Source organism: Collinsella sp. CLA-ER-H7 (genome assembly GCF_040092345.1).
Taxonomy (GTDB): Bacteria; Actinomycetota; Coriobacteriia; order Coriobacteriales; family Coriobacteriaceae; genus Collinsella.
On the sequence record NZ_JBBNLT010000008.1, the window covers coordinates 1 to 57,671 of the forward strand.

Here is a 57,671-nt window from a genome sequence, read left to right on the forward strand (position 1 = left end):
CTGGTGTGTCCATCCTCGCAGTATCCGGTTCTCAAGGTGCACGCCCCGCGGCTGATCCGGTTCGACCGGGCCGCGCGGCAAGGAGATATATTGCCAGACCGGAGGGGCGCCGTGGGCGGGAATCTGGGCGTACACATTTCCTACACATCTTGTGATCCGACTAACGTTTGCCAGCCGTCAACTACCGCTCGCCGAGCATCTCTTTATATAAGGCAGTCTCATGGTTAAAGCGGATACGTCCCCCTAGCTAAAGCACAGCCAGCATCGAGCAACTCATCACGTTCTTCCACCGAGAACCCCTCGGCGTAGACGCGCACCACTGGTTCGGTCCCGCTAGGACGGACCAGCAGCCACGTGTCATCCTCGAATGACAGACGCAAGCCGTCCATATGACTAACGTTTTGCGGCACCTTGCCACAAATCGACTTGGGGTTTACGCCCGGCAGCAGGGTTCGTAACGTTTCGGTATCTTCGGCCTCAAGGCGCAAATCGCGTCGACCGTAACTCGTCTTACCAAAACTGTCCTCGAGTTGGTCGACCAGAACGCCCAAAGGCGCGTCCGTCTTTGCCATAAGCTCACACAGAATCAGACAGGCGAGGATTCCATCGCGCTCGGGCATATGCGCGGCGATGCCGATACCACCGGCTTCTTCGCCGCCTATGAGGACGCCGCCCTTCTTCATCTCCGCCGCTATATATTTGAAACCGACTGGTTTGACGGTCACGCGGCAGCCAAGCGCCTCGGCAATGCGACGTACGAGCGTCGAGCATGAAAGATTGACGACGACGCGCCCCTCCAAATTACGAAATTGAACCAAGTCGCCCAAAACGAGCGCCATGATCTGATGCGGATGTATATATCTGCCGCGCTCGTCAACCGCGCCGATACGGTCGGCGTCGCCGTCGGTCACCAGGCCAGCGCAAGCTCCGTCCTCGATAACCGTGCGCTCGCAAGTGTCCACCCAAGGCTCAACGGGGTCGGGGCAGATATCTTCTTGATCAGACGCCTGCCCGGCGTGAATCTCGTGCACCTCAACGCCAAGCTCGCGCAGCAAGTCGGCTAGATAGCCCTGGGCTGCGCCGCCCATGGGATCGACAACCACGCGCAAGTGCGCGGCGCGGATGGCTTCGGCATCGACAAACGATGCCACCGCCTGCATATAGTCAGGAATGATATCCGCGGTGCGATATTGCCCCTCGATCCCCATTGGCTCGGGAGCCATGGTCTCTTCGAGCTCTTCGATGACATCCTGGTTGGCGGTCGAGCCGTCACCCATGCGAATCTTGAGGCACAGATAGCCCTGCGGATGATGGGACCCCGTCACCATGAGCGCGCCGCACGCCTCACCGTCATAAGCCGCCGCCCACGTAAGGGCAGGGGTCGGAACAGGTCGCGAAGCGAGCACGGTGTCCAGCCCGTGCGCTGCTAGCACGCCCGCCGCAAACTCAGCGAACTCGCGCGCCAGGGGCCGGGTATCGAACCCTATATATACCGTTTTGCCCGGATTGGTCTTTTGCCACAACTCGCCGACGGCATCGGCGATACGGGCAACGTTATCGGCAGTGAAGTCCTCATCGACGCGAGCGCGCCAACCGTCAGTTCCAAAATGAATTATCGCGCACACGCGCAGACACCTCGCAGTGTTTGGATCATGGTACGCATGGGGTATACCCGCAACATGCACTCGGCAACCTGCCGGCACCAGCATTCACCATTTGGGCAAATGCTGCCGAGGACATGCAAGCAATAAAAAAACCGCCCCGTATGGAGCGGTTTTGCCCTTTATATATCGAGCGCCTCGGCCATCGCGGCCGTAGTGATTGCCGTGGTTCCACAGCAACTGCCCACCATTGCGGCGCCGGCATGTCTCCATTCGATGCATGCGCGCGCGAAAGCTTCGGGGTTCTCGTGCCATACGGGGCCATCCTGAGTCTGGACCGGATCACCTACGTTGGGACGCACCGTGACGGGAGTAGTCGCCGATGCAACCATCCTGGGCACCGCCGCGTTCGCGGCCGCAAGCGGACAGCAATTAACACCAACCGAGTTTGCGCCGTGTTTTTCGGCGTACAAAACGGCTGCCTCGATGTTGAGGCCATCGCCCAACAGGTCGCCTTTATCGTCAACGACAAAACTCACCAGAACAGGCATGCCATCGGCGGCATCTCGGGCGCCGGCAAGCATGGGCTGCAAATTACGGATAGACGTCACCGTCTCGATCAGCAGACCGTCAACGCCGGCGTTGAGCAAGGTGTGCGCCTGTTCGCGCGCAATGCCTCGGATTTCACGATACTCGGCAGAGTCCTCGGCAAACCACTCAATACCGATCGGGCCCATCGAGCCTAGCAGCAGCTGAGGGTGCGCCTGGCGGGCATCGTCGACGGCCCCGCGATTGACCTCCGCCACGGACGGCGCAATCTGGTCGTGCTTGAGGGCATAGCTCGATGCCTGAAAGGTGTTGGTAATGAGCACCTGCGCGCCGGCGGCGACATACAAGCGATGGATACGAGAAACGGTCTGCGGCTCTGCCAGATTCCAAAACGCCGGTGGAATGTCGGCGGCATCGTACTCACTCAACAGAACACTGCCCATGGGACCCTGCGCCAACAAGGTCTCGCTCGACAAGCGGCGCGTAAGTTCCTCGGCACCAAAGCGGTTGTAATAACTCGTATCCATATATATCCCGCTATTCCTCGACACTGATTCCCTGCTTTTCGAGATAGGCGAGCCAGCGGCTCATCGTGTCCTCGGATAGCGCATGCTCCATCATGCAGGCCTCGGAATCGGCTCGCTCAAATTCGACACCGAGCTCCTGAACCAAAAACGTGCGGATGAGGCGATGACGGTACCAGATAGCCGTGCCAACCTCGCGGCCGCGATCGGTCAGGATTACCTTGCCATAGTGCGATTGCTCGACAAGCTCGGATGCCTTAAGCGCCGAAACCGCTTTATTGACCGATGCCTTGGAGACGCCAAGGCGCTGCGCGATGTCGACCGATCGCACGCCGTTGGTTTCCCCCTCTTCGCTTTCAATGCGAACCATGCACTCCAAGTAGTCTTCGTTCGCCACCGTCAGATGTAGTTCGCGCGAGCTATTTGTCGTATCCATGATCTTCCGTCCCTTCTGCATTCAATGGCTGATTCTACCCCATCCAAGCGTCGTGGTATGCCGTGGCATACCGTGCTAGAGTTCTTGTTGCACACGACGACCAAGATTGGAGCGGTCTTTATGGAAAACACCACCACGAGCCCCGATGTCCTCGAGCGCTTTTTGCGCTACGTCCAGATCAACACGCAGTCCGAGGATGCAAACTGCGACCAGGTACCCTCGAGCGCCGTTCAGTTTGACCTTGCCAACGTGCTGGCTGAAGAGCTGCGCGAGCTTGGTGCGGAAGATGCCCACGTGACCGAGCACGCCTATGTCTGCGCGCATATCCCCGCAAGTGCGGGCGCTGAGGACAAGCCCGCCCTGGGCCTGATCGCCCATCTCGACACCACCGAAGTTGCACTGGGCGCCGGCGTGAAGCCGCACATCGTACACTACGAAGGCGGCGACCTGGTCTGCGGCACGGTTGACGGTAAGCCCGTTGCCATGAGTACCGCCAAGCTTCCCGCCCTGAACGACCTCGCAGGTGAGGACCTGGTCTGCAGCGATGGCACCACGCTGCTGGGCGCGGACGACAAGGCAGGCGTCGCCGAGATCATGTCGCTTGTCGCGCGTATCGCTCAGGACCCTTCTCTGCCCCATCCCGCACTCGGCATTTGCTTCTGCCCTGACGAGGAGATCGGCCACGGAGCCGAGCTGTTGGATATCGATACCTTTGGCTGCAAGTACGCCTACACGGTCGACGGCGGCCCCATCGGCGAGCTGGAGTGGGAGTGCTTTAACGCCGCCGAGGCGACCGTCCGCTTTGAGGGCCAGTCCATCCACCCGGGCGACGCTAAGGGCCGTATGGTCAACGCAGGCAATCTGTTCTGCGACTTCAACGCGTTGCTCCCCTACGTGCAGCGCCCGGAGTATACGGAAGGCTACGAGGGCTTTTATCACCTTGAGGGTGTATCTGCGACCGTCGATCACGCCACAGCGCGCTATATCGTCCGCGACCATGACGCCGCCAAGTTCCAGCAGAAACTCGACCTTATTGATGCCGCCGCCTCGATGCTCAACCAGCGTCTGGGTGAGGAGCGCGTGACAGTCGAGATTAAGCAGCAGTATCGAAATATGGCCGAGATCGTTCGTGACTATCCCGAGCTTATTGATGTTGCCAAGGAAGCCTACCTTGCCTGCGGCGTTGAGCCCCAAGTGCTGCCGATTCGTGGCGGCACCGACGGCGCTCAGCTGTCGTTCCGCGGTCTGCCCTGCCCCAACCTTTCCACCGGCGGCTATTGCTACCACGGCGTCAACGAGTTCGTCCCGGTCAGTTCGCTCGTCAAGATGACCGACGTGCTCCAGGAGCTCGTCGCCCGCTTTGCATAAGCCTGGCTGCACAAGTCCAAAAGACGAATTGCCCCGTCCTCAACCGAGAACGGGGCGATTTTTTTACTGCAACGAGAATAGGTTGACGCACGCCAGCCTCTTAACGCAAGGAGTGTCCCAAACTGCCGGCACAAAAGGAACGTCCCCAAGTGCCAAGTGCATCAAGAGTGTCCCCTTTGACCAGTCGTTTAAGAACGTCCCCAATGACTACCCATGTGCCAAGTGTTACGCCGATGTTTTGGCAACGACAGCGAGTGGGTCGCATTTGAGACAAGGTGACGTGAAACGAAAGGGCGCTGACCTTCTGGTCGCGCCCTTGAAGTTGAACGTCAGATTGTCCAAATGCGGCCCGCGCAGCGTCGAGCCGTTACGCGGGCTGGTAAGCCCGCGTAACTCTAATAGTTGGCCTCGTAGCCGTTACCGTCGCCGGTGGGCTCTTCGTAGTAGTCCGAATCGCTCGAATCGCTTGAGCCATCGGAATCGTCAGAGCTGACCGATGAGGTTGCGGTACCGTTTGCGTAGTCGTCAGACGTGTTGTTGTTCAGGTCGCCGATCGTAGAGCTAGAACCGTCGGAAAGACCCATGGTGTTGGGACCCTTGGGATCCTTGCCGGCATCGACGCGCTCCATCATTTCCTTGAGCTCGTCCTCGTAGACAAAGACGTAGCTCACACCGTCAATCATGGTGCTGTCGTCGGCGTACGAGGGCAGGTTGGCCGAGTAGATACCGTCGACATCCATACCGCGCATGGCGTTGACCGTAGCCACGATATCCTGAACGCTCATATCGGTTACGAGCATATCGGACAGCGAATTAACCAGGCCAAAGATCTTCGTGGCATCGAAGTTATTGAGAATCTGGTTGGCAAGGGCGCCAAGCACCTGACGCTGGTGGCGCATGCGCGTGTAATCGCCGTCGGCATAGGTGTAGCGGCAGCGGGCATAGGTAAGGGCGGTGGCGCCGTCCATATGTTGCTGACCAGCGGTAATCTTAATATCCAGGTGCTCGGGGTCGTCAACATCATCGGTTGCGTTAATGTCGATACCGCCAACCGAATCAATCAGCGCCTGCATACCGTCGAAGCTGACCTCGGCATAGTGGGAAATCTGAACACCGCACAGCTCGTTGACAGCCTCGACCATGGCCTCGGCGCCGCCAACGGTATGGCAGGCGTTGATCTTCATGGTCTCGCCCTTGTACTCGACCTTGGTGTCGCGCGGAACGGAAATGAGCGTCGCCTGCTTTTGCGTGGGATCAATGCGTGCCAGGATAATCGAGTCGGCACGGTACGTATCCTCGCCCGGACGGCCGTCGGTGCCAAGAAGCAGCACGTAGAACGGATCCTTTGCCTCATCGGTGTCAACCAGAACCCGACGCAGATTGTCGGTAATGACATTAGAATCGCCGAGCTTGCCCATAATGGTGGCAAACCACAGGCCGGCAGCGGTAGTGGCACTCAGCAGCACGCCAAGCACGACAATGAGCGCGACGTGACGAATCGTGTGGCTACGACGACGTTGGCGAGCGCGCTCGGAATAGCGAGCCACGTTATCGCGACTGTAGATCTTGGCCTGCGCACCAGTTGAGGGTCTTCGGGCGGTGGTATCCGCGAGGGGCTTTTTATTAAACATAGGCAACCTGTATTAGTAGATGACGGGATCGGGGACGGTAGCATGCTCGACATGCGCGCCGAGCGCCTGCAGCTTTTCGACAACCCGCTCGTAGCCGCGCTTGATGTGATGGATGGCCGAAACCTCGGTCGTCCCGTCGGCGATCAAGCCCGCTACGACGAGGGCCGCTCCGCCACGCAGATCGGGCGAGGTAACCTGTGCACCTGAGAAGCCCTTGACGCCATGAATCATGGCATGATGGCTCTCGATACGAATGTCGGCACCCATGCGCACCAGCTCAGAGGCAAACATAAAGCGATTCTCGAAGATGTTCTCGGTGATAACGGAGCTACCATCGGCAAGGGCGGAGAGCACCATAATCTGCGCCTGCATGTCCGTCGGGAAGCCGGGGAACGGAAGCGTCTGGATGTCGACCGGCTTGATACGCTCGGCACGGTTTACATGGACGCCATCCTCGACGCGCTCGCAGTCGATACCCATGAGCTCCATCTTCTTGAGCACCATGCCCAAGTGAATGGGGCAAAAACCCGTGACGTCGACACCGCGATCGTCGGCCATCAACGCACCGGCGACGATAAAGGTGCCGGCCTCGATGCGGTCGCCCACTACGCGATGGGTAACGGGATGCAGCTCTTCCACGCCCTCGATGGTCACGACAGGCGTACCGGCGCCGACAATCTTAGCGCCCATCTCGTTGAGCATGTTGGCGAGATCGACGATCTCGGGCTCGCGGGCGGCATTGTCGATAACCGTGGTACCCTTCGCGCGCACGGATGCCATAATGAGGTTCTCGGTCGCACCGACACTGGCGAACTCGAGCGTGACGGTGGTACCGCGCAGACCTTGGGGCGCATTAGCGTTGATGTAACCGTGGGCGGTATCGAACTCAACGCCCAGGGCCTCAAGACCAAGAATGTGCATATCGATCTTGCGAGCACCCAGGTTGCAGCCGCCCGGCATGGCGATCTTGGCGCGATGGAAGCGACCCAGCAGGGGTCCCATCACGGCTGTGGAAGCACGCATCTTGGCAACGAGCTCGTAGGGGGCCTCCCAAGAATCGACCTGAGAGGTATCAATCTCGAGCGTGTGCTCGTCGAGAACATCGATCGTAGCGCCCATGCCCTTGAGCACCTTGCCCATCACGTGGACATCGGAAATATCGGGCACGTTCTGCAGCGTCGTCTTGCCCGGCGCCAGAAGCGTTGCCGCCATGAGTTTGAGTGCGGAGTTCTTGGCACCCGAGACGGGCACGGAGCCTCCGATGGCGTGGCCACCCTCAACGCGGATAATATCCAAGGTCTACCCTTTCAAAAAGCATGCCCGGGATGGCTGGGCCATCCCGGGCATGATGTGTTCGCAAATGGTCGAACGCTAAATCGTTTGACTATTGGGCAAGCTTGAGCTTACACCATGCGATTTCATTATAGAGGTAGGCGCGGCGTGCATCATCCTCCGACAAATTACCCAGCTTCTCTTCAAAACCTTGAATATCAGCTTTAAGCTTGTCGGCATCGACGGTCGCCAAATCGCAAGCGCGCTCGGCGAGAACGGTCACGACATCGTCCGCAACCTGGGCATAGCCGCCGGCCACGGCAAACGTGTGGTCGACAGTGCCCATGGCCTTATCGGAAACGCGAACGTAACCGCGGTCGATCGTGCAGATCTCGCTGGAGTGAGCGGGCAGGACGCCAAACTCGCCATCCGTGGACGGAATCGACACAAACGCAGCGTCGCCCTCATAGGCGCAGCTCACGGGGCACACGATGCGGATACGCATAACCTACTTCTCCCCCATCTTGCGGGCGCGCTCGCGCACGTCCTCAATCGTGGAAGCATAGCGGAAAGCCTGCTCGGGCAGGTCATCGGCCTTGCCGTCGACAATCTCGGCGAAAGAGCGGACGGTATCCTCGACGCGGACGTAGACACCGGGGTTGCCGGTGAACTTCTCGGCGACGTGGAAGGACTGCGAGAGGAACTGCTGAATCTTACGGGCACGGTTGACCGTAAGGCGCTGCTCCTCGGACAGCTCGTCCATACCCAGAATGGCGATGATGTCCTGAAGGTCGGAGTACTCCTGCAGGAGCTCCTGGACCTTGACGGCGACACGGTAGTGCTCCTCGCCGACGATCGAGGGATCGAGAGCGTCGGAGGAAGACGCAAGCGGGTCGATAGCCGGGAACAGGCCGAGCGACGAAATGCTACGCGAAAGAACCGTGGTGGCATCGAGGTGCGTAAACGTCGTGGCAGGCGCCGGGTCGGTCAGGTCGTCTGCGGGGACGTAGACAGCCTGGACGGAGGTAATGGAGCCCGTCTTGGTCGAGGTAATGCGCTCCTGGAGGTCGCCCATCTCGGTTGCCAGCGTGGGCTGGTAACCAACGGCGGACGGCATACGGCCCAGCAGTGCGGAAACCTCGGAACCTGCCTGGGAGAAGCGGAAGATGTTGTCGATGAACAGCAGAACGTCCTGGCCGCGATCGCGGAAGTACTCAGCGGTGGTAAGGCCGGCCAGACCGATGCGCAGACGCGCTCCGGGCGGCTCGTTCATCTGACCATAGACCAAGCAGGTCTTGTCGATAACGCCAGACTCGCTCATCTCGAGGAACAGGTCGGTGCCCTCGCGGGTACGCTCGCCGACGCCGGTGAACACCGAGGTACCACCGTGCTCCTGGGCGAGGTTGTTGATGAGCTCCTGAATCAGAACGGTCTTGCCGACGCCGGCGCCGCCGAACAGACCTGTCTTGCCGCCACGGATGTAGGGCTCGAGCAGGTCGACGGCCTTGATGCCGGTCTCGAAAATCTCGGTCTTGGTGGTGAGCTCGTCGAAACGGGGCGCTGCATGGTGGATGGGGTAGAACTCCTCCACCTCGGGCATGGGCTTGCCGTCGACGGGCTTGCCCATGACGTTCCAAATGCGGCCGAGCGTCTTGGGGCCAACGGGCATCTTCATGGGCTCACCGGTATCGGTGGCGATGAGGCCGCGCTGCAGGCCGTCGGTCGAGGACATGGCGACCGTGCGGACGACGCCGCCCGGAAGCTGGCTCTCGACCTCGAGGATCGTGCTCAGATGACCGATCGGGGTCTCGGCCTCGACCGTGAGCGCGTTGTAGATCGGGGGCACCGCGCCGTCAAACTTGACGTCGACGACAGGGCCGATGATTCGCACGATGCGACCATCACCGGCAGTCGTCTTCTTGGTGGCTTCCTCGACCGCAAGCTTTACGGTGTTATTAGCCATTACTGTTCCTCCAATGCTGAGGCTCCGCCGACGATCTCGTTAATCTCGGTCGTGATCGAAGCCTGGCGCACGCGACTATACGTGCGGGTAAGGGTCGAGATGATCGCGGTGGCGTTTTCCGTCGCGGAGTGCATGGCCTTGCGGCGTGCACCCTGCTCAGCAGCCGCCGAATCGATCAGGGCCTGGTAGATGACCGTCAGGATATAAGACGGCACAAGCTTGCCGAGAACATGCTCGGGAGAGGGCACGAACTCGAACGTGGACGAGATGCGCTTAGGGGCGTCGGTCTCGTTCTTACGCGGACCGTGGGCCATAGCGATCATCTCGGGGTCGAGCGGCAACAGATGCTCGACGCGAAGCTCCTGATCCACGCGGTTCTTGGCGTGGTGGTAGACAAGCTCGACACGGTCAAGCTCACCGGCACGATACGCATCGCAGATATGAGAGGAGATCATGCGGGCCTGATTGAAATCGGGCTCAGAGGAGTTGCCCTCAAAGTGCATGACAACGTTTGCGCGGTCACGGAAATACGTGGCCGGCTTACGCCCGCACGCGATGATCTCGCACTCGATGCCGTCGTTCGCCCAAGAAGCGGCGAGCTTTTCGGCCGTGCGCTCCACCGTCGTATTGAAACCGCCGGCAAGGCCGCGGTCCGAGGCAATAACGACAATCAGGCCATGCTTGACACTCTCATGCTTCTGCAGCATGGGATCGGTGCCCGAACAGGAGGCGTCGCCGGCGACCGTCAACATGACGTCGGTCAGCGCCTCCTTATAGGGCTCGGCCTGCTTGGAGCGATCGAGGGCACGACGGATCTTGGCCGTAGAGACCATCTCCATCGTGCGCGTGATCTGCTTGGTCGTGGTAACCGAGGAGATTCGCTTCTTAATGTCGCGAAGGTTGGCCATAGGGCTTAGTTCTCCTCTGATCCAGTCGTATCGGCATGGTGCTTAGCCATGAACTGCTGCTTAAAGTCGCCGATGACGCGCAGGAGCTCAGCCTTGGTGTCATCGTCAATCTTCTTGGCGCGAACCTTGTCGAGCAGCGAGCCAAAGCCATTGTCCATGTACTCGATGAGCTCGGCACGGAAGGGCAGCACGTCGGAGATTTCCAGGTCATCCAGGAAGCCCTCGTTGCCAGCGAACAGCGTAACGATCTGCTCGCCAACCTCGAACGGCTTGTAGCGCGGCTGCTTCAGGAGCTCGGTCATGCGGGCACCATGGGTCAGCTGCTTCTGAGTAGCCTCGTCGAGGTCGGAGCCGAACTGGGTAAAGCCAGCGAGCTCCTGATAGGAAGCGAGGTCCAGACGGAGGTTGCCGGCGACCTGCTTCATGGCCTTGGTCTGCGCATCGCCACCGACGCGGGACACGGAGATGCCCACGTCGACTGCCGGGCGCTGACCCTGGAAGAAGAGCTCGGACTGCAGGTAAATCTGACCATCGGTAATGGAAATGACGTTGGTCGGAATGTAGGCCGAGACGTCGCCGTCCTGGGTCTCGATGATCGGCAGTGCCGTCATGGAGCCGTAACCGTTCTTCTTGGACATCTTGACGGCACGCTCGAGCAGACGAGAGTGCAGGTAGAAGATGTCGCCAGGATAGGCCTCGCGTCCGGGCGGACGATGCAGCGTCAGCGACATCTGACGGTAGGCCACAGCCTGCTTGGACAGGTCGTCGTAGATGACGAGCACGTGGCCGCCGGGGTTGGTCTCGCTGGCGGGCTTACCGTCCTCGCCGTTGTACATGAAGAACTCGCCGATAGCGGCACCGGCCATAGGCGCGATGTACTGCATAGGGGCGGAATCGGCAGCGGTGGCCGAAACGATGATGGTGTAGTCGAGCGCACCGTGCTGAGCGAGGGTCTCGCGGATGTTGGCAACCGTGGAGGCCTTCTGGCCGATGGCGACATAGATGCAGACCATGCCCTTGCCGCGCTGGTTGAGGATAGCGTCGATGGCGATGGCGGTCTTACCGGTCTTACGGTCGCCGATGATGAGCTCACGCTGACCGCGGCCAATAGGCACCATGGAGTCGATAGCGAGCAGACCGGTCTGAACCGGCTCGCACACCGGGGTACGATCGATGACGCCGGGAGCCTTGAACTCGATGGGGCGACGGTGCGTGGCAACGATGTCGCCCAGGCCGTCGATGGGCTGGCCGAGCGGATTGACGACGCGGCCGAGCATGGCACGGCTCACGGGGATATCCATAATGCGGCCAGTGGTGCGGCACTCGTCGCCTTCCTTGATGGAGTCGACGGCACCAAACAGAACGGCGCCGACCTCGTCACGGTCAAGGTTCTGGGCAAGGCCGAAGACGGTCTCACCGGTATCGGAGCTCTTGAACTCCAGAAGCTCGCCTGCCATGGCGCTCTTGAGGCCGGAGACGCGCGCGATGCCGTCGCCTACCTCGTCGACCGTTGAAACCTCATGCGTATCGACCGTCGCGGAGAGGCTCGTGAGCTGCTCCTGCAGTTTCTTGGCGATATCCTGGGCATTGAGGGTTTCGGACATTAGGCTTCACCTCCGTACGAATTAGCAGAGTTTGCGAGGGTCTCCTGCGCGATGCGCAGCTGCGTCTTGACGGAAATGTCACGACGCTCGCCGCGGGCCTCGAGCACCAGGCCGCCCACGATAGACGGGTCGACCTGCTCGATAAGGAATACCTTGCGGCCGAAGTCCTGCTCGCATTTCTTAGTGATGGTTTGACGCAGCTCGTCGTCGAGCGGGATCGCCGTGGTGACGGTCACGCCCACTACATCCTCGTCTTCCTCGGCAACATACTTAAAGGCAGCTGCCACCTTGGGAAGAAGGTCGAGCTGGTCGCGCTTGGACATGGTGTCGAGCACGGCGATGATCTCGGGGCTGGCAGAGGCCAGGCGCTCGACCATCTCGAGGTCCTCGAACACATGGTTCTCGGCCTTGGCGGCTTCCAAAAGGGAACGCGCGTAGGTCTCGAGCACCTTGTCCTGATAGCGGCTAGTCGGCATTCAGGCTACCTGCTTCCTGGATGTAGCGCTCGATGAGCTTCTTCTGCTCGGCATCGTCCTCGAGTGCCTCGCCCACGATCTTGGTGGCGACGGCAACGGACAGGTCGGCGATGGAGCTCGCGGCACCGGCGTAGATGGACTTGCGCTCGTCCTCGACGGTCGTATGGGCCTTGGCGATGATCTCCTCGGCCTCCTTGTGAGCAGCCTCGATGATACGGGCACGCTCGGACTCGGCGTCCTTACGGGCCTCGAGAACGATGTCGGCAGCCTGACGACGGGCGTCGGTGACGATCGAGTCGGACTCAGCGCGCTTGGCGATAGCCTCCTGCTTGGTCTTCTCGGCCTCGTCGAGGCTCTCCTCGATCTTCTTGCCGCGCTCCTCCATGGTTTTCATGATGCCCGGCAGGGCGACCTTGGCCAGCACGATCCAGATAATCAGGAAGGCGATAAGCGCCGGGATGAACTCCGCCATCTTAGGGATGAGGATGTCCGCACCGGCGGCGCCGTCCTCGGCGAACGCGGAAACCGGCATGAGCAGCGCGGCCGCGGACGCGGAGAGTGCGATCGCGCTCTTCTGGGATGAAAGATTCATACTTGACGCTCCGTGCTATTTAACGATCAGCGCGACAACGAAGCCGATCAGAGCCAGAGCCTCGCCGAAGGCGGAGCCCATGATGAAGACGGTGAACACGCGGCCCTGGACCTCAGGCTGACGGGCCATAGCACCCGTAGCACCCAGAGCAGACAGGCCGATAGCAAGACCAGCGCCGATAACACCAAGACCGTAACCGATAACTCCCACGATTCCTCCTTTGTCGTGCGTGTCTTATTTCACGCAGGATAACCTTTTTATAACTGCCGGGCTCCATGGGTACGGGCACCGGCGGTTTAACGAATTGCCTTACCATTAAGGCGCGAGCGGAAGACTACTCCTCCTCCGCGACCTCCTCTGCCTCGGAGACATACACGGCGGTAAGGACCGTGAAGACGTAAGCCTGGATGGCGCCGACCACAAGCTCGATCGCATAGATCAGGATGAGGATGGCAAGCCAGGCCAGCGAAGGCAGGGCGCCGACGGCGTGGGCCGCGGAAACCTGCTGAAGCAGCGGCTGCATGAACATGCTCGCCATGATGGCGAACGAGCCCATGACCACGTGTCCTGCGAACATGTTGCAGAACAGACGGACGGCAAGCGTGATGAGGCGCAGGAAGGTCGAGAAAAGCTCGACGACCCACACGAGCACGTTCATCGGGAAGCTCACGCCCTGCGGGGCGAGGCTCTTGATGTAGCCGATCACGCCGTGAGCCTTGCATCCGTAGTAGATGAAGTACACGAAGGCGAAGATGGCGAGCGCGGCGGTGGAGCCGATTGCACCGGTGCCGGGCTTCATTCCCGGGATCAGGCCGATCATGTTATTGATCAGGATGAACAGGAAAAGCGAGCACAGGAACGGGAAGTGCTTCTTCCAGTTCTCACCCACGACGCCCTTGCCGATATCGTTCTCGACGTACTCGATGATGTACTCGAAACCGTTGACGAAGAAGCCCTTGGGGACCAGGGTCTGCTTCTTCTTGAACACGGCCAGGACGATCAGGAGCACGATCGTGGAGACGATCAGCCAAAACGAGTACTGCGTGATGCCGCAGCTCAGATCGCCCACGACAGGGGTGGAGCTGAACTCGCTGACCAGATGATTAATCTCATCAGGCAGCTTTTCAAAAATTTCCACGACTTACCTTTCGACCTCATGAGGATCTCGTAGCGCCTTGGCGACGCGAACCGCGCAGGCGGCCATAAAGGCCACGAAGCCGATCGCCTCGCCCAGGAGGAACATGCGAAATGCCTCTCCGAACAACACAAACACAACCAAGGTAAAGACGAGCAGAGCGATTGCCGAGACCGCCAGACTCACCATACCCTTGAGCATGTCCGCATTCTGCTTATCGTCAAGAACCGGCTTGAGCGTAAAGACAAAGGGAAGGAAGGCAATCGCGCCCGCGATGGCACCTGCAACGATAGCGAGCAGATCGGCTATCTGAAACACTGGCGTCCTCACTTTCCTTTTTTATCGCCTCACAGGACAGTTCCCGCCAAACATTGGTGACTATTGTACGAGCCAATCGCTAAAGTACAACCGAAAAAGCATCGGTTAATACGCACCTGTTCGTTTTCTTAAGACCTTCTTTATGCCGCAGGTACGGTAATACGTTTTTCTCGAACCCTGCGGGGCAAAACGTCCATTAACTAAAGGTGCGCACAGGCGTCTTCTACTTGCCCGCGCGCACCATTTCTTCCTATTTGCAGCCGCGGCCGTCTTAGCCCAGCGACTAGAGCGTGCCGTAGATGCGATCGCCGGCGTCGCCCAGGCCGGGAACGATGTAGGCAGCCTCGTTGAGATGGTCGTCGATAGCACAGGTATAGATATGCACATCTGGGTCCTTCTCGGTCAGCGACTTGAGGCCCTCGGGGGCAGCGACGATGCACAGCATGCGGATGTCCTTGACACCGCGCTCGCGCAGGTAGCTGATGGCCATCTCGGCCGAACCGCCCGTGGCGAGCATGGGGTCGACGACCAGGCAGATGCGCTGGTCGATATCCTTGGGCATCTTGCAGTAATACTCGTGCGGCTCGTGGGTAACCTCGTCGCGCTCCATACCGATGTGGCCCACGCGAGCGGAGGGTACCAAGTCGAGGATGCCATCGACCATGCCAAGGCCTGCACGCAGAATGGGAACGATGGCGAGCTTTTTGCCGGCGAGCTGCTTAAACGTTGCGGTGGTGATGGGGGTCTCGACTTCGACGTCTTCCATGGGCAGGTCGCGCATGGCCTCGTAGCCGTCAAAAAGTGCGAGTTCGCGCACGAGCTGGCGGAACTGGTTGGTGCCGGTGTTTTTGTCGCGCAGAATCGACAGCTTATGCTGGACGAGCGGGTGATCGACAAGGGTCACACGGGACGTATCGTAGGTGACGGTCATGGGTTGATTGCCCCTTTCGTTGCGGCCGGAAGATGGCCTTGCTGACAAGGCGCATGGCGATGTTGTTGCCGCGCGCCGTGCATAAGTTTAGCGGTTTGTTGTATCGAGCAGCCCATCGCAGCCCTACTGTGCGGTACTGAGCGAGCGCTTGACTGCATCACGCCAGCCCGCAAGGTTTTGCTCGCGACGCTCGGCGGACATATGGGGAAGGAAGGTCCTAACGATCTGGGCATTTTGCTCCAGCTCTTCAAGGTCTTCCCAATAGCCGACAGCAAGACCCGCCAAGTACGCGGCACCGATTGCCGTGGTCTCCACCGTCTCGCATTGCAGCACGGGGATATCCAGCAGGTCGGCCTGGAATTGCATGATGAACTCGTTGCGTGAGGCGCCGCCATCGACGGACAGGCGCTCAATCGAAAGTCCCACGTCCTGCTCCATGGCGCGCAGCACGTCATAACTCTGGTAGGCCATGGACTCGCAGGCCGCACGCACAATGGTCGCGCGACTCGAGGCACCGGTCAGGCCGCACACGATACCGCGGGCACGCGGGTCCCACCAGGGAGCGCCCAGGCCAGCGAAGGCGGGGACGAAGTAGCAGCCCTCGTTGTCGTTGATCGAAGCGGCGAGTTGCGCGGACTCGCTCACACTCGAGATGATGCCCATGTTGTTGCGCAGCCAGTTCATGGTTGAGCCGGCGGCAAAGATAGAACCCTCGAGCGCATAGCTGATCTTGCCGTCCGCGGCGATACCGATCGTGGAGACCAGACCGTTCTTGGATTCGACGACCTCGTCGCCGGTGTTCATGAGCATAAAGCAACCCGTGCCATAGGTGTTTTTGGTCTGGCCGGGATGGAAGCAGCAGTGGCCGAACAGCGACGCCTGCTGATCGCCCGCCACGCCCATGATGGGCGGCATGTTGGTCATGATGTCGCTCGCGACGCGGCCGTAGTCGCCCGAGCTCCAACGAACCTCGGGCATCATGGAACGTGGAACGTCAAAGAGCGCCAGCAGGTCGTCGTCCCAATCGAGCGTATGGATATTAAAGAGCGCCGTGCGGCTGGCATTGGTGTAGTCGGTGGCAAAGACCTGACTGCCGGTGAGGTTGTAGATGAGCCAGGTATCGATGGTGCCGAACATGAGGTCGCCCGCCGCCGCGCTCTCACGCGCACCGTCGACGTTGTCGAGGATCCACTGCACCTTGGAAGCCGAGAAATACGGATCGAGCGTGAGTCCCGTGCGGGAGCGCACCAGCTCTTCTGCGCCCCGCTCGACCAGCTCGTCGATCAGAGGTGCGGTGCGACGGCATTGCCACACGATGGCGTTATAGATGGGTTGGCCGCTTATGCGGTCCCACACCACCGTGGTCTCGCGCTGGTTGGAGATACCGATGGCGGCGATGCGGTCAGAATGGATGCCGCTCTTAAACTGGACCTCCATCATCACGCCGATCTGGCTGGCAAGCACCTCCATGGGGTCTTGCTCTATCCAACCGGGACGCGGGAAGCTGGTTTTGACGCTACGACGTGCCTGCGCGACGATGCAGCCGTACTCGTCGACGATGGTCGCAAGTACCGAGGTGGTGCCGCAGTCGAGCGCCATGATGTAGGAACCGCCAAAGTTAAACGAGGCATCTTCCATGCCCAGGCTGCCCAGATTCAACGACATCGCTTACACCTTTCTATTGCATCGGGTCGGACAGGACCCGTTCGATCTCTGATGCGGGAAGTGCGCCTTGGCGCAGGATCTGGAGCCCGCCGTGCTGGAACGACACGATGGTCGAGGCGTCGCGACACGGGGTCTCGCCGGCGTCGACGGCAACATCGACCCCCTCCAGGATGCGCTCCTCCACCGTGACAAAACTTGCCGGCGCGGGCGCGCCATGCGTGTTGGCGCTGGTGCAGGCAAGAGGGCTGCCGCAGGCGCGGATGAGCGCTTGCACCACGGGCGAGGCCGAAGCGCGAAGTGCCACCGTGTCGTCGGCGGCGCGCATAAAGGTCGGCACGCAGGGGGCCGCCTTGACCACGATAGTCAGGGCTCCCGGCCAGCATCGTCGCGCGAGTACGCGAGCCTCTTCGGGGATATCCACGCCATAGCGGTCGAGTGCTTCGGCATTATCAACCAGCCAGGCGACCGTTTGGGTGAGCTTGCGCTGCTTGAGGGTAAAGATGCGGCGGTAGCCGGTACCGAGCGCAGGGACCGCGGCGCCATTGACGACAGCCTGCGGATCGCGCGGCCACGATGGGAATTCGCTTGTATCTTGGGGTACGGCGTCCGAGAAGGCGTTGACTGCCACGGCGACACCGTAGACGGTCTCGGTCGGGATCAAGGCCAGGCCGCCGCAGCCGAGCACCTCGGCCGTGCGCTCGACGGCGAGCCGATGCGGCTCGCGCGTTCCCTCGTATACCCGATAGACCGTCTGCATGTGTATGCCAGCCCCTTACGCTCTGGTGAAAGTTTGTTTACTGAGGGGCATTCTCGCACGAAACATTCAGCCTATTTGCCCAGAGCGCATGTTGGTTTGGCGAGCGGCTCTAGTAGTCGGTGAAAGTGAGGGGGTTATTGGACTGCGACGAACTTCTTTGGCCTGCCGGCGTGGCATCTTTGGGCGGCGTAGCGCTCGATGCTGTCTATCGTTATCATCCGACGGCCGTCGACGAGTTCAACATCGAGTTTTCCGGCTTTGACCAGCGCGGTAATCCGCGGAGCGGAGACTTTGAGGTCCAGCGCTGCATCTTTAAATGTTCGGCACGCCGCTTCCCGAGCGTCCTCGTGGTCGATTTCGACTGAAAGGGCCACGACCTCGGCCGAGCGTTCGTACCCTGCCGGAGTCAAACCGTTGTTGAGGTCGTCGGCCAAAAACGCCATCAGCGCCTCGGTGGCATGGGTAATCGCTTCTTCGCGCGTATCGCCATCGGCAAAGGCGCCGGGAAGCTGCGGGAAGCTGGCGCAGTAACCGTCGTCTTCTTTTATGAGAACGCAGTCATAGGTAAATCGCTGCCTCATTTTGCCTCCAACTACCATCCAGCTTGGCGACGAATACTTGCCCACGTGCCCTTCTTTGGTCGATCACCACCAGAGCCGTTCACGGTGACAACACGATCGCCAGAAACATACTTAGCATGACTACCGACTTGCGCGACCTTCACGAATCCATCGTGCTTGAGTAGGGCAATGATTTCCCGAAAGGTAGGAGGTTGCATGGGCCGACCTCTTTCAGCCGTCCTAATTATAAACTACTTTATAATTTTTGCTAACCAGTTAATAAATATTACTGGCGCTGTTTGGGCTCGGTGACGATGGCTCGGACGATGCGGGGGCGATCGGTGAGGTCGCGGACGATGCACACGTCCGACAGACCCGCTTGACGACAGAGCTCGGCCGCGGCATCGAGGGCGCCCTCGTAGAGCTCGCAGGCAAACAGGCCGCCGGCGCGCAACATGTAGGGCGCCGCATTGAGCAGGCGGCGGAAGATATCGAGGCCGTCGGCGCCGCCCTCAAGCGCCAGGTCGGGCTCGAAGTCCTTGACCTCATGCGGCAGTGAGCGCATGACGTCGGTCGGAATGTAGGGCGGATTGGAGACAAGCACATCAAAGGTACCCCACTCTTCGCGGGGAATGGAACTCACCAGGTTGGTGAGGCTAAAGACGACCTCATCGGATGTGAGACCGAGCGCGTCGCGGTTTTTGGTGGCCAGATCGATAGCGCGCGGCTCGATATCGGTGGCGGTGCAGGTAACGTGGCCGCGGCGCTCCCAGGCAAGGGAGAGCGAGATGCAGCCCGTGCCGCAGCCGACCTCGAGAACGCGGGCGATGCGGGGCTCGGCTGGGGCAGGCGAAGCGGCATCCTGAGCTGAAGCCGTCTCCTGGTCGGCACCCTCGATGGCGATGCCGTATTCGTCGAGCTCGGACTCGGCGGCTTCCGCGACTTCGGCTTCTGCTGCCTGCGCGGCGGCTTCCTCGGCCTCGCGGTCGGCCAGCTCCTCGGCATAGGCACGGCTGCCGAGCACGTCGCTGCCTAGCGCCGCCTCATCGGCGGCCGTCAGGTTAGCGGCACGGCGCTCGACAGTCGCGCGCTCGTCGGCCAGCGCCGCCTCGGCTTTGCGGGCCTCTTCGACCTCATCGTTCCAAGGCAGCTCAACACGCTGACGGGCAGCAGCCTCGGGGCTCAGCACCTCGGCATCCAGATAATTGAGGACTTCCTCGACGAGCATCTCGGTTTCGGGGCGCGGAATGAGCACACCGGGGGCGCACGCGACGTCGATCATGCGAAACTGCGTGCTGCCGGTGATGTACTGTAGCGGCTCGCCTTTGGCGCGACGAACGACGGCCGCATGCATGGTCTCGAGCTGGGCCGCGTTAAGCGTCTCGTCCATACGCATATATAGGTCAATGCGCGCCAGGCCCGTGGCGGCGCACAGCAGCCACTCGGCAGAAAGACGGGGGTGCTCCTCGCCGCGCTCGGCCAGGTACTCCTTGGTCCACTCGAGACAACGCTTGATGGTCCAGATCTCGTTTGCCATGGGGCCCTCCCCTCTTAAGCGCCGGACGGCGCGCGAATGTCGGAGCAGATTGTACGCGAGGCCAGCGCATGGCAAGGGGCGATTGAAGGCGATTATCGAGAATCAGCCCAGAATTTTGCTTGGAACCTGCCTAAAATGTTCATTCGTCGACGTCTAAATCTGCATTCGTCAAGCTTTTGGCAAGGTTGCCCAAAACTGACCAATACCTAACCAAGAACTTGCCACATCGCTTGACGCACGACCCATCAAAAATCGCCCCGCGACTTCTTGAACGATTTTTCGAGCAATATTATCAATAGCAGATGAAGGCTGTTAATTACTTTGAGCAGGTAGGCAGCTTAATTTCTAACAAAGCAGATTAAATAAACTCGAAAAGTAATTTACCCAACCTAGTCATTTAAGAACGTCCCCAATGACTAAAATGCCATCACAGCCGACTGAATAAAATATCAAGGCAATGTCCCCAATGACTCCCTACGGATCATTTGACAACCAAGAAAACGCCGATGTTTTGGCAATGCCAGCGAGCGACGTCCAGAGCGAACAAGTTGGCATGAAAAAGGCAAGGCATAGACCTTCTGGTCATGCCTTGCCTTTTGAATGACAAATTGTCGCTCTGGGCGGCGCGCAGCGTCGAGCCGTTACGCGGTTTGGCAAAACCGCGTAACCCACTACACAGCCTGTGCCAGCTTCTCGGCACGCTCGGCGGCGGCGAGTGCCTCGATGACGGTGCCGAGCTGATCGCCCAGGAGGACGCCGTTGTAGGTGGAGTTGAAGCCGATACGGTGATCGGTCACGCGGTCCTGGGGCTGATTGTAGGTACGAATCTTCTCGGAACGATTGCCGTGGCCGATCTGGCTTTGACGCTCGGCACCGAGCTCTGCCTGCTGCTTCTCGAGCTCCATCTCGTACAGGCGGGCGCGCAGCATCTGCATGCAGACCTCGCGGTTCTGGATCTGGGAGCGCTGTTCCTGCGACTGCACCACGGTGTTGGTGGGCAGGTGGGTGATGCGCACGGCGGAGTAGGTGGTGTTAACGCACTGACCGCCAGGGCCGGAGGCGCAGTAGGTATCGATGCGCAGGTCGGACTGGTTGATCTGGACGTCGATTTCCTCGGCCTCGGGAAGTACGGCGACGGTAGCCGTGGAGGTCTGGATGCGGCCCTGGGACTCGGTCTTGGGGACGCGCTGGACGCGGTGCACGCCGGACTCGAACTTCATGACGGAGTAGACGCGGTCGCCCTCGACCTTGAACTCGATGGACTTAAAGCCGCCGGCCTCGCTGGGGCTGGAATCGAGCACGGTGGTCTTCCAGCCGCGCGACTCGCAGAAGCGCTGGTACATCTTGTACAGGTCGCCGGCAAAGATGGCCGCCTCGTCGCCACCGGCGGCGGAGCGAATCTCGACGATGGTGTTCTTGTCGTCGTTGGGGTCGCTCGGGATGAGCATGTACTTGATGTCTTCCTCGAGCTGGGGGAGCTTGGCCTCGTTTTCGGAGATGTCCATCTGGAGCATCTCCTTCTCATCGGCATCGGTGGTATCGTGCAGCATTTCCTTGGCCGCCTCGATGTCATCGAGCGCGCCGATGTACTCGCGCGAGGCGGCAATGAGGTCAGACTGGTGCGCGTACTCCTTGTTGAGACGCGTGAACTCCTTAATATCGGAGGCGACGGCCGGGTCGGAGAGCTTCTTCTCGAGCTCCTCGTAGGCCTTGATGATCTTTTCGAGCTTGTCGCGCATGGCGGGACTCCTTTATATGCGTGAAGGTGAAAATCGGCAGAGTTGATGGGGCGCACGGCGCCACTGCGGGGGTAAGCCCGGCTAGAACATGTCGATCTTCAGATACATGCGCATCCCTTCGCGTATGGGGTACATAGTTGCGGTCTAACCCATACATGATAGCGTGCGCAGGCAAACCTGCATATAACCCGCACGGAATGATTGGTGCAAACAAACCTGACCCCATTGCACCAAGGGCTTGCTTTTTGGCTAGAGCGTTTGGAGTAGAGCGACGAGGAAGCGAATGCCCTGGAGGTAGGCGCGGCGGGTGATGCGCTCGTTGGTGCCATGGACGCCGCGATCACACTCGTCGTCATCAACCACAAAGGCCGAGAAGCGAATGCACTCAGGGCAAATGTGTTGGTAGTTGGCGGCGTCGGTCGCACCGATCACGGTCGAGGGCACAATTGCCACTGGCTCGAATGATCCGTTTTCCTCCGTCCCCTTTGGATCACGGAAATAGCGGGCGGCGATGGAGCGAACCGCCTCGAGACCGGGACCACCGATGCGCGGGGACGGCGAGGGTTCGGAGCTGCCGGGGCCCAGCTCCACTTCGACACGACCGGCAAGGTCCGCCCCGGCAACCGCATCACGGCATCGCGCCACAACGTCGGCCACGCTCGTGCCCTCGAGCATGCGGAAGTTGATATTAGCCCACATATCCTGCGGCATTACGTTGGCGCCGGTGCTGCCGCCCTCGATCTGCGTGGGCGCGCAGGTGGTCGTCACGAGCGGGTAGAGCTTCTTGCTGGCGAGGCACTCGCGCACGATGGTGTCCTTGTTGGAGGCAATCTCGTCGGCCGTGTAGAGCCCCAACTCGACGAGCTGGGCGGCAAGCAAGTCGGTCACGCGCGTCGGCCACTCGATATCGCAGATTGCGGTGATGGCGCGGCTGAGCACCTCGAGCGACGTGCCGCCGTAGGGGTTAGAAGAATGTCCACCCTCACTCTTCGTCTTGAGCACGATATCGGCATAGCCCTTCTCCGCGAGGTCGGCGTGCATGAGCCAACCCTCGCACGCGCTGTACTCGGCAGCCGGAACGATGCGGTAGTCGCCCTCGTCGATCAGGTACTCAAGCTCAATGCCGCGCTCCTCGAGCGCGCGGCCAATGGTGCCTGCACCGTACTGCGCGGTTTCCTCGTCCTGGCCAAAGGCCAGGAGCAGCGTGCGCTCGTGCTGCCAACCGTGCGCCAGCGCATACTCGACAGCCTCGAGAATGCCTGCGACCTGGTCCTTCATGTCGATCGCGCCGCGGCCCCAGATGTAGGTGTCGTCCACGCGCCCGCTAAAGGGGGCATGCGTCCAGTCAGCCTCGGTGCCGGGTACCACGGGAACCACGTCCATGTGGCCCATGAGCATAATGGGCTTGAGGGCAGGGTCGGAACCGCCAAGCGTCACCAATAGCGAATGGTCGATAAGCTCGACCTTACCCGCCGTAAATACGTGCGGCCAAGCCTGCTGCATATACGCGCGCAGGTCGTCGAACGGCTGCCAGTCCACCGCCTCGGCATCCATACTCGAGATGGTCGGAAACGACAGCACGCGACCCAAGCGCTCGCACGCGCCAGCCTCGTCTATATCGGCAAAATCATCCTCATGCGCAAAGAAGCGCCAAACCTCGGCCATGACATCCTTTCGATTGTGATGACGAGGGCCGCCCCACCGGAGCGGCCCTGCCACATAAGCGTTTGCGGTCGGTTATTTGTCCTCGAGATAACGCGAGAGGAACTCGCGAGTGCGCTGGTGCTTGGGGTTGCCGAAGAGCTCGGCCGGCGCGGCGTCCTCGAGCACCACGCCCTTGTCCATAAAGACCACGCGGTCGGACACCGTGCGGGCAAAAGCCATCTCGTGCGTGACGACGACCATGGTCATGCCTGCGGCAGCGAGCTTGCGCATGACCTCGAGCACTTCTCCCACGATCTCGGGGTCGAGCGCGGAGGTCGGCTCGTCGAACAGCATGATCTGCGGATTCATGCACAGGGCACGAGCGATGGCCACGCGCTGTTTTTGACCACCGGACAGGCGGCCCACGGCGGCGTGCGCGAACTTCTCGAGTCCCACGCTGGTCAGGTGCTCCATCGCGGCCTTCTCGGCCTCGGCCTTGCTCATCTTTTTGAGCGTGACGGGCGCGAGCGTGCAGTTGTCGAGCACATCCATGTTGTTGAACAAGTTAAAGCCCTGGAACACCATGCCGATGTCCTCGCGGAGTTTATTGATATTGCAGCGCTCGGCCGTAAGGTCCTGGCCGTGGAACCAGATGTGGCCCGCGTCCGGGGTCTCGAGCAGATTGAGGCAGCGCAGGAAGGTCGACTTGCCCGAGCCCGAGGCGCCGATAATGGTGACGACCTCGCCGGGGTTAACGGACAGGTCGATGCCCTTGAGTACCTCGAGCGAGCCGAAGCTCTTGCGCAGGCCCTCGACGCGGATGAGCGGCTCATTGGTCTGTGCGGCGGCCGCAACGCCGGTAGTGGCGGTATCTGCCATGATGATTCTCCTCGTCTTAAGCCTAGTTAGAGCTGGGCAGCGTGGCCGGAGCCTCGGCACCGAGCTTTTTGCCAAAGGCTTCGAGCAGGCGGCTCGCCACGAGCGTCAGGATCAGGTAGACCACGAGCGCCACGCAGTAGACCTCCATCTGGCGGTAGTACACGCCGGCGACCGTGGTAGTAGCGTACATAAGGTCGAACACGCCGATGACCGAGAGCACCGACGAATCCTTGATGTTGATGATGAGCTCGTTGGTGAGCGCCGGAATCGCATTTTTAATGCCCTGGGGGAACACGACTTTGCGCATGGCCTGCCACTGCGACAGGCCCAGCGATCGCGCCGCCTCGGCTTGGCCGGGATCGATGGACTCGATGCCGCCGCGCAGGACCTCCATCATGTAGGCGGTGGAGTTGAGCGAGATGGTGACGAGGCCGGCGGTGAAGGTACTCCAGATCTGGTTGGCCTGGGCGGTCTCGAAGCCCATGCCGCGCAAAACGGTGAAGCCCGCGTAATAGATGAGCAGACCCTGGACCATCATGGGCGTGCCGCGCACGATGGTGGAGTAGACGGTCGCAAAGCCGCGGCCGATACTCTTAAAGAAGCGCACCAGGTCGTTATCCACGCGGTCGAACGTCTGAATACGCAGGAACACAAAGAGCAGTGCCAGGAAGAATGCGATGACAGTGCCGAAGGTCGCAAGCGCGATGGTGATCTCGATACCGCGAATGAAGAAGTCCCCGCTCTTGTAGGTCATGTAGACCAGGCTCGACAAAAAGTCGCTGGGGTTGGAATCCGAGACAATGCTCACCTGCACCAGATCGATAAACGACATGACGCAGCGGTCGATAAAGAAAACTGCCGCGATGGCGACCACGACGTAGCTGCCCAGGCGTGCTCCACGACGGAAACGCTCGGATGCGAACGGCGACGTTTCGCGATAGTCGCTCCAGTGCATAAGCTTGGTGACCAGCGCCGCCGCCGACACGACGAGCCAGGCCCAAAGAATCGCCCAAAGGCAATCCTGGAAGATACCGGTGGGGGCTAAGAAGCTCAGCGGTGTGGGGTTGCGCTGGCTAAACGCCAGGCCGAGCGCCGCGATAACGCTCGTGCCCAGGTACACATAACGGTGGTCGGCCTTGATAAAGGAGGCCAGGCGATTAATGGTTTTCATGCTGCCTCCCTATGCCGGCTGACGGTCGAGGCACGCGTCCCACATTTGGTCGCGCTCCTCTTGGCTAATGCCCTTGAGTGTCTTGTCGATGAGCTTAAGCAGTTTGTCCGAGCCCTTGCGGCAACCGACATTTGCCGCGACCTCCTGCTTAAAGCCCTCGCCCTCGGCAAAATGGATGGGGACGATACCGGGATTTTGGGCCATATAGCCCTTCTCATTCTCGGTGTTGTAGGTCACGGCGTCGCACGTGCCCTGCAGCAGGTTCGAAAACACCGTGGGGACGGAGTCGACCGGGTTCTTGTGCACAACGCCCGGGATTTCGTCGATGACGGTATCGAGCATGGTGTCCTTTTGGCCGAGCACCGTAGCGCCGCTAAAGTCGCTGAGCTTGGTCGCGTTTTGGTAGGGCGAGCCCTCTTTTACGAACAGGCCAAAGTAGCCAATGAAGTACGGATCGGAAAAGCCGACGGACTCCTCGCGCTCGGGCGTGGCGCTCATACCGGCGATGATGAGGTCGATTTGGCCGTTGTTGAGCGAATCGATAAGACCCGAGAAGCTCTGCTTGACGGCAACGGGCTCGCCGCCGAGGGCCTTGCAGACGATCTTGGCGATCTGCACGTCGTAGCCATCGGCATAGGCGCCCTGCACGTTGTCGATGGGGATGGTGTACTCGCTGGCTTCGGAGACCTGCCAGTTGTACGGGGCGTAGGCCGCCTCCATGCCAATGCGGATCTTATCCTTGCCGATAACGGAATCGGACAGGTCGTCGCGACCGCCACCCGTCGTGGGCTGAACTACTTCCAGCGTGGAGGGGCGCTGGCAACCGGCAAGTGCGCCGACGACGGCAGTAGCGCTCGCAGCGAGAGCGCTACCCAAAAAGATGCGACGGCTGCATACCGGCTGTGGATGCGCGTCGCGTTGATGGGGAGAATGCATAATCTGCCTTCCCTGTTGAATCGTATGCTGACGACTTAACAGGATACCGCTCAGCGCTACCTCCAGCAAATGCATATATAAATGCATATATACAAGTTTACGAACTGAAAACGATTGATAGTCGTTGGGGACGTTCTTAAACGACTAGTCAAACAAGAACGTCCCCAACGACTAGGCATGAAAAAGGCAAGGCATAAACCTTCTGGTCATGCCTTGCCTTTTGAATGACAAATTGTCGCCCTGGGCGGCGCGCAGCGTCGACCGGCCCGCCGTTCATTAGAACGGCGGAACCTCTAGAGCAGGGTGACGCTAAAGCTACGTTTATCGGTAGCGCCGGGAGCCAAGGTGATGGTGTTGACCTTGTGCTCAAAGACGTCGTCCTCGGTGTCCATGGTGGTGTGACCGGTCCAGGGCTCGAGCGCCACAAACGGGGCGTCGTTGGCGGCAGACCACACGCCAATGTACTTAAAGCCCTCAAAGTCGATCTTGACGCCGTGGCCCGACTTGCGGCCGCGCAGCGTGAGCGTGGAGCCCGGGGTATCAGTGAACATGATGGCGTCGTTATCGAAGCTGCGGTGCGTGATGGGCAGCACGTCCGAGTTATCGGGAGCCTTGTAACTGCCCTCGAACGTCATAAGACCGTCGGGCGTGATGATGGGAGCCTCATTAGTCCAAGCCTCGGTAAACGCCAGCTCGTAATCCTCGAATGCCTCGTCCTCGGCACCGGGAGCCGGTACGTTAAACGCGGGGTGGCCGCCCACCGAGAACGGCAGGTCCACGTCGCCGGTATTGGTGACGGCAAAGGTCTGGGTAAGTGTGGCGTCACCAGTCAGGGCATAGGTCATGTTGAGCTTAAAGTGGAACGGGAACGCCTTGAGCGACTCGGGCGTGTCGGTGATCTCGTACGTTACCGAGGAGCCGTCCTCCGAAACCTCGACCAGCTTGTGTTCGACGATGCGCGCGAGTCCGTGGCGCGGCATCTCGCAGGTGCCGGCCGCAGACGTCGCCGTGTTGTTGCGCAGCGAGCCCACAATAGGGAACAGGATGGGCGCGTGCTTGCCCCAAAAGACCGGGTCGCCCTGCCACAGATACTCGTTGCCGTTGAGGGCAAGGCTCGTGAGCTGGGCGCCCATGGAATCGATGGCCGCGGTGAGGCCGCCGCGCTTGATGGTAGTGACGGTAGACATGCTACTTCCTCCAAAAAAAAACAATAGTGTCGAGGGCTATTTTCCCACTCTTGGCGGCGGGACGGGACAGCAGGCGATTATTGAGTAGTCATAGCGGAATGAGCGGCGAGCACCTACTGGGTATCCACGTAAAGGTCGAACCCGCCCTGCGGTGTGGTGTCGACCGTGTCGGGCGCCTGTGAGTTAAAACTCACGGGGACCATGCGCTTTGAGGCACGGAAGCGCGTGCCGTCGGTGGCGACGGGCGGCTCGTCGACCGTGAGCTCGTAGTCGCCGGGCTTAAGCTCGATGCCGTCGCCAGCGGAGTTGACATATTGATACTCGTCAATCGCCTGCCCCCTGAGTGTGCGGCCCACGATATGGATGAGCATCTGGCTGTCGCCGCGGGCGGTGTCCCACGTCGCGCCGTCCTTGACCTCGACCGACACATGCACCGAACGCGTGCGGCTGAGCGATTGCTCGACAGACATCTCGACCTTGGCAGCATCTTTGCGCTGTTGCTCCACATGGCTCCAGACATTTCCGATCGCCGAGCAAGCGATGACGCCGGCCATGAAGGCGATGAGGATGGGACCGAGTGGTGAGCGGCGGCCCGCGTCTTCCTCGCGAGCCAGGTCTGGGCGATGCGTGGGCGCAGGCGCCTGGGCGCCTTGCGCGGGCACGTCGAGAATGCTGAAGGATGCCGTGCTGCCGGGGTCGATGTTATGGCGCGGTTGTGGGGTCTTGGCCGGCGAGATGGACATGTCGGCCGGCTCACCGAGTGTGGCCGTGGCATCGGCCTTAGCCTCATCGGCCTCGGCTTGGGCCCAAGCCTGCTCAAAGGTCAGGGGCTCGGCGGCATCGGAGGCGGCATCAGGCTCGACAGCGGCATCGTTGCCGGTCTCGTCCTCGTCGCTCGACACGTCACGCGACGCGGGCTCGTCCCACTCCTCGTCCGGAGCCTCGCCCTCGCTATACCACCATTCAAAGTTATCGATATCCATACGGGGCGCCCCTTAGGCCTCGCAAATAAACACTCGCTAGTCTTATACCCCCAGACGGCACCGAAGCTCACCCGCGCCGGACACGAAAACCGTCACAACATTCGACGTTTTTCCTCGTTTGCGAGATTTTCATCGAATGTTGTGACGGTTTAGGCGGCAGCCACGCCGCGAATGTGACAAAGAGACTGTCCCTTTGTCACATTCTGTTAGAGTTGCAGGGATTGAATCCCGCTTATTCACGCGACATTGGAGTGACAACCTTGACCGCCGCAACCACGCCAAAAAGTAAGTCAACCGCCGCCGCGCTCTCCCCCGCGCGCACCAATCTTTGCCTGGCGCTGCTCGTGCTGTTGGGATTCTCGCTCGGCTGCTCCGAGTTCGTGGTCATCGGCATCGAAAGCGACCTAGCGACGGAACTCGGCGTATCGCTTGCCACCGCAGGCCAACTTATTAGCGTGTTCGCACTGATCTACGCTATCTCGACGCCGGTGCTCGCGCTCAGTACGGGGCGTTTTCGCCGCTACCAGCTGCTCGTGTGCTACAGCATCGTCTTTGTGCTCGGCAACCTGATCATGGCGTTGGCGCCCAACTTCCAGGTGCTGTTCATCTCGCGCATCATCCTGGGCTCCGTCTCGGGCGCGCTGCTCGCCGTGGGCGTGACGTACATCCCCGAGCTGCTGTCCCCGCAGCAAACTTCGCTTGCCATCTCGGTGGTATATGGTGCGTTTTCCGTGGCAATGGTCTTTGTAACCTCGATTGGCAAGTTTGTGGCCGACACGCTCGACTGGCACGTGGCCATGTACGGCACGCTGACCTTTGCCGTTTTGATCTGCAGCGCGCTCGTGGCGTTTATGCCTCGCGCCGGGCAGACCGATGAGCCCGCCACCTTCCGCGAGCAGGCGGGGCTACTACGCGAGCCGAGTATCATTACCGGCATGTTCATCTTCTTGTTTGGCGTGGGCTCGGTCTATGTGTTCTACGGCTACGTGACGCCTTATCTTGAGCAGGTGCTGGGCATGGGCACGGTCGAAGCCAGCACCACGCTCATGGCCTATGGCGTGTTCTGCCTGATCTCGAACATCCTGGGCGGGTGGATCGATGCGCGCTTTGGCATGAAGGCGCTGCTTGTGACGTTTGTGCTGCAGGCTGCGGCGTTACTCGGGCTGTTTGCTTTGGGCGGCACCATGCCGCTCGCGCTGGTCTTTGTCTTTAGCTTGGCGCTGCTCATGTACCTGTTCTCGGTGTCGTGCATCACACACTTTATGGATGTGGCACGCAGCCGCCACCCCAAGTCGATGGTACTCGCAAGTTCGGTTGAGCCCATGGCGTTTAACGTCGGCATCTCGTTTGGCACCGCAGTGGGCGGCGCCGTGGTAAGCGGAGTTGGCATTGCATATGTAGGCGCGGTCGGTGCCGTGTTCTCGCTTGTGGCCTGGGCGCTCACGCTGGTGACGATTAAGTTGGCTCGCTGGGAGCGCCGTCGTCAATCAGCACAGCCCCGGATGCAGGCATAGGGGCGAACATAGCCCAAGGTGGCGAGCAACCGGTGAAAACCGTCCCATACGAGTAGTGTTTATCCGCCTGCAAGCTCCAGCAGTGCAATTTCGTGTACTTCAGATACACACTTTTCTACTATTTCGTGTATTCCAAGTACATGAAATCGTACTAAACTATGTATCTGAAGTACACGAAATTGGAAAGGCGGCCCCATGCGCAGATCAATCGAATCCGTTATCGAATCATGGGCGACAAAGGACGCGTCGCGCCCCCTCCTCATCCGTGGTGCGCGACGCGTAGGCAAAACGTACGTTGCCGAGGAAATCGGCAGACGAATCGCCGGCGATGCGTTTGTCAAACTCGACTTTCAGACCGATCTTGAGCTGATCGCTCCGCTGTTCGACTGTCCCACCGACGACGTTGACGCCATCGTGGCGCGAATCTCAGACTATAAACGCACCCCCATTCGCAAAGAAACCGCCTTCATCCTGTTTGACGAGGTGCAGCTCTGCGAACGGGCGCTCAACTCGCTTCGCTTTTTTTCGGGTTCGGGCTGGCGCATATGCGCGACCGGCAGTCAGCTCGGCGTCGCCACGCGCAAGCGCAAGTTGCCTTTTCCCAGCGGCGTTCGTCAAGAGACCATGCATCCTATGTCGTTCGAGGAGTTTCTCTGGGCGCTCGACGAGGAGCAGATGGCCAATGCCATTCGTACCCACGCCGGCACGCTCGAGACCTACGCCGCGCACCAAGCCGCGCTCAGCCTGTTTCATCGATACCAGATCGTGGGCGGCATGCCCGCCGCCGTCAACGCATATCGCAAGACGTTATCCATCGAGGATGCGCGCGTCGAGCAGCGCGAAATCGACGAGACCTATACCGCCGATATGACCGACCCCGAAAACGGGATCAGCGGCGTGGCGGCGCGCAAGGTCTGGCGCTCCATTCCGTCCCAGCTGCTGAGATCGTCCACAAAAAAATTCAAGTACTCCGAGGTCGAACGCGGAGGCCGTCGCGCCAAGCTTATCGAGCCGCTCGACTGGCTCGAAGGCGCCGGCATCATATCGGTCAACAACCTGACCGAAGGCATCGAGCCTCCCCTCGTTCCCTTCGACGACGAAGATGGAAGTTTCTTTAAGGTCTATCTTCTCGATACCGGCCTCATGTTCTACAAACTCGGCATCAACCCGCGGCTCTGGCTCGACCTCAAAGAGGATTCCGCCATAGCGCTATCTTCCGACTTCCGAGGCGCCCTGGCGGAAAACTCGGTCATGCAAGCATTTTCGGGCAATAGCTTGCAGACGTATTACTGGGTGCCGCCGTCGTCTTGGAAGACGACCGGCGAGCTCGATTTTTTACTTCAGACCGACCGTATGGAAATTGTGCCCGTCGAAGTAAAGTCCGCACGTAACGTGCGCGCGAGAACCCTCGGGTCGTTTATGGACAAAGCCCGATCGCCATATGCCTACATTTTGTCCGAGAACAATTTTTCCCGCAGCGAAACCGATGACGGGCGCGAGCTGCGCCACCTCCCCTTGTACGCAGCGGGCTTAATTGGAGCAAACTGCCTCAAGAGCAGTCTGTAAGCCCTGCGCGACCGCCTAGAAAGGAAGCCGCTCATGCAACGCATTCTTTTTATCTGCTATGGAAATATCTGTCGCTCGACGATGGCTGAGTCCGTGTTTACCGAGCTGGTGCGGCGCGTTGGGCGCGCGGGCGAGTTTGTCATTGACTCCGCTGCGACCTCAACTGAGGAGATCGGCAACCCGCCGCATCATGGCACGGTCGCCAAGCTGCGTGAAGTCGGGATTCCCGTCGTTGCGCACCGTGCCCGCCAGGTGCGTCGCGCGGAGTATGGCGACTGGGACCACATTGTCTATATGGACGACGAGAACGCCCGCGCCCTGTACCGAATTTTTGGGAAGGACCCCGATGGCAAGATCTCGCGCCTGCTCGATTGGACCGATCGCCCCGGCGACGTGGCCGACCCCTGGTACACCGGCAATTTCGACGCCACCTACCGCGATGTACTCGCCGGTTGCACCGCCATGCTCGAGCAGCTGTAGGCGCTCGGGCGGCGCGGGCACACGGGCCACGCCATCGGCATAAAACGAGCGTGGATTTTCTCCCACTTTGAGCGTTCGAGTGCGCTCTAAACGGGAGAAAATCCACGCTCGTTATCTCGGTGGGAGAAAATCCACACTCATGAATGTGACAAAGGGACTGTCCCTTTGCCACATCCGGGACCGGCCCTAGACCGGCTTGACCTCCAGCTTTATCCCCTCGGCGCAGGAGTCGCCCAAAACATCCGAAAGGGCCCAGGTCGCATATAGCGGCAAATAGAGAACCGCTCCGTTGCGCTCAACGTTGCCTCTCGAGAAAACAATCCCGAGCCTTACGCCATATTCAGCCGTATCAAGCACATGACCGAGCGCAGCGTGCGCGTGGTAATAGGAGCCCGATTTAACCTCGATCGGAACAGCCGTCCCATCCGGTCCGTCGACCACAAAGTCCACTTCACCGCGCTTTTTTGTCTGATAGTAGTAAAGCTGGCGATTTTGGGCAGCCAGCTGCTGGGCCACCACGTTTTCGTAAATGCCGCCCAGATTGGGCTCCTTGCTATCAAGATACGCCGCTTGGGCGACTCCAACGGGGTAGCGCGCCATCAACATGCCCGTATCCGATTGGTATAGCTTGAACTGCGATGGCCGTGCCGTCTTGAGCAGGGGCGACTTTGGCTCGGTTACGATATCGGCTTTGAGAGCAACGCCGGCATCGACAAGCCAGACAAAATCTCGCTGGTACTTCTCATAATGCGCCTTGGGGTCAATGGAATTGAGCACGAAACGCTTGTGTTCGCCCTCAAGCATAATGGGGAGCTGATCGTAGATGCTCTGCACCTGAAGGGCACGCCCGCTTGCATACTTGGAAATATCCCGTCGGTACTGTTCGTTGAGCTCTGACTGTAGCTGACGAACAGAGGCAAGGTCGCCCTGCGTGTCAAGGAAACGCTGCACGACCTCCGGCATTCCGCCGACAACGGTATAGGTCCTGAAGTTTGCCATCATCGCGTCATGAATGTAATCAGGAATGGGCCTCTCGCTGATACACGCGTTACGTATCGTTTGGCGAGCCCCCTCGCTCACCCCGGTTGCCCAGCAAAACTCCTCAAAATCGAGCGGGAACATCCTAAGCTCGTGGACATACCCCACGGGATAGGACCTGACGCCCTTGAACTGAGTCCCGAGCATTGACCCCGAAAACGCCCAGCGGCACCTCCCGTCCTCAACAAGGAACTTTGCCATCGTCATGATGTCGGGGGCCTCTTGGACCTCATCGATAAACACGAGCGTTTTGCCTGGTGCAATCGACTTTCCCGAAAGAAGCGTCACCCTGCTGATGAAATCATCGGCATCCCGCGCCTCGAGAAGAGCATCTTTTGCCTGGCGATTTTCCATGAGGTTAAGCTCGATGTAGGTTGCATGGTTGGCTTTGCCAAATGCGCGAATCGAATAGCTTTTGCCAATCTGGCGAGAACCCGTAATGAATAAGGCCTTTTGCTCGGCAGACTTCAGCCAACGCTCCAGCTCTACCGCTATTTTCCTGCGCAGCATAGGCTCTCCCCTCAGTGTCATCAAATTAAATGCAAAGTTTTATACGCTTGATTATCGATGAAACGCAAAATTTTTAGAACCTAAAATCGGATGAAATGCAGAGATTTGAGATTACAAGCATAATAGAAGAGGCACCACCGGCGAATGTGACAAAAGAACTGTCCCTTTGTCACATTGCGCTCGACTACTCGTCGACGATCTCGGCAAGCCAGACGTTCAGCGTATCGACCTCGGGACAGCAGAACTTTGCCGTACCAGGCTCGTTGCCGGGCACGGTTCCGCCATAGCGCAGGATATCGATATAGGGAAAGCCCACATGGCAGGCCATGGCACACATCTTGCCGCGGTCGCGGTCAAAGTCGAAGACGTCGCCCGGCTTGTGACCATGGTGGCAGCGGCACGCACCCAGCTGGTCCACGCAGCTCACGCGGATACGCGGACGCTTGCCACGCGGCGCGCCGAGCGGCTTGCCCCCGCCCGCAGGCTTGGCGCCGCCCTCGCCAGCATTACTCATGGTCAATCACGTCCAGGCAGGCCTCGATGGGAAGGCCAGCCGACTTATCCTCTTGGTCGGCATTGCGCTCGATAAGCTCAGCCACCACGCGCATGGCATCGGACGTCGCGCGCTGCAGACTCCAACCTGCCATAACGCGGCCGACGAGCACCGCCGAGAACGTGTCGCCCGTGCCCGGGAAATAGACCGGGATCAGGTCGAAGGGAATCGTGAAGTACTCCCCCGCCACATGGTCGTAACCGATGACGACATTCGCACCGTCGACCACAGCGCTCGTAATGACCACCGACTTGGCGCCCAGGGCACGCACGGCATCCACAAGAGTGCGGCCCTCATCGGGCGTGATTTGCTCGGCAATGGGCGTATCGGTGAGCAGGCACGCCTCGGTGTAGTTTGGCACCGCATAGTCGGCGCACTCGAGCAGGCTGCGCATGAGACCGATCGTGGACTCGGGCACGCCGGCGTAGAGCTTGCCGTTGTCGCCCATGATGGGGTCGACGAACACCTTGGTACCCTTTTGCGCGCGACGGTGGCAGAAGTCCGAAATGATGCGCGTCTCTTCCTCGGTCACGATAAAGCCGGTAGAGATGGCGTCGAACTCAAAGCCGAGCTCCTCCCAGATGGCGAGGCTCTGGCGCACGTACTCGGTGGTGTCGTGGATGTAGAACTTGGGATAGTTGAGCGTATCGGACACAAGTGCCGTCGGCAGGTTGTGGATGCGGTAGCCCATGTGCGACAGCACCGGCAGCATGGCGGAAAGCGCGACCTTGCCGTAGCCGCACATATCGTTGATCAGCAGCAGCTGAGTGTTCTTCATGAGGGTCTCCCTTGGTTCGGGCACGGCGCAGCAGCGCCACAGTGCGACTAAGTGTAGCGCAGGGGACGTTGTGAGCGGGCGCTACGGTCGCGAAGAGCGCATTGTTGCGAAAAGGTTACGAAAACGAGGTAGTCGTTGGGGACGTTCTTAAATGACTAGTCAAACAAGAACGTCCCCAACGACTATCCCGGCAATTAGCCCAAGGAGTGTCCCCAAGTGCCGGCACATAAGGAACGTCCCTAAGTGCCAAAACGACTGGTCGGGCAACGCCGATGTTTTGGCGAAGTCAGCGAAAACCCGCCAGAGTGAGCAAGGTGCCTTGAAACGAGGCGGTATTGACCTTCTGGTCATGCCGCCGAAGTTGAAAGGCAGATTGCCGCTCTGGCGGGTTTGCAGCGTCGAGCCGTTACGCGGTTTGGTAAAACCGCGTAACCACTAGTTTGGTACCTTGACATTCATTTCTCATGCTCCTAGATTAGTTAGGCACAAAACAATTCCACTACCTAACTAAAGAAAGGAGCAACACTAATTCATGTGCGATGAACCTCTTAACCTTTGTTCGCACGAGCCCGGCGACGACCCGTCACAGCCGGCGGATGCACCCGAAGCGGTTAGCTCAGAAGACAAGCTTGCCAAGCGCATCCTCAATGGCCTGGGCTTTTGCGGCCATTACATGCATTTTCATGGTGGCGGCGTATCCGGCAAGGCACCCATTATCTGCCTGCTGGCCAAGCAGCCCGGCGGCGAGATGTCGCAGCAGGAACTCGGCATGCACTTTGACCTCAAGCCGGGGTCGCTTTCCGAGATCCTGTCCAAGCTCGAGGTCAACGGCCTCATTGAACGCAGCCGTAACCCCAAGGATCGACGGCAACTCACCATTCGCCTGACCGAAACCGGCCGGGAAAACGCCCGCATCGACCAGGCGGCCCGCATCCGCTTTAGAGAACGGGCCTTTAGCGCGCTCACCCATGACGAGCGCGAGGACCTCGCCGAAATGCTCGAGAAAATCCGTGTAACCTGGGAGGAACTGGATGATTAAAACCCTCATGGGCAGCATCCGCGACTATATAAAAGTCACCGTTGCCACGCCGTTGCTCGTGCTTGGCGAGGTGCTCTGCGAGATGCTGATTCCATTTATCACCGCCAACCTGATCGACGCCATCAAAGATGGCACCACCGTAGCCGAGATGCTTCCCACCGCGGGCTTTTTGGTGCTCATCGCGCTGACGTCGCTTGCTTTTGGCGCCGCTGCCGGCGTCACCTGCAGCCATGCGAGTTGCGGCTTCGCTAAGAACCTGCGTCACGACCTGTTCTACAAGATCCAGACGTTCAGCTTTGCCAACATCGATGAGTTCTCGAGCTCCTCGCTCGTCACGCGCCTGACCACCGATATCAACAACGTGCAGCAGGCCTTTATGATGATCATCCGTATCGCCGTGCGCGCGCCGCTGGTATTGATCTTCGCCTTTACCATGGCATTTATCATGGGCGGCAGCGTCGCCATGGTCTACCTGGTCATCATTCCGCTGCTGGGCTTTGGGCTGTTCTTTATCATCTTTAAGGTGCGTCCCATCTTCTCGCGCGTGTTCCACAAGTACGACGCCCTTAACGAGTCCGTCGAGGAAAACGTCACCGGCATGCGCGTGGTCAAGAGCTACGTGCGCGAAGACTTTGAGAAGGAGAAGTTCGCGACCGCCGCACGCGACGTCCAGATGGACTTCACCCGCGCCGAGAAGCTGCTTGCCTTTAACAACCCCATGATGAACATCTGCGTCAACGGCGCGTTTGTCGTCATCATCTACCTGGGCTCCAAGCTCATCATCACGAGCCAGGGCACGCTGTTCGACGTGGGCCAGCTCTCCTCGATCTTTACCTATGGCTTCCAAATCCTCATGAGCCTGATGCAGCTATCGATGATCTTTGTCATGGTGACCATGGCCGACGAATCGGCGCACCGCATCACCGAGGTGCTGGCCGCCGAGCCCACGATCGCCGATCCCGCCGAGCCCGTGCTCGAGGTCGCCGATGGCTCCATCGACTTTGACCACGTGAGCTTTAAGTATTCCGCGCATGCGAAGCGCCAGGCGCTCGACGATATCGACCTGCACATTAAGAGCGGCGAGACCATCGGCATCATCGGCGGCACCGGCTCGGCCAAGTCCACGCTCGTAAACCTCATCGCCCGCCTGTACGACGCCACCGAGGGTACCGTGCGCGTGGGCGGCGTGGATGTACGCGACTACGACTTGGACGCCCTGCGCCACCAGGTGGCCATGGTGCTGCAGAAAAACGTGCTGTTTAGCGGCACGATTGCCGAGAACCTGCGTTGGGGCGACCCGAACGCCACCGACGAAGAGGTCCGCGAGGCCGCGCATCTGGCCTGCGCCGACGAGTTTGTCGACGGCTTCCCCAAGGGCTATGACACCTGGATCGAACAGGGCGGCTCCAATGTTTCCGGCGGTCAGAAGCAGCGCCTGTGCATTGCGCGTGCCCTGCTGCGTCGCCCCAAGATCTTGATCCTGGACGACTCCACGAGCGCCGTCGACACCAAGACCGACGCCAAGATTCGCGCAGGGCTGGCAAGCTATCTGCCCAACACGACCAAGCTCATCATCGCCCAGCGCATTAGCTCCGTGCAGGACGCAGACCGCATCATCGTCATGGAGGGCGGCCGCATCGCGCAGATCGGTAACCACGACGAGCTGCTCAAGACGAGCGAGATCTACCGCGAGACCTTTACCTCGCAGAACAAGATGTCTGCCGAGGGCGAAGAGGCCGTCGAGGCCGACACCGAGGCATCCGTAACGCAAGCTCAGACCCAGGAAGGAGGCGAGGCACATGAGTAAGGCAACGACCGCCGAGCGCGCGCTCAACCGCAAGGGCGGCACCATGTCGCGCCTCATCAAGACGCTCTTTGGCTTTTACCCCGTGCTTTTGCCCCTCGTCGTCGCCGGCGTGGTGCTCTGCGCCATCATCAACTCCATCGGCGCGACCTTCCTTCAGAGCGCCCTGCAGATTATTAGCGAATCGTGGCAGTCGGGCGATTGGGGAGCCGCGCAGCCCAAGATCGCACAGCTCGTGACCACCCTCGCCTGCATCTACGGCATCGGCATCCTGTCCTCGCTCTTCTGGAACCGCGCCATGGCCATCGTCACGCAGGGCTCGCTGGAGAAGCTGCGCGAGAAGATGTTCAACCGCATGCAGGACCTGCCGATCCGCTACTTCGACACGCACCAGCGCGGCGACATCATGAGCCACTACACCAATGACATCGACACGCTGCGCCAGATGATCAGCCAGTCGCTGCCCAACCTGCTCATGACGGTCATCGTCATCGTCACGGTGTTCTTTATCATGCTGTACTACAGCGTGTGGATGTGCTTGGTCATTATTGCCGGCGTCGCCTTTATGACCTTTATGACCAAGCTGCTCGGCTCCAACTCCGCGCGCTTCTTTATTGCGCAGCAGACCGAGCTCGGCGTTGTCGAGGGCCATATCGAGGAAGTCATGAACGGCCAGAAGGTCGTCAAGGCATTCTGCCACGAGTCTGCCGCCGAAGCCGATTTTGACGAGCGCAACGAAAAGCTCTTCGAGGTCTCGCAGAAGGCCAACATGTACGCCAACATCCTCATGCCCATCCTTATGAACCTGGGCAACCTGCTCTACGTGCTGGTCGCACTGGCCGGCGGCATTTTCCTAGCGCTGGGCGTGCCCAACCTGAGCATCTCGGGCATGGCGCTGTCCATCGCCGTCGTGGTGCCGTTCCTCAACATGACCAAGCAGTTCTGTGGACAGATCGGCCAGATCTCGCAGCAGATCAACGCCGTGGTCATGGGCCTCGCCGGCGCCGACCGTATCTTTGAGCTCATCGACGAGGAGCCCGAAGCCGACGAAGGCTATGTGACGCTTGTCAACGCTCAGGTGAACCCCGATACCTGGCAGCTCGAGGAGGCCGACCACCACACTGGCATGTGGGCGTGGAAACATCCGCACCGCGCAACCGGCGAGATCGAGTACGTGCCGCTGCGTGGCGACCTGGTCATGGACAACGTCGACTTTGGCTACACGCCCGACCACGAGGTGCTGCACGGCGTGTCCGTGTTTGCCAAGCCGGGCCAGAAGGTCGCGTTTGTCGGCGCCACCGGTGCCGGTAAGACGACCATCACCAACCTCATCAACCGCTTCTATGACATCGCCGACGGCAAGATTCGCTACGACGGCATCAACGTCAACAAGATCCGCAAGGCAGACCTGCGCCGCTCGCTGGGCGTGGTGCTGCAGGACGTAAACCTGTTCACCGGCACCGTGATGGATAACATCCGCTACGGCAATCTGGATGCCACCGACGAGGAGTGCATCGCGGCAGCAAAGCTCGCCGGCGCGGACGACTTTATCACCCGCCTGCCCGACGGCTACGACACGATGCTCACCGGCAACGGCGCCCAGCTGTCGCAGGGCCAGCGCCAGCTGATCTCGATCGCACGCGCCGCCGTCGCCGATCCGCCGGCGATGATCCTGGACGAGGCCACGTCGAGCATCGATACCCGCACCGAGGCCATCGTGCAAGCCGGCATGGACAAGCTCATGGAAGGCCGCACGACGTTTGTCATCGCGCACCGCCTGTCCACCGTGCGCAACTCCGACGCGATCATCTGTCTGGATCACGGCCGCATCATCGAGCGCGGCAACCACGACGAGCTGATTGCCAAGCGCGGGTATTACTACCAGCTCTATACCGGAGCGTTTGAGCTGGAGTAGTTCGGCTCGCCGAGATGGCCGATTTGCCGCTCATTCGTCGGGCATGACCCTAAGGTCAATGCCCTCCTCTTTCGGGGCAAATCGACTCATCTCAGCGACCCAAACACAATGCGCCGCAACGAATAAAGCCTCCGCAGCCACACGAGCTGCGGAGGCTTTTTCATGCCGGCCGGAAACCGTATCCCACTTTTCGGGCCCAAAATGGGATGCCGTTTCCCGCTGGACCCCCTCCGGGAAACGGCATCCCATTTCAAGGGGGTAAACCGGGATGTGATTTCCCCTAACGGCACCTTTGGGAAGCCGCATCCCACTCTAGACGCACAAAACGGGATGAGCTTTCCCATGGTGATCCAAGACCAGAAGCATGTCCGATAGCGCGGCCAGGTCAAGAACAACAAGGCAAGCGTCACGCCAATTTGGACGAGCGTCTGCTGCAGTTTGAGGCTGCTGGCCCATATGGTAGAGTTAACCACCCATGAATTTCAGCACACTGCGTGCTACCTGTTCTTTTGTCATTTAGGGGAGTGAACTTGTGAATACTTCTGTCGCCAAGAAGGCCGGCCAGGCGGTGCGCCTGCTCATGATGGTGCTCACGGCAGTTCTCATCTTCTTCTTCATCAATGTTATGCTGCTCGTCTCCGATATCCAGGGCACGGCGCGTGTGGTCAACTACGCCGGTCTGGTGCGCGGTACCACGCAGCGAATCGTTAAGCTCGAGGATGCGGGCCAGCCTCAAGATGACCTGCTCAAAGCCGTGGATTCATACATCAACGGTTTGCGTTACGGAAGTGACGACCTCAACCTCGTCCGTCTCGACGACGATGAGTATCAGGCAAAAATGACCGAGCTTGCAAATTATTTTGATGAGCTTTGCACCGAGATCATCCGCGTGCGCGAAGTCGGCTATGAGAACACCGACATCATCTCCATGAGCGAGGAGTTCTTTGGCATTTGCGACGATGCTACGCGACTCGCAGAGGACTACTCTCAGGAGAAGGCGTCGGCGCTCAACTATCTCGAGGGCTTGGTGATCATCGACATCGTGGGCTTGGTGGCGACCTTTGCGGTCGAACTCGTTCGCGCGGTGCGCACCGCCGCGCTCAATCGCGAACTGCAGAGCAAAGTCTATCTCGACGAAGCCACGGGGCTGCCCAACAAGAACAAGTGCGAGGAGATCTTGGGGCAGGAGCAGCCTGTCTCCGCGGAGGAGCCCGTTGCGGTGTGCGTCTTCGACCTTAACAATCTGCATATGGTCAATAACAACTTCGGCCATGAGAAGGGCGATGAATACATTCGCTCTTTTGCCCAACAACTGGGAAGTGTGGCGTCGGAGACGTGCTTTGTGGGTCGCGACGGCGGCGATGAGTTTATCGCGGTGCTGCGGGATGCCGACCGAGCCGCTGTGGAATCTTGTCTCGCTCGGATTCGCGCGAACGTGAACGAGTATTCCGAAGTCCACCCCGATATGCCCATCAGCTACGCGGTGGGCTATGCGCTTTCCAGCGATTTTGACGAGCCGCCTACCATGCGCGAACTCTTTTCCCAGGCCGACAAGAACATGTACGTCGATAAGAACCGCGTAAAGACAGCCGAGGCAGCCGGGCCGCAACGCGAGGACCGCTAAACCCGTAGCAAAGGGTAGCTAATTTGGGACGGGACTCTTTTGGCTACTTGAGGAGTTGGGCCATGGCGTTGACGAATTTTTGTACTTGGAGGGTGGGCTCGAGCGGATAGTGCAAAAAGACCGGCACCTCTCGCCCGCACAGGAACGGCACGCCCACAAAGGCCGGGTGCACCCCCGACCATGCGCCGCAGGTGAGCACCGCGTCGCCCTTTTCCTCTGCCTCGTTAAAGAGCGCAAAGTCAAAGCTGTCCACGTCGATCACGTCTACGCCGCCGTCGGCCAACAGATCGATACGCAGGCTGTCCATAGCGTCGTTGCCGTGGCGGAGCACGCGCAGACGCATACCCTCCAAGTCGGCGACCGTAATGCGATTCTTGCGCGCCAGCGGGCTCGTGCGCGGCAGGTCGATATAAAACGGCACGTTGACAATGCGGAGCTTTTGGCAGGCGTCACCCCAGCGCGGGGTCGAAAAACTCGACTGCACCACATCGACCTCACGACCGAGGCTGCGCATGACGGTCTCGCGCTCGTCATAGAGGTCGCTTACCGGCACGATCTCAAATCGCAGCGACGGTTCCAGCTCGTGTACGCCCGACCACATCGACAGCGTTTGGCGCCCCGGGCACATCATCGACACGCCCAGGCGCACGGCACCGCCATCGCCCGCCGCGCGTCGGGCGCGGCGCAGCGCGTCCTCGGACTGCCGCATGATCGAGCGCGCGTCGTCCACCAGCAGCGCGCCGGCCGGCGTCACCTTGACGCCTGAGTGCGAGCGTTCAAACAGTGTGATGCCGAACTCGGCCTCGAAGCCCGACACCTGCTTGACGAGCGCCGGGGTCGACACGCGCAATTTTGCCGCCGCACGTGAGAAGCTTCCCAGCTCCGCGGCGGCCGATATGGCCTCGAGTCGTCGATCGTACACGTCAATCTCCCGTTTCCAGACGCATGGCAATGAACTGCCGAAGGGGGGTCGTTTTGGCAGGTCACGCGCTCAATTGAGAAAAAACTGCATCACACAGTGTAAACCTACGGTTAACGCCATTCTAACAAATATGCAATTCACCTGCGCAAATGCAAAGCATACGATAACCAGCGAAAACCACGTGGGTCGGTTAATGGGAGCGGCCCACCGGGAGGCACAAGAAGGGAAGTTCCTATGAGCAATTGGCTTAAGCTCGAGGGCGATGTCTGCGCCGTGACTGGCGCGCTCGGCGGTATGGGCGTCGAGATTTGCCGCGAGTTCGCCCGCAACGGCGCCAACGTCGTCCTGCTCGATCTGGACGAGGAAAAGGTCAAGGCTGCAGCCGCCGACCTCGCCGCCGAGTTTGGCATCCACGCCGAGGGTTACAAGATGAACGCCACCGACGAGGCCGAGGTTCAGGCCGCCGTCGATGCCACCATCGCCAACTTCGGCCATGTCGACGTCCTCGTCAACACCGCCGGCATCCTGCGCTTCGCCGCCATGGAGGACCTGCCGCTCTCCGACTGGAACGAGGTCATCAACGTCAACCTCACCGGTTACTTCATCACCTCGCAGCGCTTTGGTCGCGAGATGATCAAGGCCGGCCAGGGTCGCCTGGTGCACATCTCGACCGTTGCCAGCCACTCCCCCGAGACGTTCTCGGGCGTGTACAGCTCCACCAAGGCGGGCGTCAACATGATGTCCAAGATGCTCGCCGCCGAGTGGGGCCCCTACGGCGTCCGCTCCAACTGCGTCGAACCCTGCTTCGTCAAGACCCCGATGTCGGCCAACTTCTACGCCGACCCCGAGGTCGAAAAGAGCCGCAGCCGTCTGATCGCCACGCGCCGCATCGGCGAGGTCAGCGATATCGCCAACGCCGTCATGTTCCTGGCGTCCACGCGCTCGGACTTCACCACCGGCGACGCCATCAAGGTCGACGGCGGCTTCTCCAACATGATGGGCGACCTCACCGCCAAGCCCGGCGGCCGTCGCGCCTATGCCGACAACTACCTTAAGAACAAGGGTGTCGAGCTCTGGTCCGATGAGTCCGGCGTCGCCAAGCCGACTGACCAGTAAACCAACCTGACAGGGAGGTCCCGCGGACACGCCCGCTCCTCCCCCGTATCGATCAGAAAGAGTCCAATGGCTTCCACCAACTCCAACAAGGGTCGCGCCGTCGTGCTTTCCGCCGCGTGCGTCACCATGTTCTTCATCAGCTCCATCGCGCTGTATTCCGTCGTGAGCAAGAACCTGCTCGCCGTCTACCCCGAGTGGTCGAGCGCCCTCACCTGGGCCTTCCCGGTCTTTCAAACCATCATGGCCGTGACGGGCATCTTCGCCGGCCGCATCTCCGATAAGATCGGCCCGCGCAACGTCGTTATCGCCGCCGCCGTGTGCTACGGCCTGGGCTGGTTCATGTCCGGCACCGTCACCGAGCCGTGGCAGTTCTACCTGTGGTTCTCGCTCGTCGCCGCCATCGGCAACGGCCTGGGCTACAACCCGGCGCTCACCACCGGCCAAAAGTGGTTCATCGACAAGAAGGGCCTCGCCTCCGGCATCACCCTGGCCGCTTCGACCGCCGGCCCCGCCGTGCTGTCCCCGGTGCTCGCCTCGCTGCTCATCCCGAGCCTGGGCATCTTTGGCGCCCTTAAGGCGCTCGGCGTCATCTTCTTTGTGATGATCGCCGCCTCCGCCCTGTTCCTGAAGGCCCCCGAGGCCGGTTGGCTGCCCGAGGGCTTCGAGGCCCCCAAGGGCGGCGCGCATGCCGGCACCTTCGGCGACCTCACCCCGGGCGAGATGGTCAAGACCCCGCGCTTCTGGGTCCTCATCGTCACCTTCGCCTTTGCCGCCACCGCGGGCACCCTGCTCGTGGGCAAGGTTGCCTCCATCGCCGCCGTCCAGCTCTTCGCCGACCCCACGAGCGCCGCGGCCGTCGCCCTCGGCGGTGTGGTGGTCTCCGTCAACACCTGCGCCAACCTGGTTGGCCGTCTGTCCTTTGGCCAGATCATCGACAAGCTCGGCGCCTATAAGTCGCTGCTCATCAGCCTTGTCGTCACCATCGTCGCACTCGTCATCATGTCGATGAGCTTTACGCAGGCCATGTTCTTTGTTGCGCTCGCCCTGCTCGGCTTTAGCTTTGGCGCCCTGCTCGTCATCTACCCGCCGCTCACCGGCGGCGCCTTTGGCACCAGCAACATCGGTGTCAACTACGGCATCATGTTTTTGGGCTACGCCGCTTCCACCTGGATCAGCCAGCCCATCACCGCCGTGCTGTATCACGCCGAGGCCGGCAGCGCCGCCTACCAGCAGTCCTTCTACGGCGCCATTGTGATCGCCGCCATCGCCGTCGTGCTCACCGTCTACATGATGGTCTCCGACAGCAAGAAGAAGTCCGCCTAGTTTTACCGACGTGACAAAGGGACAGTCCCTTTGTCACATTCCACCGGTCAACAATATTAAGGAGTCGAAATGTCTGAGCTCAACCCCGTCCGCATTGCCGTTATCGGCGCCGGCGCCATGGGCCGCAACCACATCCGCTTTGTCACCGAGGAGCCCGAGGCCGAGCTCGTCGCCATCGCCGACGCCTTTGAGGGCGCCCGCGCCACGGCCGAGGCCGCCGGCGTGCCGTTTTACACCGATCCCGCCCAGATGATGGACGAGGTCAAGCCCGAGGCCGTCATTATCGCCACCCCCAACGACCTGCACTTGGGCGTTGCTCGCGAGGCTGTGAAGCGTAACATCGTGCCGCTGGTCGAAAAGCCGATCTCCAACGATCTTGAGGATGCCCAGGCTTTCGCCGCCGAGGCCGAGACCGCCGGCGTGCCCGTGCTCGTGGGCCAGCACCGTCGCCACAACCCCTTCGTCAACAAGGCCAAGGAGATCATCGAGTCCGGCGAGCTGGGCAAGCTCACCGTGTCGAGCTTCCACTACATGATCTATAAGAATGACGAGTATTTCGATGTCGAGTGGCGCCGCAAGAAGGGTGCCGGCCCGATCCTGGTCAACCTGGTTCACGACGTCGACCTGCTCCGCTATCTGCTGGGCGAGCCCGTTGCCGTCCAGGGTATGCAGTCCAGCGCCGCCCGCGGTTTTGAGACCGAGGACTCCGCCGTGGTCAACGTCCGTTTTGCCGATGGCGCGCTCGCAAGCATGACCATCTCCGACGCCACCGCCAGCCCCTGGAACTGGGAGGCAACCGCTCGCGAGGATCCGCAGTACCGCCCCTTCGACGCCGACGCCTACTTTATCGGCGGCACTAAGGGCGCCCTGTCGCTGCCCCGCCTGCACCAGTTCTCCTACGACGGCGCCTCCAACTGGCACAAGCCGCTGCAGATGGAGATTCCGGCCGTCGACCCGGCACTGCCGCACAAGATGCAGCTCAAGCACTTTGTGAAGGTTGTCCGCCGCGAGGTCGAGCCCGTCGTGACCCCCGCCGATAACGTCAAGACGCTCACGCTGCTTAACGCTATCAAGGAGGCCGCCGAGACCGGCCAGCTCGTCGAGCTGTAATGCCTTAAGAGCGGCCGCGGCAGAAACCCCATGCCGAGCCCCTCGGTCCGTCACAAATAAGCCCCTCTTCTTTGCCCTGCGAGCAGCCTCCTGCCCGTGGGGCTTTTTGCTACCTTGCCGACGATTTTTCTGGGGCGGGGGCCATTTTGCGCCTCAGCTTGGTTCGTTTGCCACGAAATGGGCCTATCTACTACGTTTAACTGATCATCCTTAGCCATGCCGAATTTCGAGAAATAAAAACCGCAGGTAGACTGGTTGCGTATTTTCGGAAAACCGGGGGATGGTCGACCCATACGGGTTAAACGTAGTAGATAGGCCGTTTTCGTGGCGCGGCCCCAAAACAGTCTTTTGGGACGGATGGTATCCTTGGTAGCCCTGTGCTGCAAACGCACCTTAAACGCAAGGAGTCCCATGGATCTTATCGCCCAGCTTGCCCGCGAGCTCAACCTTAAGGCCGCCAACATCGAGGCGGCCGTCAAGCTCATCGACGAGGGCAACACCATCCCCTTTATCTCGCGCTACCGCAAGGAAGCCACGGGCGGCATGGACGACGTCGCCCTGCGCGCACTCGACGAGCGCCTGTCCTACCTGCGCAATCTTGAACAGCGCAAAGAGGACGTCATTCTGCTCATCGACGCCCAGGGCAAACTTACGCCCGAGCTCGAACAGCAAATTCGCGAGGCCACGCAGCTCCAGCGTGTCGAGGACCTCTACAAGCCCTACCGCAAAAAGCGCATGACCCGCGCACAGAAGGCCCGCGAGGCAGGCCTGGAGCCGCTTGCCAACATGATCATCATGCAGGCCTCGGCCAAGGGCAGCGCGCTCGACACCGCCGCGGCCTACGTCAACGAGGAAGCCGGCTTCGACACGCCCGAGAAGGCGCTCGCCGGCGCGGCGGACATCGTGGCCGAGACGGTGGCCGAGGACCCCGAGAACGTCGCCGACCTGCGTGCCTTTACGCAAAACACCGCAGACATCGTCGTCGAGGCCACCGACCCCACCGAGAAGACCCCCTACGAGCCGTACTACAGCTATGATGAGCCGCTGCGCCGTATACCCAACCACCGCGTGCTGGCTATCGACCGCGGTGAGCGCGAGGGCAAGCTCCGCGTGCGCGTGAACGTCGACGGCGCCGCCGCCACGGCACGCCTCGGCAGCCGTTGGCCCCGACGCCAGGGCGTCTTCGCGCCCGTCTTTGACGCCGCCATCGCCGACGGTTACAAGCGCCTCATGGCCCCCTCGCTGGAGCGCGAGGCCCGCGCCAAGCTCACCGTCCGCGCGCAGACCGAGGCCATTAATGTCTTTGCCAAGAATCTCGAGGGCCTGCTCTCGGCGCGCCCCGTCCGTGGCGCCCGCGTGCTCGCGCTCGACCCGGGCTACCGCACCGGCTGCAAGGTCGCCGTCATGGACGAGACCGGCAAGCTGCTCGACCACGGCGTGGTCTACCCCACCAAACCGCGCCACGACGTCGCCGGCACCAAGCGCGAGCTCGCCCGCCTCGTCAAAAAGGACGACGTCAACACCATCGTCATCGGCAACGGCACCGCCAGCCGCGAGACCGAGGAAGTCGTCTCGGAGTTCATTGCCGAGCAGGCGCCCAGCCTTCGCTACACCATCGTCAACGAAGCCGGCGCGTCGGTGTACTCCGCCTCCGAGCTCGCCAGCCAGGAATATCCCGACCTGGACGTCACCGTGCGTGGCGCCATGAGCCTGGGCCGTCGCCTGCAAGACCCGCTGGCAGAGCTCGTCAAGATTCCGCCCCAGTCTATCGGCGTGGGCCAGTACCAGCACGACCTTGACCAGGCCGAGCTCTCGCGCACTCTGGGCCACGTGGTGGAGGACGTCGTCAACCGCGTAGGCGTCGACGTAAACACCGCGAGCGCAAGTCTGCTGGGATACGTATCGGGCATTACGCCGAGCGTGGCCAAAAACATCGTGGCCTACCGCGAGAAAAACGGCGCCTTTACCGATCGCCGCCAGCTTAAGAAGGTCCCCAAGCTGGGACCCAAGGCATATCTCAACGCCGCGGGCTTTTTGCGCATTAGCGGCGGCAAGAACCCACTCGACGCGACAAGCGTCCACCCCGAGAGCTACGAGGTGGCCACGTCCGTCCTGGAGCGCGCAGGCGTTAAAGCCAGCGAGCTCAGCCGCGGCGGCGTGCCCGACATCGAGCGCCGTCTGGGCAGCATCTCGACGCTGGCTAGCGATCTGAACTGCGGCACCCTCACGCTCATCGACATCGTTAACGAACTCAAGAAGCCCGGTCGCGACCCGCGCGATGACGCGCCCGAGGTGGTCTTTAGCCGCTCGGCGCTTTCCATCGACGACCTGGAACCCGGCATGGAACTCAAGGGCACGGTGCGCAACGTTGTGGACTTTGGCGCCTTCGTCGACGTGGGAGTGCACCAGGACGGCCTCGTACATATCTCTAAGCTGGCCAACCGCTTTGTCAAGCACCCGAGCGACGTGGTGCGCGTCGGTGACACGGTCAAGGTGTGGGTCGAGAAAGTCGATCGCGACCGCAAGAAGATCTCGCTCACCATGGTGCAGGGAAAGTAAACCGCCAAAGCAAAGGTACCCCCTGTAGCAATGTGCAAAATCGCGAGTATTCTGCAAATTCCACCGTTCCGGATGCCCCTCAGAAACGAAAAAGCAAAAAAACAGCCCCCGTTTTAGCGTCGTCAGAGCCAAAACGGGGGCCGTTCCATGCTTCGGTTAACTGATAAAGACCTTTACCTTGCTGAATACTCTCAATTTTGCACGGCGCAGGCGGGGGTACCCTTGCTTACGGCAGGATATGGAAACCGAGCGCCAACTTGCTGGCAAACTCGTACCGGCAGCCCCGGCCTTTCCTTTGCCTAGCGCGACCCTCGCGGAGCGCGTGAGCGATAGGGAAAGGAAAGGCCGGGGCGAACAGCCCACGGTACAGTCGGTGTTCGCGCTACGGCAGGATATGGAAACCGAGCGAGGCGATATCCTTGGCAAAACCGCGCACGGTATCGAGCGAGACCTCGTACGGGTCGCGACCGATGTTCTTGCGCTTGGCCAGGATGCTGTTGGGCACCGTAATGATCTGGCAACCGCAGGCCTCGGCCTGGTAAATGTTGATGAGCTCGCGCGTGGACGCCCACAGGACCTCGCAGTTGGGCTTTGCGGCGGCCTTCTTGGCCGACTCCGTCATAAACGGAATGGGGTCGACGCCGGTATCGGCGATGCGGCCGGCAAAGAGCGAGATGATGGACGGCGTCTCGGCGTCGACGGCCTCGACCATCTCATCAACCTGCGTAGGCGTAAAGATGGTGGTGACGTTGACCTTGATGCCGTCGGCCGAAAGCTTGCGCACCAGCTCGGCGGTGGACTCGCCCTTGGTGGTCACGCACGGAATCTTGACGTAGACGTTCTCGGCCCAGGTAGCGATCTCGCGCGCCTCGACCTCCATGGTCTCGACGTCGTCGGCAAAGACCTCAAACGAGACGGACACATCGGTGATGTGGGCCAGGACCTCCTTGGCAAACGCGCGGTAATCCGTCACGCCGCCCTTCTTCATAAGGGACGGGTTGGTCGTGAAACCCTGAACGTTGCCGTTCTCGTACATGTCGAGCATGCCCTCGAGGTTTGCACCGTCAGCGAACACCTTGATTGCCATCTGCCTGATTCCTTTCGCTTGCACATGGGCGTTAAACTGCTAAACACTTTACCTACGTTTATCAAGGCGTGAGCTGCGGTTTTTTATCTTCTCGGCGAACGGTATAAACACCTCAGTGTTTGGATTGATAAATCGATTGAGCATGCAAAAGCAAAGAGTCGCAGTTTGAGCAAACGTCAGAACGTGGGATTCATTAGATGAGGCCGAAATGCTGCATCGCTGTGACGGTGCCGTCGTGTGCGACATCATCGGTCACGTAGTCGGCGAGCGCCTTGACCTCGGGCATGGCGTTGCCCATGGCCACGGCCGTCTCGACAGCGGCGAGCATACCCAGATCGTTGCCGGAATCGCCAAAGCCAAAGGTGCGCGCGTTGCCGGTGCGACCCAGGTATTCCAGCGCTCGCGCCACGCCCACGCCCTTGTCAATGCCCTTGGGGCTCAGCTCGCGATTCTGGCCACCGGTGTTGCACAGCTCAAACTCGCGATCGATAAAGCCGTCATCGTTGGCTACGCGAGCCAGGTAGCTCGCGACGATGCACACCTTGCCCACGCGCAGACGGCCGTCGACGCGCATCTCCTCGGCGCTGTGCACCACAGAAGTGCCGATCAGAGACGGCTGCTCAACACCCGCGGGTTCCAGGGCAAAGGTAGCCACGTTGGTCTCGAAAAAGGCTTCAATCCCTGCCGCGGCCATACGGCGTGCCAGCTCCTCGATAACGTCCTCATCAAAGCAGTCCTCGTGTACCACGCGGCCCTCGACCTCGAGCGTCGCTCCCGCCATGGCAACGACACCCGCCGGGTTCAGCGCGCGCAGGCCATCGGCAATCAGCCACAAGGGACGACCCGTGCAGATAAATGCCTGGTGTCCCGCGTCGCGCAGACGATGAAACGCCTCGACGACCGCCTGCGAGGGGTGAACCGCCGAAAAGTCCTTGTCGGTCATGTTGTCGGGATCGAACGACGTCAGCGTGCCGTCCACGTCAAAAAAGAGCACGGCGGAATCGGGGCACGCATCAATCATATGGGTTCCTTTCGGGGGCGAGAGTAAACGAAGTATCCATCATATAATGGAGCGACGCAACCAGAGAGGTCACCCATGGAATTTTACGCAAGCTGCCCCGAGGGCTTTGAGTCCGCACTCGCCGATGAGCTTAAACGCCTCGGGCTTTCGCATGTTCGCCGGCTGAAGGGCCGCGCTACATTTGAGGGCGAGCTCGAAGAAGGCTACCGCGCCTGTCTGTGGTCGCGCCTGGCGAGCCGTGTGTTCGTGGTACTCGGGCGCTTTGAGGCGCAGGATGCCGATGAGCTGTACGACAGCGTTTACGACATCACCTGGGAGACCATCATCCGCCCCGGCGCCACCATCGCCATCACCGCCCGCGGCGTGACCGAGCAGCTGCGCAACACGCGTTTCTCGGCCCTGCGCGCCAAGGACGCGCTGTGCGACCGTCTGGCCGAGACCACGGGACGTCGTGCCGACGTCGACGCCGCCGATCCCGATGTTCACCTACTGCTTTCGCTGCGTCAGCGTCGCGCGAGCATTAGCCTGGACCTTTCGGGCGACCCGCTGTTCAAACGCCTGCCGCCCGCAGCGACCCGCGCCGGCGAGGGCACGCACGTGCTGCGCCCCGACTACGCCGCCCTGGTGCTGGCGCAGGTCGGCTGGGCCGCACTATGCGAGCGCGAGCTGACGGCCGACGATTACGAGAACGAAGCCCTCCCCACGCTGATCGATGCCTCGTGCGCCGGCGGCGGCCTGCTGCTGGAGGCCGCGAACATTCTGACCGACCGCGCCCCGGGCGCCGCACGCGAGCGCTGGGGCTTTGAGGGCTGGCAGCTGCACGACGCCGCTCTGTGGGAGCAGCTGCTTGCCGAGGCGCGCGAGCGCGAGACGGCAGCGCGCGAGCGGCAGGCGCGCATCGTGGCCGCAGACATCGACCCCGCCGCTCGCAAGACCGCCGAGCGCATGGTCAAGAGCGCTGGTTACAAGCGTTTTGTCGACTTTTGCGCCGCCAAGTCCGCCACCGTGCTGGACCATGCTGGCGCCGTCGCCGGAGCCGCCGTAGTCGCAGACACCACCGAGACACCGCTTTCACTCATGCACGACGCTATGACGCTGGTCGGCGAGCTGCGCCGCGCGCCCGAGCTTTCCGCGGCGCCGGTCGCCGCACTCACCCGCGATGGCCTTATGGCCCGCGCGCTCCATGCCGAGCCCGCGCGCTCCATCGCCGTTATGCCCAATAACGAGGAGGCGGCTCTTGAGGTTTGGCCCTCGCTCGACCACGCCGCCGCGGCATTCGAGGCTGCGACCAGCATAAACGCCGAGGAACAGTCCACGGACGCCGAAGACGAAGCCGCCGCTTCCTCCATGCCCGAACCTGCCGCCACGCTCGACTTGGGCGACGGCAAGCCGCTGCCCGTGCTCATCCCGGAGTCCGAGCAGTTCGCCAACCGCCTGCGCAAGAATGCCCGTCTGCGCCGCAAGTGGGCCAAGCGCGAGGGCGTGAGCTGCTACCGCGTCTACGATGCCGACCTGCCCGACTACTCCGCCGCCATCGACCTGTACGAGGGCTGCCCGCAGACGCCGGGCCGCTGGCTCGTCATCGCCGAATACGCCGCGCCCAAGACCATCGATCCCGCGCTGGCCCAGGCCCGCATGCTCGACATCTTGGCCATCGCGCCGCGCATCCTAGATGTTCCCGCCGAGCATGTGCACGCCAAGGCCCGCATGCGCTCGCGCGGCGGCTCGCAGTACGGCAAGCAGGGCGCCGGCAAGGGTGCATCGGGCGAGCGCGCCAACATCGCGCGCCGTCGTCTGCCGCTCATCGAAGAGGGTGGACTCACCTTTGCCGTCATCTTTGATGACTACCTGGATGTGGGCATCTTCTTGGATCACCGCGTCACCCGCAACCTGGTGCGCGAGCACGCCAAGCAGGCGCGCCGCTTCCTCAACCTGTTTGCCTACACCGGCACTGCCACCTGCTACGCGGCCGATGGCGGCGTCGAGGAGACCGTGACGGTCGACCTTTCCAACACCTACCTGGACTGGGCCGAGCGCAATATGCGCCAGAACGGCTTTGTTGGTCCGCAGCATCATTTTGTGCGCGACGACGTGCTCGCCTGGATTCGCGACCAGCGCCAGACGCGCAACCGCTGGGACTTGATCTTTGTCGACCCGCCCACGTTCTCGAACTCGTCCAAGATGGGCCGCCGCACCTGGGATGTCCAGCGCGACCATGTTGAGCTTTTGGCCGGCGTATCGCGCCTGCTCGCACAGGGCGGACATGCCATCTTTAGCTGCAACCTGCGCGGCTTCCGCCCCGAGACACGCAAGCTCGCGCGCGCGGGCGTGGTGCTGGAGGACATTACGGCGCAGACCATCCCCGAGGATTTCGCACGCAACCAGAAGGTGCACCACTGCTATATCGTGCGCCGCCTGCCCATTGAGGACGCCATGGCCGAGGTCGGCTTTAGCGCCGAGGAGATTGCCGAGCGAACCGAGGAGCTGCGCAACCCCGAGGTCCGCAAGCCTCGCGCGGCAGTGCCCACGCACGCGCAGGCCGGCAACGGCAAGTCCAACTTTGCCGGCAAACCCTCCCCTGCCGGCAAGTCCAAAAAGAAGAAGTTCTACGCCAGCAAGCCCAAGGGCAAATAACAAAGTTGCGGTGGAATTGGGATGGCGGACGCCGTCCTACCCTTGGGTGACCAGGCGATAGCCGATACCCACGTGCGTCTGGATATAGCGCGGGTGCGCGGGGTCGGACTCGATCTTTTTGCGCAGCGTGCCCATAAAGACACGCAGGCTCGCCAGGTCGCTCTTAGTCGCCGTACCCCAAATCTCGTGCAGGATAAACTGATGCGTCAGCACCTTGTCGGCGTTATGCGCCAGCAGGCACAGGAGCTTGTATTCGATCGGCGTCAGATGCAGCTCCTCGCCATCCATCGTGGCGATGCCGGCATCAAAATCGATATGCAGCTCACCGGCATCGAACGAGCCTTCAGAGGAAACACCGCCCGTTTGCGCATACGAAAGGCGTCTGAGCGTCGTGCGAATGCGCGCGAGCAGCTCCTCGACCGAAAACGGCTTGGTCAGGTAGTCGTCGGCGCCGGCATCGAGCGCGCGAATCTTGTCCGCATCCTCGCTGCGCGCCGAGACCACAATAATCGGCATACCCGACCATGCGCGCACCGATTCCACCACCTTGACGCCGTCCATATCGGGCAGGCCCAGATCGAGCAGCACGATGCTCGGCGCCTGCGATGAGGCGGCGGCGATGGCGGCATGGGCGGTCTCCACGGCCATATGACGCAAGCCGTGCGCCTCGAGCGCGGCAACAATAAGATTGCGGACAGCGGGGTCATCCTCAACAACCAAGATGAGCGGTTTTACGGCAGAGTTTGGCACAGCGCTACTCCTTATCAAACGAAACATCGGCGACGGGAAGCTCAATCGTAAAGACCGAGCCGTGCGGGTCCGCCGCGGCAACCTCTATGCTACCGCCATGCGCCAGCGCAATGGAGCGGCAGAGCGAAAGCCCCAGGCCCACACTACGGTGGCTGTCGGCCAGGCCATGGTTGGCGGTATAGAATGACTCAAAGATGCGCTCGCGATCCTCGGGTGCGATGCCCGGACCATCATCGGCCACCGAGCACGCCACGCGTCCATCGTTGACGCTAATCGAAATCATGATATGCGAGCCTGCGGGCGTATAGGTGATGGCGTTGTTCACCAGATTGACCACCAGCTGCACCATCAGGCGCGCATCGACGTTGACGAGCGCCGGCTCATCGCACGCCACCACCTTAAGGTCGTGCTCGCGCACGGCAGGGTTCACGTGGCGCAGCGCCTCCTCGACGATATCGTCCATGAGCTCGAGCGTGGTCGACAGGCGCATACCGCCGCCCTCGAGCTTGGTGATGGCGAGCAGGTTCTCGACGGTGGCGTTGAGCCATTGCGCATCCGAGCGAATGGACAGGAGCAGGCCGCGGCGCGTCTGGGCGTCGAGCACGGCGGTGCCGGTCGAGCCCTGGTCGAGCAGCACATCGGCATTGCCCGAAATACTGGTGAGCGGCGTGCGCAGGTCATGCGAGATGGAGCGCAGCAGGTTGGCGCGCAGCTGCTCATTTTTGGCAAGCACCGCCGCCTCCTCGCGGGCCTCCATGGCGCGGGCGCGATCGAGCGCCAGCTCGCCTTCGCTCACGATGGCATCGGCAAGTGTCCGCTCCTCATGCGTCAGCACGTCGGGCTCGGCAACGATAGCCAGCACGCCCACCACCGAGGCGGGATCGCCCGAGCGCGCGAAGCCGTCGCCTGTGCGAACCGTCAGGTAGATGCCATAAAACGCCGAGCCGCCAAACGTGGCGTCGAGCGGCGTTCCCACATAGGCGGATGCCGAGAGCCGCGGCGGCATCTGCGGCGCCAGTTCGTGCACCGGCGCGGCATCGCCCACGGCCGTGTATGTCGCACGCGGCAGCAGGTCATCGCCCTCGGCGTCGGCGCTGTACCACACGACCGGACAGCCCGAAAGACGCGCCAGCTGCGTTGCCATGGCGTGAACGATCTGCTGCTCGTCGGCGCACCGCTGTAGCATGCGGTTGGTCTCGAGCACCATATGCGTGCGACGGTCGCTGGCGGCAGCCTGTGCCAAGGCACGGCGCAGGGCCAACGCAATCGAGCTCGATACAAGCGAGACCACGAACATGATGAAGAACATGCCGGGATAGCCGCGGTCGATAAGCGACAGCGAGTAGCGCGGGTCGACAAACAAGAAGTTGTAGAGCGCCACGGCGGCAGCCGAGCTCAGCAAGCAATACAGGCGACTCCAGGTAAAGAATGCGCACAGCTGAACGGCGAACACATAGACGATCATGATGCTCGGCGCGAGACCCGGATGGTCGAGCAGCGCACCCACAATCGTCGCCGCGACCAGCAGCCCCACCGATACGCAGGCGTCATACAGAGGAGTGCGGCGCGTCAGCGTTGTGCGCCGCCACCAAAAGCTATCGGCAATATCGCCGTCCGTACGGACGTCCATCAGTGCCCCGCCCCTCTCTCAAAAACAAAAACCACCACAAAGGGACAGGCACCTTTGTGGTGGTTTCCCTTGTGGTGGTTCCAAGTGTATAGCCTTTGCAACCTGCGGTCGCTAGACAAACAGCACGTGCGCGAGCAGGGCACACACGCACACCGCTCCAAATACTAGTGCCACAATCGAGATCACGCGGTCGGCCATATCCATGTTGGCACGGTTCGTCAAAAACCGATCTTCGGCGGCGTCGGCGCGTGCCTCACGTACCAGCTCGGCAACCACCTCGCGGCCATCAAGCATCTTTACATCCATGTTTGCCTCCCCGGCCTCAATCTTGTCCATCGAAAACCAACTCCATGCAGCCTGTCGGTGACTACGGCCGCTCGTTGGGGGCCAGGCGCTGCATCTTATTCACAGCCTTGAACTTGGTGAACAGCGGCACGTACTCAAAGCTCACGTTGGAGTTCTCCAGGCCGTACCAACGTGCAGGCGTGCCGGCGGCGCGGCGGATGATGTACTTGAGCGTGATGGCTGTACGCTCGCTCGGCTCCACATCGCTTTCGGGCGCCAGAAGCTTACGAATCAGGACGAACTTGAACGTACCGATGTTGCCCGGATCCTTGTAGACCGAGTAGTCATGCGTCTGCGCCGGCAGCTCGCCGGTGGCAGCCAGGTCCTGAACGACCTGACGCAGATAGGCATTGACGCGCTGGTTAATCTTGTAGCCCAGGTACAGATGCACGCGGAACACGTAGTCGGTGCCGAACGTCTCGACCGAATAGGCAAAGGTGTGCGGTTCGTCCATGGTCTCGACATTCACAAACCACCAGGCGCGGGCGCGCTTGGGATGCTTGTCCAAGATCGAATAGACGATATCGCGGTCGATGTAGTCGGTATGGGTGTCCTTGGTCAGGTACACGACGTTGTCGCTCATGCGCTCGTAACGGTCGTCGTCGCGCAGGCGCTTGAGCTGCGGCAGGTAGCTGCGCAGCGGCAGCAGCGTAAACTGGCGCTGCTCGACCGCCGTGCCGTTGTACCAGCACACCATAATGCCCATGATGAGTGCAGCCATAAGGATGGTGAAGTAGCCGCCGTGGAAGAACTTGGTGAGCGAGCTCACGAAGAAGAAGCCTTCAAGCAAAAGGAAGAAGGCCGCGAAGATCCACGGAGCAACCTTGAGCTTGCGCTCCTCGTGCAGGTAGAAGAAGAGCAGCAGCGTGGTGCACATCATAGTCAGCGTAATGGCAAGGCCGTAGGCGGCTTCCATATGCGCCGAGTTCTGGAACAGCAGCACCACGATGACGCAGCCGACAAGCATGACGTTGTTGACCATGGGGATGTAGAGCTGGCCCTTGGTCTCGGCAGGGTAGAAGACCTGCATGTGCGGCATGAGGTCCAGACGGCTGGCCTCGGACACCAGCGAGAATGCGCCGGTGATGAGCGCCTGCGAGGCGATGATGGCCGCGACGGTGGAAAGGCCGACGGCAAACGGGCGCAGGCCCGGGGCGAGCATCTGGTAGAACGGGTTGAGGTCGGCAATGCCCATGAGCTCGGGGTTGGCAGCGTTGTTCATAAGCCAAGCGCCCTGGCCCATATAGGAAAGCAGCAGGCAGCACTTAACGAACGGCCAGGTGGCGTAGATGTTGCCGCGGCCGACGTGGCCCATGTCGGAGTAGAGCGCCTCGGCACCGGTGGTGGCGAGGAAGCAGCTGCCCAGAATCATGATGCCCGCGTGGTTGTTGGGGCTCAACAAAAAAGCGATGCCGCGGAGCGGGTTGAGGCACAGCAGCACGGCGGGGTGCTGTAAGACAAAGAACAGACCCGTGCCGCCCAAGAACAGGAACCACAGCGTCATGATGGGGCCAAAGGCGTGACCGATCTTGGCCGTACCGATGCGCTGTACCAAGAAGAGCACGATGATGATGGCGAGCGTAATGGCGACGACGCGGCCCTGGTCATCGCCCAGCACGGCATGGACCGCCGGGATAGTGCGCAGGCCCTCGATGGCCGTGGTAACGGTAACGGCCGGCGTCAGGATGCCGTCGGCGAGCAACGCGGCGCCACCCAGCATAGCGGGGATGATAAGCCACTTGCCGCAACGCTTGACCAGGCTGTACAGGGCAAAGATGCCGCCCTCGCCATGGTTATCGGCGCGCAGCGAGATGAGCACATACTTGATGGTGGTCAGCAGCGTGACCGTCCACACGACAAGGGAGAGCGCGCCGAGCACGAACTCCTCCGTGACGCTTCCGATGCCGCCGTTGCCGGCAACGAGCGCCTTGGTTACATACATAGGGCTGGTGCCGATATCGCCGTACACCACGCCCAGCGTGACGAG

General features: G+C 60.9%; 49 protein-coding genes (1 of these 49 running past the window's edge). 13 read left to right on the forward strand and 36 right to left on the reverse strand.

Features of this window, described 5'->3' with window-relative positions:
* Positions 1-224: 224 nt before the first annotated feature.
* From AAAX75_RS05785 to AAAX75_RS05795, 3 genes are all read right to left on the reverse strand, one after another.
* Positions 225-1,625: a phosphoglucomutase/phosphomannomutase family protein gene (locus tag AAAX75_RS05785; protein ID WP_349091398.1), complete on the reverse strand. Its 1,401-nt coding sequence runs from the start codon at positions 1,623-1,625 to the stop codon at positions 225-227.
* A gap of 158 nt (positions 1,626-1,783) precedes the next feature.
* Complete coding sequence (locus AAAX75_RS05790) at positions 1,784-2,677, reverse strand: homocysteine S-methyltransferase family protein (protein ID WP_349091399.1); 894 nt, start codon at positions 2,675-2,677, stop codon at positions 1,784-1,786.
* A 10-nt stretch (positions 2,678-2,687) separates the two neighbouring features.
* Positions 2,688-3,110: a metal-dependent transcriptional regulator gene (locus AAAX75_RS05795; RefSeq protein WP_040359600.1), complete on the reverse strand. Its 423-nt coding sequence runs from the start codon at positions 3,108-3,110 to the stop codon at positions 2,688-2,690.
* A 120-nt stretch (positions 3,111-3,230) separates the two neighbouring features.
* Between AAAX75_RS05795 and pepT the strand changes: the two genes are divergently transcribed.
* Positions 3,231-4,478 (forward strand): peptidase T, encoded by a 1,248-nt coding sequence (gene pepT / locus AAAX75_RS05800; RefSeq protein ID WP_349091400.1) that lies wholly within the window; start codon positions 3,231-3,233, stop codon positions 4,476-4,478.
* Between the two features lie 395 nt (positions 4,479-4,873).
* Here pepT and AAAX75_RS05805 read toward each other — a convergent pair whose 3' ends face one another.
* The 23 genes from AAAX75_RS05805 to AAAX75_RS05915 all read right to left on the reverse strand — a co-directional run bounded on the left by AAAX75_RS05805 (position 4,874) and on the right by AAAX75_RS05915 (position 28,366).
* Positions 4,874-6,109 carry an LCP family protein gene (locus tag AAAX75_RS05805; protein WP_349091402.1) on the reverse strand — a complete coding sequence of 412 codons (1,236 nt, stop codon included), beginning with the start codon at positions 6,107-6,109 and terminating at the stop codon, positions 4,874-4,876.
* Between the two features lie 12 nt (positions 6,110-6,121).
* The gene (murA, locus tag AAAX75_RS05810) at positions 6,122-7,405 is read right to left on the reverse strand and encodes a UDP-N-acetylglucosamine 1-carboxyvinyltransferase (protein WP_349091403.1); all 1,284 of its coding nucleotides are present in this window, start codon (positions 7,403-7,405) and stop codon (positions 6,122-6,124) included.
* Positions 7,406-7,493: 88 nt separating this feature from the next.
* Positions 7,494-7,886, reverse strand: a complete 393-nt coding sequence (gene atpC / locus AAAX75_RS05815) for an ATP synthase F1 subunit epsilon (protein ID WP_006235718.1) — start codon at positions 7,884-7,886, stop codon at positions 7,494-7,496.
* Positions 7,887-7,889: 3 nt separating this feature from the next.
* The gene (gene atpD, locus AAAX75_RS05820) at positions 7,890-9,344 is read right to left on the reverse strand and encodes a F0F1 ATP synthase subunit beta (protein WP_006235717.1); all 1,455 of its coding nucleotides are present in this window, start codon (positions 9,342-9,344) and stop codon (positions 7,890-7,892) included.
* Positions 9,344-10,252, reverse strand: a complete 909-nt coding sequence (atpG, locus tag AAAX75_RS05825) for an ATP synthase F1 subunit gamma (protein WP_006235716.1) — start codon at positions 10,250-10,252, stop codon at positions 9,344-9,346. Before atpG ends, atpD begins: the two co-directional genes overlap by 1 nt.
* 5 nt (positions 10,253-10,257) lie before the next feature.
* On the reverse strand, positions 10,258-11,856 hold the full coding sequence (gene atpA / locus AAAX75_RS05830) for a F0F1 ATP synthase subunit alpha (RefSeq protein ID WP_195521257.1): 1,599 nt from the start codon (positions 11,854-11,856) through the stop codon (positions 10,258-10,260).
* The gene (locus AAAX75_RS05835; RefSeq protein WP_035138792.1) at positions 11,856-12,332 is read right to left on the reverse strand and encodes a F0F1 ATP synthase subunit delta; all 477 of its coding nucleotides are present in this window, start codon (positions 12,330-12,332) and stop codon (positions 11,856-11,858) included. The genes atpA and AAAX75_RS05835 overlap by 1 nt, the downstream gene beginning before the upstream one ends.
* The gene (gene atpF, locus AAAX75_RS05840) at positions 12,322-12,924 is read right to left on the reverse strand and encodes a F0F1 ATP synthase subunit B (RefSeq protein ID WP_006235712.1); all 603 of its coding nucleotides are present in this window, start codon (positions 12,922-12,924) and stop codon (positions 12,322-12,324) included. Before atpF ends, AAAX75_RS05835 begins: the two co-directional genes overlap by 11 nt.
* A 15-nt stretch (positions 12,925-12,939) precedes the next feature.
* A complete protein-coding gene (locus AAAX75_RS05845; protein ID WP_022094262.1) occupies positions 12,940-13,134 on the reverse strand; it encodes an ATP synthase subunit C in 195 nt (64 codons plus the stop codon).
* A gap of 124 nt (positions 13,135-13,258) precedes the next feature.
* A complete protein-coding gene (gene atpB / locus AAAX75_RS05850; RefSeq protein WP_022094263.1) occupies positions 13,259-14,062 on the reverse strand; it encodes a F0F1 ATP synthase subunit A in 804 nt (267 codons plus the stop codon).
* Between the two features lie 3 nt (positions 14,063-14,065).
* On the reverse strand, positions 14,066-14,377 hold the full coding sequence (locus tag AAAX75_RS05855) for a hypothetical protein (RefSeq protein ID WP_035138788.1): 312 nt from the start codon (positions 14,375-14,377) through the stop codon (positions 14,066-14,068).
* A gap of 283 nt (positions 14,378-14,660) precedes the next feature.
* Positions 14,661-15,308, reverse strand: a complete 648-nt coding sequence (gene upp / locus AAAX75_RS05860; protein ID WP_117746943.1) for a uracil phosphoribosyltransferase — start codon at positions 15,306-15,308, stop codon at positions 14,661-14,663.
* A gap of 123 nt (positions 15,309-15,431) precedes the next feature.
* Complete coding sequence (glpK, locus tag AAAX75_RS05865) at positions 15,432-16,973, reverse strand: glycerol kinase GlpK (protein ID WP_217750679.1); 1,542 nt, start codon at positions 16,971-16,973, stop codon at positions 15,432-15,434.
* 13 nt (positions 16,974-16,986) lie between these two features.
* The gene (locus AAAX75_RS05870) at positions 16,987-17,730 is read right to left on the reverse strand and encodes an L-threonylcarbamoyladenylate synthase (protein WP_195521259.1); all 744 of its coding nucleotides are present in this window, start codon (positions 17,728-17,730) and stop codon (positions 16,987-16,989) included.
* A gap of 134 nt (positions 17,731-17,864) precedes the next feature.
* Positions 17,865-18,356 (reverse strand): type II toxin-antitoxin system HicB family antitoxin, encoded by a 492-nt coding sequence (locus tag AAAX75_RS05875; RefSeq protein ID WP_147356408.1) that lies wholly within the window; start codon positions 18,354-18,356, stop codon positions 17,865-17,867.
* 220 nt (positions 18,357-18,576) lie between these two features.
* Positions 18,577-19,827 carry a HemK/PrmC family methyltransferase gene (locus AAAX75_RS05880; RefSeq protein WP_349091404.1) on the reverse strand — a complete coding sequence of 417 codons (1,251 nt, stop codon included), beginning with the start codon at positions 19,825-19,827 and terminating at the stop codon, positions 18,577-18,579.
* 671 nt (positions 19,828-20,498) lie between these two features.
* Positions 20,499-21,566, reverse strand: coding sequence for a peptide chain release factor 1 (gene prfA / locus AAAX75_RS05885; RefSeq protein WP_055252487.1), 1,068 nt, complete (start codon positions 21,564-21,566; stop codon positions 20,499-20,501).
* A 249-nt stretch (positions 21,567-21,815) separates the two neighbouring features.
* On the reverse strand, positions 21,816-23,231 hold the full coding sequence (locus AAAX75_RS05890; RefSeq protein ID WP_349091405.1) for a M20/M25/M40 family metallo-hydrolase: 1,416 nt from the start codon (positions 23,229-23,231) through the stop codon (positions 21,816-21,818).
* 72 nt (positions 23,232-23,303) lie between these two features.
* Positions 23,304-24,089 carry an amino acid ABC transporter ATP-binding protein gene (locus tag AAAX75_RS05895; protein ID WP_349091407.1) on the reverse strand — a complete coding sequence of 262 codons (786 nt, stop codon included), beginning with the start codon at positions 24,087-24,089 and terminating at the stop codon, positions 23,304-23,306.
* 22 nt (positions 24,090-24,111) lie between these two features.
* Positions 24,112-25,260, reverse strand: coding sequence for an amino acid ABC transporter permease (locus AAAX75_RS05900; RefSeq protein ID WP_349091408.1), 1,149 nt, complete (start codon positions 25,258-25,260; stop codon positions 24,112-24,114).
* A 9-nt stretch (positions 25,261-25,269) separates the two neighbouring features.
* Positions 25,270-26,196, reverse strand: a complete 927-nt coding sequence (locus AAAX75_RS05905) for a transporter substrate-binding domain-containing protein (RefSeq protein ID WP_349091410.1) — start codon at positions 26,194-26,196, stop codon at positions 25,270-25,272.
* A gap of 293 nt (positions 26,197-26,489) precedes the next feature.
* The gene (locus AAAX75_RS05910; RefSeq protein ID WP_349091411.1) at positions 26,490-27,383 is read right to left on the reverse strand and encodes an aldose 1-epimerase family protein; all 894 of its coding nucleotides are present in this window, start codon (positions 27,381-27,383) and stop codon (positions 26,490-26,492) included.
* 113 nt (positions 27,384-27,496) lie between these two features.
* Entirely contained in the window at positions 27,497-28,366 is an 870-nt protein-coding gene (locus AAAX75_RS05915) for a hypothetical protein (RefSeq protein ID WP_349091412.1), read from the reverse strand.
* Positions 28,367-28,617: 251 nt separating this feature from the next.
* On the opposite strand from AAAX75_RS05915, the gene AAAX75_RS05920 reads away from it, so the two are divergent.
* The 3 genes from AAAX75_RS05920 to AAAX75_RS05930 all read left to right on the forward strand — a co-directional run bounded on the left by AAAX75_RS05920 (position 28,618) and on the right by AAAX75_RS05930 (position 31,926).
* Positions 28,618-29,880 (forward strand): MFS transporter, encoded by a 1,263-nt coding sequence (locus tag AAAX75_RS05920; RefSeq protein WP_349091414.1) that lies wholly within the window; start codon positions 28,618-28,620, stop codon positions 29,878-29,880.
* 195 nt (positions 29,881-30,075) lie between these two features.
* The gene (locus tag AAAX75_RS05925) at positions 30,076-31,446 is read left to right on the forward strand and encodes an ATP-binding protein (RefSeq protein ID WP_349091416.1); all 1,371 of its coding nucleotides are present in this window, start codon (positions 30,076-30,078) and stop codon (positions 31,444-31,446) included.
* Positions 31,447-31,479: 33 nt separating this feature from the next.
* Positions 31,480-31,926: a low molecular weight protein-tyrosine-phosphatase gene (locus AAAX75_RS05930; RefSeq protein ID WP_349091418.1), complete on the forward strand. Its 447-nt coding sequence runs from the start codon at positions 31,480-31,482 to the stop codon at positions 31,924-31,926.
* Positions 31,927-32,112: 186 nt separating this feature from the next.
* Here the strand turns inward: AAAX75_RS05930 and AAAX75_RS05935 are convergent, their stop codons facing one another.
* The 3 genes from AAAX75_RS05935 to AAAX75_RS05945 form a co-directional block, all read right to left on the reverse strand.
* Positions 32,113-33,474 (reverse strand): ATP-binding protein, encoded by a 1,362-nt coding sequence (locus tag AAAX75_RS05935; RefSeq protein ID WP_349091420.1) that lies wholly within the window; start codon positions 33,472-33,474, stop codon positions 32,113-32,115.
* Between the two features lie 184 nt (positions 33,475-33,658).
* Positions 33,659-33,988 (reverse strand): TIGR04076 family protein, encoded by a 330-nt coding sequence (locus AAAX75_RS05940; protein WP_084591874.1) that lies wholly within the window; start codon positions 33,986-33,988, stop codon positions 33,659-33,661.
* Positions 33,981-34,805, reverse strand: a complete 825-nt coding sequence (locus tag AAAX75_RS05945; RefSeq protein ID WP_035138774.1) for a PfkB family carbohydrate kinase — start codon at positions 34,803-34,805, stop codon at positions 33,981-33,983. The genes AAAX75_RS05940 and AAAX75_RS05945 overlap by 8 nt, the downstream gene beginning before the upstream one ends.
* A 532-nt stretch (positions 34,806-35,337) precedes the next feature.
* On the opposite strand from AAAX75_RS05945, the gene AAAX75_RS05950 reads away from it, so the two are divergent.
* The 4 genes from AAAX75_RS05950 (at position 35,338) to AAAX75_RS05965 (ending at position 41,187) form a co-directional block, all read left to right on the forward strand.
* Positions 35,338-35,844 carry a MarR family winged helix-turn-helix transcriptional regulator gene (locus AAAX75_RS05950; RefSeq protein ID WP_349091421.1) on the forward strand — a complete coding sequence of 169 codons (507 nt, stop codon included), beginning with the start codon at positions 35,338-35,340 and terminating at the stop codon, positions 35,842-35,844.
* Positions 35,837-37,651 carry an ABC transporter ATP-binding protein gene (locus AAAX75_RS05955; protein WP_346976930.1) on the forward strand — a complete coding sequence of 605 codons (1,815 nt, stop codon included), beginning with the start codon at positions 35,837-35,839 and terminating at the stop codon, positions 37,649-37,651. The genes AAAX75_RS05950 and AAAX75_RS05955 overlap by 8 nt, the downstream gene beginning before the upstream one ends.
* Positions 37,644-39,563, forward strand: coding sequence for an ABC transporter ATP-binding protein (locus AAAX75_RS05960; protein WP_349091422.1), 1,920 nt, complete (start codon positions 37,644-37,646; stop codon positions 39,561-39,563). Before AAAX75_RS05955 ends, AAAX75_RS05960 begins: the two co-directional genes overlap by 8 nt.
* Positions 39,564-40,095: 532 nt before the next feature.
* Positions 40,096-41,187: a GGDEF domain-containing protein gene (locus AAAX75_RS05965; protein ID WP_226812474.1), complete on the forward strand. Its 1,092-nt coding sequence runs from the start codon at positions 40,096-40,098 to the stop codon at positions 41,185-41,187.
* Positions 41,188-41,230: 43 nt separating this feature from the next.
* Here AAAX75_RS05965 and AAAX75_RS05970 read toward each other — a convergent pair whose 3' ends face one another.
* Positions 41,231-42,109, reverse strand: coding sequence for a LysR family transcriptional regulator (locus tag AAAX75_RS05970; protein WP_342996168.1), 879 nt, complete (start codon positions 42,107-42,109; stop codon positions 41,231-41,233).
* 234 nt (positions 42,110-42,343) lie between these two features.
* On the opposite strand from AAAX75_RS05970, the gene AAAX75_RS05975 reads away from it, so the two are divergent.
* From AAAX75_RS05975 to AAAX75_RS05990, 4 genes are all read left to right on the forward strand, one after another.
* Complete coding sequence (locus AAAX75_RS05975) at positions 42,344-43,225, forward strand: SDR family oxidoreductase (RefSeq protein WP_271758212.1); 882 nt, start codon at positions 42,344-42,346, stop codon at positions 43,223-43,225.
* A gap of 66 nt (positions 43,226-43,291) precedes the next feature.
* Complete coding sequence (locus AAAX75_RS05980) at positions 43,292-44,548, forward strand: MFS transporter (protein ID WP_161145209.1); 1,257 nt, start codon at positions 43,292-43,294, stop codon at positions 44,546-44,548.
* Between the two features lie 69 nt (positions 44,549-44,617).
* Positions 44,618-45,658, forward strand: coding sequence for a Gfo/Idh/MocA family oxidoreductase (locus AAAX75_RS05985; RefSeq protein ID WP_006235665.1), 1,041 nt, complete (start codon positions 44,618-44,620; stop codon positions 45,656-45,658).
* 411 nt (positions 45,659-46,069) lie between these two features.
* Entirely contained in the window at positions 46,070-48,217 is a 2,148-nt protein-coding gene (locus tag AAAX75_RS05990; RefSeq protein WP_349091424.1) for a Tex family protein, read from the forward strand.
* A gap of 382 nt (positions 48,218-48,599) precedes the next feature.
* Here the strand turns inward: AAAX75_RS05990 and AAAX75_RS05995 are convergent, their stop codons facing one another.
* Positions 48,600-49,304 (reverse strand): transaldolase, encoded by a 705-nt coding sequence (locus AAAX75_RS05995; RefSeq protein WP_349091425.1) that lies wholly within the window; start codon positions 49,302-49,304, stop codon positions 48,600-48,602.
* 193 nt (positions 49,305-49,497) lie between these two features.
* Positions 49,498-50,325 (reverse strand): HAD-IIB family hydrolase, encoded by an 828-nt coding sequence (locus AAAX75_RS06000; protein ID WP_195544513.1) that lies wholly within the window; start codon positions 50,323-50,325, stop codon positions 49,498-49,500.
* 75 nt (positions 50,326-50,400) lie between these two features.
* On the opposite strand from AAAX75_RS06000, the gene rlmKL reads away from it, so the two are divergent.
* A complete protein-coding gene (gene rlmKL / locus AAAX75_RS06005) occupies positions 50,401-52,959 on the forward strand; it encodes a bifunctional 23S rRNA (guanine(2069)-N(7))-methyltransferase RlmK/23S rRNA (guanine(2445)-N(2))-methyltransferase RlmL (RefSeq protein ID WP_349091426.1) in 2,559 nt (852 codons plus the stop codon).
* A gap of 36 nt (positions 52,960-52,995) precedes the next feature.
* On the opposite strand, the gene AAAX75_RS06010 is transcribed toward rlmKL, so the two are convergent.
* From AAAX75_RS06010 to AAAX75_RS06025, 4 genes are all read right to left on the reverse strand, one after another.
* Positions 52,996-53,709 carry a response regulator transcription factor gene (locus AAAX75_RS06010; protein WP_226812477.1) on the reverse strand — a complete coding sequence of 238 codons (714 nt, stop codon included), beginning with the start codon at positions 53,707-53,709 and terminating at the stop codon, positions 52,996-52,998.
* 4 nt (positions 53,710-53,713) lie between these two features.
* Complete coding sequence (locus AAAX75_RS06015; protein ID WP_349091427.1) at positions 53,714-55,339, reverse strand: ATP-binding protein; 1,626 nt, start codon at positions 55,337-55,339, stop codon at positions 53,714-53,716.
* Positions 55,340-55,450: 111 nt separating this feature from the next.
* Positions 55,451-55,675 carry a hypothetical protein gene (locus AAAX75_RS06020; RefSeq protein ID WP_349091428.1) on the reverse strand — a complete coding sequence of 75 codons (225 nt, stop codon included), beginning with the start codon at positions 55,673-55,675 and terminating at the stop codon, positions 55,451-55,453.
* Between the two features lie 31 nt (positions 55,676-55,706).
* Positions 55,707-57,671, reverse strand: partial view of a KUP/HAK/KT family potassium transporter gene (locus tag AAAX75_RS06025; protein ID WP_349091429.1) — the 3' portion only. The gene runs 63 nt beyond the window's last position; only the last 1,965 of its 2,028 coding nucleotides appear in the window; its start codon lies off the right edge, out of view; it ends in the stop codon at positions 55,707-55,709.

Bases quoted from the DNA above. Each gene is read 5' to 3' on its own strand.
- AAAX75_RS05925 (WP_349091416.1), top strand. From the start codon at position 30,076: ATGCGCAGATCAATCGAATCCGTTATCGAATCATGGGCGACAAAGGAC.
- AAAX75_RS05995 (WP_349091425.1), bottom strand. From the start codon at position 49,304: ATGGCAATCAAGGTGTTCGCTGACGGTGCAAACCTCGAGGGCATGCTC.
- AAAX75_RS05980 (WP_161145209.1), top strand. From the start codon at position 43,292: ATGGCTTCCACCAACTCCAACAAGGGTCGCGCCGTCGTGCTTTCCGCC.
- AAAX75_RS05910 (WP_349091411.1), bottom strand. From the start codon at position 27,383: ATGTCTACCGTCACTACCATCAAGCGCGGCGGCCTCACCGCGGCCATC.
- AAAX75_RS05905 (WP_349091410.1), bottom strand. From the start codon at position 26,196: ATGCATTCTCCCCATCAACGCGACGCGCATCCACAGCCGGTATGCAGC.
- AAAX75_RS05915 (WP_349091412.1), bottom strand. From the start codon at position 28,366: ATGGATATCGATAACTTTGAATGGTGGTATAGCGAGGGCGAGGCTCCG.
- atpC (WP_006235718.1), bottom strand. From the start codon at position 7,886: ATGCGTATCCGCATCGTGTGCCCCGTGAGCTGCGCCTATGAGGGCGAC.
- AAAX75_RS05975 (WP_271758212.1), top strand. From the start codon at position 42,344: ATGAGCAATTGGCTTAAGCTCGAGGGCGATGTCTGCGCCGTGACTGGC.
- AAAX75_RS05990 (WP_349091424.1), top strand. From the start codon at position 46,070: ATGGATCTTATCGCCCAGCTTGCCCGCGAGCTCAACCTTAAGGCCGCC.
- atpD (WP_006235717.1), bottom strand. From the start codon at position 9,344: ATGGCTAATAACACCGTAAAGCTTGCGGTCGAGGAAGCCACCAAGAAG.
- AAAX75_RS05945 (WP_035138774.1), bottom strand. From the start codon at position 34,805: ATGAAGAACACTCAGCTGCTGCTGATCAACGATATGTGCGGCTACGGC.
- AAAX75_RS05880 (WP_349091404.1), bottom strand. From the start codon at position 19,827: ATGGCAAACGAGATCTGGACCATCAAGCGTTGTCTCGAGTGGACCAAG.
- prfA (WP_055252487.1), bottom strand. From the start codon at position 21,566: ATGCGCGACAAGCTCGAAAAGATCATCAAGGCCTACGAGGAGCTCGAG.
- AAAX75_RS05835 (WP_035138792.1), bottom strand. From the start codon at position 12,332: ATGCCGACTAGCCGCTATCAGGACAAGGTGCTCGAGACCTACGCGCGT.
- atpF (WP_006235712.1), bottom strand. From the start codon at position 12,924: ATGAATCTTTCATCCCAGAAGAGCGCGATCGCACTCTCCGCGTCCGCG.
- atpA (WP_195521257.1), bottom strand. From the start codon at position 11,856: ATGTCCGAAACCCTCAATGCCCAGGATATCGCCAAGAAACTGCAGGAG.
- rlmKL (WP_349091426.1), top strand. From the start codon at position 50,401: ATGGAATTTTACGCAAGCTGCCCCGAGGGCTTTGAGTCCGCACTCGCC.
- upp (WP_117746943.1), bottom strand. From the start codon at position 15,308: ATGACCGTCACCTACGATACGTCCCGTGTGACCCTTGTCGATCACCCG.
- glpK (WP_217750679.1), bottom strand. From the start codon at position 16,973: ATGTCGTTGAATCTGGGCAGCCTGGGCATGGAAGATGCCTCGTTTAAC.
- AAAX75_RS06015 (WP_349091427.1), bottom strand. From the start codon at position 55,339: ATGGACGTCCGTACGGACGGCGATATTGCCGATAGCTTTTGGTGGCGG.
- AAAX75_RS05890 (WP_349091405.1), bottom strand. From the start codon at position 23,231: ATGGCCGAGGTTTGGCGCTTCTTTGCGCATGAGGATGATTTTGCCGAT.
- AAAX75_RS05960 (WP_349091422.1), top strand. From the start codon at position 37,644: ATGAGTAAGGCAACGACCGCCGAGCGCGCGCTCAACCGCAAGGGCGGC.
- AAAX75_RS05895 (WP_349091407.1), bottom strand. From the start codon at position 24,089: ATGGCAGATACCGCCACTACCGGCGTTGCGGCCGCCGCACAGACCAAT.
- AAAX75_RS05985 (WP_006235665.1), top strand. From the start codon at position 44,618: ATGTCTGAGCTCAACCCCGTCCGCATTGCCGTTATCGGCGCCGGCGCC.
- AAAX75_RS06000 (WP_195544513.1), bottom strand. From the start codon at position 50,325: ATGATTGATGCGTGCCCCGATTCCGCCGTGCTCTTTTTTGACGTGGAC.
- AAAX75_RS05900 (WP_349091408.1), bottom strand. From the start codon at position 25,260: ATGAAAACCATTAATCGCCTGGCCTCCTTTATCAAGGCCGACCACCGT.
- AAAX75_RS05930 (WP_349091418.1), top strand. From the start codon at position 31,480: ATGCAACGCATTCTTTTTATCTGCTATGGAAATATCTGTCGCTCGACG.
- AAAX75_RS05870 (WP_195521259.1), bottom strand. From the start codon at position 17,730: ATGCAGACGGTCTATCGGGTATACGAGGGAACGCGCGAGCCGCATCGG.
- pepT (WP_349091400.1), top strand. From the start codon at position 3,231: ATGGAAAACACCACCACGAGCCCCGATGTCCTCGAGCGCTTTTTGCGC.
- atpG (WP_006235716.1), bottom strand. From the start codon at position 10,252: ATGGCCAACCTTCGCGACATTAAGAAGCGAATCTCCTCGGTTACCACG.
- AAAX75_RS05795 (WP_040359600.1), bottom strand. From the start codon at position 3,110: ATGGATACGACAAATAGCTCGCGCGAACTACATCTGACGGTGGCGAAC.
- AAAX75_RS05955 (WP_346976930.1), top strand. From the start codon at position 35,837: ATGATTAAAACCCTCATGGGCAGCATCCGCGACTATATAAAAGTCACC.
- AAAX75_RS05805 (WP_349091402.1), bottom strand. From the start codon at position 6,109: ATGTTTAATAAAAAGCCCCTCGCGGATACCACCGCCCGAAGACCCTCA.
- AAAX75_RS06020 (WP_349091428.1), bottom strand. From the start codon at position 55,675: ATGGACAAGATTGAGGCCGGGGAGGCAAACATGGATGTAAAGATGCTT.
- AAAX75_RS05950 (WP_349091421.1), top strand. From the start codon at position 35,338: ATGTGCGATGAACCTCTTAACCTTTGTTCGCACGAGCCCGGCGACGAC.
- AAAX75_RS05935 (WP_349091420.1), bottom strand. From the start codon at position 33,474: ATGCTGCGCAGGAAAATAGCGGTAGAGCTGGAGCGTTGGCTGAAGTCT.
- AAAX75_RS05940 (WP_084591874.1), bottom strand. From the start codon at position 33,988: ATGAGTAATGCTGGCGAGGGCGGCGCCAAGCCTGCGGGCGGGGGCAAG.
- AAAX75_RS05790 (WP_349091399.1), bottom strand. From the start codon at position 2,677: ATGGATACGAGTTATTACAACCGCTTTGGTGCCGAGGAACTTACGCGC.